This is a genomic window from Pseudomonas sp. TWR1-1-4 (genome assembly GCF_049897165.1).
Classification (GTDB): Bacteria; Pseudomonadota; Gammaproteobacteria; order Pseudomonadales; family Pseudomonadaceae; genus Aquipseudomonas; species Aquipseudomonas canadensis.
Genome location: NZ_JAFCVS010000006.1, coordinates 1 through 56482, shown reverse-complemented (window position 1 = coordinate 56482; position 56482 = coordinate 1). Strand labels below are relative to the sequence as shown.

The 56482-nt window shown below is 61.3% G+C and carries 51 protein-coding genes (1 of these 51 cut by a window edge); 22 read left to right on the top strand and 29 right to left on the bottom strand.

Going from position 1 to position 56482, the window contains the following annotated elements; genetic code table 11:
* Both speA and ACP7C6_RS19570 read left to right on the top strand, forming a co-directional pair.
* On the top strand, positions 1-310 hold the 3' end of the coding sequence (speA, locus tag ACP7C6_RS19575) for an arginine decarboxylase (RefSeq protein ID WP_065925556.1). 1604 nt of this gene lie to the left of the window's left edge; 310 of the gene's 1914 nt are visible here — the last part of the coding sequence; its start codon lies beyond the left edge, outside the window; the stop codon is at positions 308-310.
* Between the two features lie 98 nt (positions 311-408).
* The gene (locus tag ACP7C6_RS19570; RefSeq protein ID WP_426109135.1) at positions 409-1302 is read left to right on the top strand and encodes an alpha/beta hydrolase; all 894 of its coding nucleotides are present in this window, start codon (positions 409-411) and stop codon (positions 1300-1302) included.
* On the opposite strand, the gene ACP7C6_RS19565 is transcribed toward ACP7C6_RS19570, so the two are convergent.
* Complete coding sequence (locus ACP7C6_RS19565) at positions 1247-2584, bottom strand: MATE family efflux transporter (protein WP_426109134.1); 1338 nt, start codon at positions 2582-2584, stop codon at positions 1247-1249. The two genes, ACP7C6_RS19570 and ACP7C6_RS19565, sit on opposite strands and share 56 nt — an antisense overlap.
* A 179-nt stretch (positions 2585-2763) precedes the next feature.
* Between ACP7C6_RS19565 and ACP7C6_RS19560 the strand changes: the two genes are divergently transcribed.
* On the top strand, positions 2764-7662 hold the full coding sequence (locus ACP7C6_RS19560; RefSeq protein WP_426109133.1) for an alpha-2-macroglobulin: 4899 nt from the start codon (positions 2764-2766) through the stop codon (positions 7660-7662).
* A 137-nt stretch (positions 7663-7799) separates the two neighbouring features.
* Here the strand turns inward: ACP7C6_RS19560 and ACP7C6_RS19555 are convergent, their stop codons facing one another.
* Complete coding sequence (locus ACP7C6_RS19555) at positions 7800-8093, bottom strand: hypothetical protein (RefSeq protein ID WP_012722009.1); 294 nt, start codon at positions 8091-8093, stop codon at positions 7800-7802.
* A 90-nt stretch (positions 8094-8183) separates the two neighbouring features.
* Here ACP7C6_RS19555 and pbpC point away from each other — a divergent pair, with 90 nt between their 5' ends.
* The 6 genes from pbpC to ACP7C6_RS19525 all read left to right on the top strand — a co-directional run bounded on the left by pbpC (position 8184) and on the right by ACP7C6_RS19525 (position 14985).
* Positions 8184-10514 (top strand): peptidoglycan glycosyltransferase PbpC, encoded by a 2331-nt coding sequence (pbpC, locus tag ACP7C6_RS19550; RefSeq protein ID WP_122685886.1) that lies wholly within the window; start codon positions 8184-8186, stop codon positions 10512-10514.
* Between the two features lie 140 nt (positions 10515-10654).
* Positions 10655-10963, top strand: coding sequence for a MazG-like family protein (locus tag ACP7C6_RS19545; protein ID WP_016977009.1), 309 nt, complete (start codon positions 10655-10657; stop codon positions 10961-10963).
* Positions 10956-11705 carry a methyltransferase gene (locus ACP7C6_RS19540; protein ID WP_426109132.1) on the top strand — a complete coding sequence of 250 codons (750 nt, stop codon included), beginning with the start codon at positions 10956-10958 and terminating at the stop codon, positions 11703-11705. The genes ACP7C6_RS19545 and ACP7C6_RS19540 overlap by 8 nt, the downstream gene beginning before the upstream one ends.
* 24 nt (positions 11706-11729) lie before the next feature.
* Positions 11730-12332, top strand: coding sequence for a DUF4136 domain-containing protein (locus ACP7C6_RS19535; protein ID WP_016977011.1), 603 nt, complete (start codon positions 11730-11732; stop codon positions 12330-12332).
* 44 nt (positions 12333-12376) lie between these two features.
* On the top strand, positions 12377-12934 hold the full coding sequence (locus tag ACP7C6_RS19530) for a DUF4136 domain-containing protein (protein ID WP_028615587.1): 558 nt from the start codon (positions 12377-12379) through the stop codon (positions 12932-12934).
* A 104-nt stretch (positions 12935-13038) separates the two neighbouring features.
* Positions 13039-14985 (top strand): pilus assembly protein TadG-related protein, encoded by a 1947-nt coding sequence (locus tag ACP7C6_RS19525; protein ID WP_068931566.1) that lies wholly within the window; start codon positions 13039-13041, stop codon positions 14983-14985.
* Here ACP7C6_RS19525 and ACP7C6_RS19520 read toward each other — a convergent pair.
* Positions 14982-17699: an ATP-binding protein gene (locus ACP7C6_RS19520; protein ID WP_426109131.1), complete on the bottom strand. Its 2718-nt coding sequence runs from the start codon at positions 17697-17699 to the stop codon at positions 14982-14984. The two genes, ACP7C6_RS19525 and ACP7C6_RS19520, sit on opposite strands and share 4 nt — an antisense overlap.
* Entirely contained in the window at positions 17696-18139 is a 444-nt protein-coding gene (locus ACP7C6_RS19515) for a TadE/TadG family type IV pilus assembly protein (RefSeq protein ID WP_123474013.1), read from the bottom strand. Before ACP7C6_RS19515 ends, ACP7C6_RS19520 begins: the two co-directional genes overlap by 4 nt.
* 72 nt (positions 18140-18211) lie before the next feature.
* Here ACP7C6_RS19515 and ACP7C6_RS19510 point away from each other — a divergent pair, with 72 nt between their 5' ends.
* Positions 18212-18661 (top strand): prepilin peptidase, encoded by a 450-nt coding sequence (locus ACP7C6_RS19510; protein WP_426109130.1) that lies wholly within the window; start codon positions 18212-18214, stop codon positions 18659-18661.
* A 126-nt stretch (positions 18662-18787) separates the two neighbouring features.
* Positions 18788-19576 (top strand): response regulator, encoded by a 789-nt coding sequence (locus ACP7C6_RS19505; RefSeq protein WP_426109129.1) that lies wholly within the window; start codon positions 18788-18790, stop codon positions 19574-19576.
* A gap of 12 nt (positions 19577-19588) precedes the next feature.
* On the opposite strand, the gene ACP7C6_RS19500 is transcribed toward ACP7C6_RS19505, so the two are convergent.
* From ACP7C6_RS19500 to cpaB, 8 genes are read right to left on the bottom strand one after another with little or no spacing between them, the layout of a single operon-like run.
* Positions 19589-19858 (bottom strand): DUF3613 domain-containing protein, encoded by a 270-nt coding sequence (locus tag ACP7C6_RS19500; RefSeq protein ID WP_426109128.1) that lies wholly within the window; start codon positions 19856-19858, stop codon positions 19589-19591.
* Positions 19859-19868: 10 nt separating this feature from the next.
* Positions 19869-20579 carry a tetratricopeptide repeat protein gene (locus ACP7C6_RS19495; RefSeq protein ID WP_028615594.1) on the bottom strand — a complete coding sequence of 237 codons (711 nt, stop codon included), beginning with the start codon at positions 20577-20579 and terminating at the stop codon, positions 19869-19871.
* Positions 20580-20589: 10 nt separating this feature from the next.
* On the bottom strand, positions 20590-21477 hold the full coding sequence (locus ACP7C6_RS19490; protein ID WP_028615595.1) for a type II secretion system F family protein: 888 nt from the start codon (positions 21475-21477) through the stop codon (positions 20590-20592).
* Position 21478: 1 nt separating this feature from the next.
* Positions 21479-22360 carry a type II secretion system F family protein gene (locus tag ACP7C6_RS19485; RefSeq protein WP_028615596.1) on the bottom strand — a complete coding sequence of 294 codons (882 nt, stop codon included), beginning with the start codon at positions 22358-22360 and terminating at the stop codon, positions 21479-21481.
* Positions 22361-22370: 10 nt separating this feature from the next.
* On the bottom strand, positions 22371-23642 hold the full coding sequence (locus ACP7C6_RS19480; RefSeq protein WP_028615597.1) for a CpaF family protein: 1272 nt from the start codon (positions 23640-23642) through the stop codon (positions 22371-22373).
* Positions 23639-24832 (bottom strand): pilus assembly protein, encoded by a 1194-nt coding sequence (locus ACP7C6_RS19475; protein ID WP_028615598.1) that lies wholly within the window; start codon positions 24830-24832, stop codon positions 23639-23641. Before ACP7C6_RS19475 ends, ACP7C6_RS19480 begins: the two co-directional genes overlap by 4 nt.
* The gene (locus ACP7C6_RS19470) at positions 24829-26046 is read right to left on the bottom strand and encodes a type II and III secretion system protein family protein (RefSeq protein WP_028615599.1); all 1218 of its coding nucleotides are present in this window, start codon (positions 26044-26046) and stop codon (positions 24829-24831) included. The genes ACP7C6_RS19475 and ACP7C6_RS19470 overlap by 4 nt, the downstream gene beginning before the upstream one ends.
* Positions 26047-26065: 19 nt before the next feature.
* On the bottom strand, positions 26066-27010 hold the full coding sequence (cpaB, locus tag ACP7C6_RS19465) for a Flp pilus assembly protein CpaB (protein WP_426109127.1): 945 nt from the start codon (positions 27008-27010) through the stop codon (positions 26066-26068).
* Between the two features lie 332 nt (positions 27011-27342).
* Between cpaB and ACP7C6_RS19460 the strand changes: the two genes are divergently transcribed.
* Both ACP7C6_RS19460 and ACP7C6_RS19455 read left to right on the top strand, forming a co-directional pair.
* A complete protein-coding gene (locus ACP7C6_RS19460) occupies positions 27343-27540 on the top strand; it encodes a Flp family type IVb pilin (RefSeq protein WP_016977026.1) in 198 nt (65 codons plus the stop codon).
* A gap of 47 nt (positions 27541-27587) precedes the next feature.
* Positions 27588-27986 (top strand): response regulator, encoded by a 399-nt coding sequence (locus ACP7C6_RS19455; protein WP_016977027.1) that lies wholly within the window; start codon positions 27588-27590, stop codon positions 27984-27986.
* A gap of 28 nt (positions 27987-28014) precedes the next feature.
* Here the strand turns inward: ACP7C6_RS19455 and ACP7C6_RS19450 are convergent, their stop codons facing one another.
* The 4 genes from ACP7C6_RS19450 to ACP7C6_RS19435 all read right to left on the bottom strand — a co-directional run bounded on the left by ACP7C6_RS19450 (position 28015) and on the right by ACP7C6_RS19435 (position 34073).
* Positions 28015-29697, bottom strand: coding sequence for a ShlB/FhaC/HecB family hemolysin secretion/activation protein (locus ACP7C6_RS19450; protein WP_068931572.1), 1683 nt, complete (start codon positions 29695-29697; stop codon positions 28015-28017).
* Between the two features lie 173 nt (positions 29698-29870).
* Positions 29871-31577, bottom strand: a complete 1707-nt coding sequence (locus ACP7C6_RS19445) for a collagen-like triple helix repeat-containing protein (RefSeq protein ID WP_426109126.1) — start codon at positions 31575-31577, stop codon at positions 29871-29873.
* Positions 31578-31878: 301 nt separating this feature from the next.
* Positions 31879-32727, bottom strand: a complete 849-nt coding sequence (locus tag ACP7C6_RS19440; RefSeq protein ID WP_122685902.1) for a MaoC family dehydratase — start codon at positions 32725-32727, stop codon at positions 31879-31881.
* A 2-nt stretch (positions 32728-32729) separates the two neighbouring features.
* Positions 32730-34073, bottom strand: coding sequence for a 3-oxoacyl-ACP reductase (locus tag ACP7C6_RS19435; protein ID WP_426109125.1), 1344 nt, complete (start codon positions 34071-34073; stop codon positions 32730-32732).
* 114 nt (positions 34074-34187) lie between these two features.
* Between ACP7C6_RS19435 and ACP7C6_RS19430 the strand changes: the two genes are divergently transcribed.
* A complete protein-coding gene (locus ACP7C6_RS19430) occupies positions 34188-35465 on the top strand; it encodes an acetyl-CoA C-acetyltransferase (RefSeq protein ID WP_068933806.1) in 1278 nt (425 codons plus the stop codon).
* A gap of 124 nt (positions 35466-35589) precedes the next feature.
* On the top strand, positions 35590-36489 hold the full coding sequence (locus ACP7C6_RS19425; RefSeq protein ID WP_028615606.1) for a PA4780 family RIO1-like protein kinase: 900 nt from the start codon (positions 35590-35592) through the stop codon (positions 36487-36489).
* Positions 36490-36635: 146 nt separating this feature from the next.
* Here ACP7C6_RS19425 and cueR read toward each other — a convergent pair whose 3' ends face one another.
* The 3 genes from cueR to ACP7C6_RS19410 all read right to left on the bottom strand — a co-directional run bounded on the left by cueR (position 36636) and on the right by ACP7C6_RS19410 (position 39682).
* A complete protein-coding gene (gene cueR, locus ACP7C6_RS19420; protein ID WP_028615607.1) occupies positions 36636-37037 on the bottom strand; it encodes a Cu(I)-responsive transcriptional regulator in 402 nt (133 codons plus the stop codon).
* Complete coding sequence (locus ACP7C6_RS19415) at positions 37034-39235, bottom strand: heavy metal translocating P-type ATPase (protein ID WP_426109124.1); 2202 nt, start codon at positions 39233-39235, stop codon at positions 37034-37036. Before ACP7C6_RS19415 ends, cueR begins: the two co-directional genes overlap by 4 nt.
* A gap of 66 nt (positions 39236-39301) precedes the next feature.
* Positions 39302-39682 (bottom strand): hypothetical protein, encoded by a 381-nt coding sequence (locus tag ACP7C6_RS19410; RefSeq protein WP_016977036.1) that lies wholly within the window; start codon positions 39680-39682, stop codon positions 39302-39304.
* Positions 39683-39829: 147 nt separating this feature from the next.
* Here ACP7C6_RS19410 and ACP7C6_RS19405 point away from each other — a divergent pair, with 147 nt between their 5' ends.
* Both ACP7C6_RS19405 and ACP7C6_RS19400 read left to right on the top strand, forming a co-directional pair.
* Positions 39830-40027 (top strand): heavy-metal-associated domain-containing protein, encoded by a 198-nt coding sequence (locus ACP7C6_RS19405; RefSeq protein ID WP_016977037.1) that lies wholly within the window; start codon positions 39830-39832, stop codon positions 40025-40027.
* Between the two features lie 85 nt (positions 40028-40112).
* Positions 40113-41306, top strand: coding sequence for a multidrug effflux MFS transporter (locus tag ACP7C6_RS19400; RefSeq protein ID WP_028615610.1), 1194 nt, complete (start codon positions 40113-40115; stop codon positions 41304-41306).
* An 8-nt stretch (positions 41307-41314) separates the two neighbouring features.
* Here the strand turns inward: ACP7C6_RS19400 and ACP7C6_RS19395 are convergent, their stop codons facing one another.
* The 3 genes from ACP7C6_RS19395 to ACP7C6_RS19385 form a co-directional block, all read right to left on the bottom strand.
* Positions 41315-41497, bottom strand: a complete 183-nt coding sequence (locus tag ACP7C6_RS19395; RefSeq protein WP_016977039.1) for a hypothetical protein — start codon at positions 41495-41497, stop codon at positions 41315-41317.
* Between the two features lie 146 nt (positions 41498-41643).
* Positions 41644-42657, bottom strand: coding sequence for a zinc-binding alcohol dehydrogenase family protein (locus tag ACP7C6_RS19390; RefSeq protein ID WP_305383482.1), 1014 nt, complete (start codon positions 42655-42657; stop codon positions 41644-41646).
* A 22-nt stretch (positions 42658-42679) separates the two neighbouring features.
* Positions 42680-42973, bottom strand: coding sequence for a putative quinol monooxygenase (locus tag ACP7C6_RS19385; RefSeq protein WP_028615612.1), 294 nt, complete (start codon positions 42971-42973; stop codon positions 42680-42682).
* A 117-nt stretch (positions 42974-43090) separates the two neighbouring features.
* Here ACP7C6_RS19385 and ACP7C6_RS19380 point away from each other — a divergent pair, with 117 nt between their 5' ends.
* Positions 43091-44017, top strand: coding sequence for a LysR family transcriptional regulator (locus ACP7C6_RS19380; protein ID WP_028615613.1), 927 nt, complete (start codon positions 43091-43093; stop codon positions 44015-44017).
* 137 nt (positions 44018-44154) lie between these two features.
* A complete protein-coding gene (locus ACP7C6_RS19375) occupies positions 44155-44844 on the top strand; it encodes an ArsR/SmtB family transcription factor (protein WP_122685908.1) in 690 nt (229 codons plus the stop codon).
* Positions 44845-44868: 24 nt separating this feature from the next.
* Here ACP7C6_RS19375 and ACP7C6_RS19370 read toward each other — a convergent pair whose 3' ends face one another.
* Entirely contained in the window at positions 44869-45822 is a 954-nt protein-coding gene (locus ACP7C6_RS19370) for an adenosine deaminase (protein ID WP_027607950.1), read from the bottom strand.
* A gap of 194 nt (positions 45823-46016) precedes the next feature.
* Here ACP7C6_RS19370 and ACP7C6_RS19365 point away from each other — a divergent pair, with 194 nt between their 5' ends.
* Positions 46017-47108: a calcium:proton antiporter gene (locus ACP7C6_RS19365; protein ID WP_016977045.1), complete on the top strand. Its 1092-nt coding sequence runs from the start codon at positions 46017-46019 to the stop codon at positions 47106-47108.
* Here ACP7C6_RS19365 and ACP7C6_RS19360 read toward each other — a convergent pair whose 3' ends face one another.
* The 6 genes from ACP7C6_RS19360 to ACP7C6_RS19335 form a co-directional block, all read right to left on the bottom strand.
* The gene (locus tag ACP7C6_RS19360; protein ID WP_028615616.1) at positions 47109-48464 is read right to left on the bottom strand and encodes an 8-oxoguanine deaminase; all 1356 of its coding nucleotides are present in this window, start codon (positions 48462-48464) and stop codon (positions 47109-47111) included.
* A gap of 145 nt (positions 48465-48609) precedes the next feature.
* On the bottom strand, positions 48610-49296 hold the full coding sequence (locus tag ACP7C6_RS19355; protein WP_426109123.1) for an SDR family oxidoreductase: 687 nt from the start codon (positions 49294-49296) through the stop codon (positions 48610-48612).
* A 35-nt stretch (positions 49297-49331) separates the two neighbouring features.
* On the bottom strand, positions 49332-49913 hold the full coding sequence (locus tag ACP7C6_RS19350; protein ID WP_028615618.1) for an IMPACT family protein: 582 nt from the start codon (positions 49911-49913) through the stop codon (positions 49332-49334).
* Positions 49914-49925: 12 nt separating this feature from the next.
* Positions 49926-50585: a TetR/AcrR family transcriptional regulator gene (locus ACP7C6_RS19345; RefSeq protein ID WP_028615619.1), complete on the bottom strand. Its 660-nt coding sequence runs from the start codon at positions 50583-50585 to the stop codon at positions 49926-49928.
* Positions 50586-50672: 87 nt separating this feature from the next.
* Positions 50673-52067, bottom strand: a complete 1395-nt coding sequence (locus ACP7C6_RS19340) for a uracil-xanthine permease family protein (RefSeq protein WP_028615620.1) — start codon at positions 52065-52067, stop codon at positions 50673-50675.
* An 80-nt stretch (positions 52068-52147) separates the two neighbouring features.
* Entirely contained in the window at positions 52148-53068 is a 921-nt protein-coding gene (locus ACP7C6_RS19335; protein WP_028615621.1) for a LysR family transcriptional regulator, read from the bottom strand.
* Between the two features lie 125 nt (positions 53069-53193).
* Here ACP7C6_RS19335 and ACP7C6_RS19330 point away from each other — a divergent pair, with 125 nt between their 5' ends.
* Both ACP7C6_RS19330 and ACP7C6_RS19325 read left to right on the top strand, forming a co-directional pair.
* A complete protein-coding gene (locus ACP7C6_RS19330; protein WP_068933799.1) occupies positions 53194-54543 on the top strand; it encodes an aspartate aminotransferase family protein in 1350 nt (449 codons plus the stop codon).
* Positions 54544-54582: 39 nt separating this feature from the next.
* Entirely contained in the window at positions 54583-56079 is a 1497-nt protein-coding gene (locus ACP7C6_RS19325; RefSeq protein WP_028615623.1) for a CoA-acylating methylmalonate-semialdehyde dehydrogenase, read from the top strand.
* Positions 56080-56482 lie beyond the last annotated feature (403 nt).

Sequence of the window (56482 nt, the reverse complement as noted above, 5' to 3'; positions counted from 1 at the left end):
CGAGGACTACCTGCTGGGTATCTTCCTGGTGGGGGCTTACCAGGAAATCCTCGGCGACATGCACAACCTGTTTGGTGACACCGACTCGGTGAACATCTACCAGCGTGAAGACGGTTCGGTGTACAGCGCCGGGATCGAGACCCACGACACCATCGAAGACATGCTGCGCTACGTGCACTTGTCGCCGGAGGAGTTGATGACGCATTACCGTGACAAGTGTGCGAGCGCGAAGATCAGTGCCAGTGAGCGCACGCAGTTCCTGGACGCTTTGCGCCTGGGCCTGACACGGTCTTCGTACCTGTCCTCATAACCGCGTACAACGTGCTCTTTGTGGTGAGCGAGCTTGCCTCGCGCGGGGCAAGCCCGCTCACCACATAAGTCAGTCTTCACAGGTATAAGGGGTTGGCGATGTCGAGAGTATTCTTGCAAGCGTTTACCCTGGCCGTCGCGGCATTCCTCGCGGCCTGCTCTCCCATCAAAGTGCTCAATGCACTCACCCCCTCCAACACCTTCACCAAAACCTCGGCCATCGCCTACGGCGATGATCCCCGCCAGAAACTCGATATCTACCGGCCAGCTCCTGCTATCTCCAACGCCCCCGTGGTGGTGTTCTTCTACGGCGGTAGCTGGAACAGCGGCTCCAGGGACGACTATGGTTTCGTCGGCGAAGCCCTGGCCTCGCGCGGCATCGTGGTGGTGATCGCCGATTACCGGCTTTACCCTCAAGTGCGGTATCCCGCCTTCCTCCAAGACAACGCCCACGCCGTTGCCTGGACCTATCAACACATCGCCGAATACGGTGGTGATCCCCAACAGCTCTATGTAATGGGGCATAGCTCCGGCGCCTATAATGCGTCGATGCTGGCGCTGGATGCGCGTTGGCTGAAAGAGGTTGGCCTCACGCCGTCAATCTTCAAAGGCTGGATCGGTCTGGCCGGCCCTTATGACTTCCTGCCAATTGAAAACCCAGAGGTGAGGCCAGTGTTTTTCTTCCCTGATTCACCGCCGGATTCTCAGCCGATCAATCATGTCAGCCGTGAGGCACCCTCCAGCCTCTTGATCGCCTCGACGGACGACAAACTCGTTAATCCCAAGCGCAATACCGGCGGACAGGCAGAGCAATTACGGGCGGTGGGTGTGCCCGTGGAGGAGGTCTACTTCAGCAAGACCAACCATCAGACGCTGGTGGGTGCGATCGCCAAACCCTTGCGTTGGCTGGCACCGGTACTGGAGCGCGTCACAGCCTTTATCCGAGCCACTGGTCCTGCCGGTTCAAGCGCCAGGCAATCGCCCACAAAGTAAGGCTGCGCAGGGCCATGAACAGCAGGAAGGTTATCCACAGCCCGTGGTTACCCAAACCCTGCAACGCCCACGCGAAGGGCAGTGTCAACACGACCGTCAGCAGCATGCCATTGCGCATCTCCCGCGCGCGCGTGGCGCCGATGAACAAGCCGTCGAGCAAGTAACTCCACACCGCAATCAACGGCAGAGCCGCCAGATAAGGCAGGTAGAGGTCGGCGGTTTCGCGCACGCTGGGGATGTCGGTCTGCATGGCGATAAACAGGTGGCCGCCGACGGTGAACAGCAGCGCAAAGCCAACGCTGGCGATCAATGACCAGCCGCCGGCCACCACCAATGAACGACGCAAGGCCTGGCGGTCATGGGCACCGATGGCGTGGCCGCACAGGGCTTCGACCGCATGGGCCAATCCATCCAAGGCATGGGCGGTCAGCAGCAGGCCGTTGAGCAGCAGTGCATTGGCCGCCACGGTGGCATCGCCCAGTCGCGCGCCTTGCACCGTGATCATGAAAAACACCGATTGCAGCGCGAGGCTGCGGATAAAAATGTCGCGGTTGACCGCCAGCAGCGGGCGCCAGCTTTCCCACAGCTTCAGCGCCGCCCAGGCGATATGACCAGGGTAGGCGCGCAGGGCTTTTTGCGTCATCGCCAGGCCGAGCAAGGCGCCGGTCCATTCCGCCACGACGGACGCACGCGCCGAACCGACCACACCCCAATCCAGGCCGAGTACGAACCACAGGTTCAGGGCGATGTTGACCAGGTTGGTGGTCAGCAGGATCGCCAGCGGCGCCCGCGCGTTCTGTGTACCGAGAAACCAGCCGACCAATGCGTAGCTGGCCAGGGCGGCGGGCAGGCCGAACAGGCGGGTGTGGAAAAAATCTTGAGTCAGTTGATTGAGTTCGGCAGAGGGCTGCATCCATTCCAGGGCCAGATGGCTCAGCGGAATGCCGACAGTGCCCAACAGCATTGCCAGGCCCAGTGCCAGCAGCAGGCCTTGCAGCAGGATTTGTCGCAGCGCCGCCCCGTCATTGCGTCCGGCAGCCTGGGCGGCGAAACCGGTGGACCCCATGCGCAGGAAACCCATGGCCCAGGCGAGGAAGGTGTACAGGCTGGCGCCGACCGCAACGGCACCCAGCTGGTGCGCGTGGGGCAGATGGCCGATGACCATGCTGTCCACCAGCGCCACCAACGGCACCGAGATATTCGACAGGATCATCGGCGCGGCCAGGGCCCAGACGCGGCGGTGTGTGGGGCGGTGGCGCCAGTCGGTGAGTAAGGTGGGCATGCAGGCTCCTTGGGGGAGCGGCATTGTAACTGGCGGCCCTTGGCTGTGGGATTTGACTTGATCAAGGATGACCTCAGAACCAAACCACCCTCCGTCGGTCAATGTGACCAGCACCGCATCGGCCCCCTGCGGGCTGATATATAGTTCACCTCTCGGACCCCCTCACAAACGAGTGCCCCATGCTTAACAAAGGACTGTTCCTTGCTTGCGCGCTGGCCCTGCTGAGCGCCTGCGATTCCTCCGATAAACCGGCAGCCCCGACCGCTCCCGCAGCGGCAACAGTGGCGCCCAAACCGGCCAAGGCCGCGGTGGATGTGGCGGCGCTGAAGCAGCGCTACGCCGGGCGTGAGTTGAGTGTGGTGGACGTGTCCGAAGTGCAGCTCGACGGCGCCAGCACGCTTTCTGTGAGCTTTTCCATTCCACTGGATCCCGATCAGAAATTCGCCGACAAACTTCACCTGGTGGACAGCAAGTCCGGCAAGGTCGATGGCGCCTGGGAAATCTCCGATAACCTGATGGAATTGCGCCTGCGCCACCTGGAGCCACAGCGCAAGCTGGTGCTGACAGTCGACGCCGGTGTGAAGGCGGTCAACGACAACACGCTCGCCGCCGAATACACCGCCCGCCTGGAAACTCGCGACCTGCAAGCCACCGTCGGCTTTGCCAGCCGTGGCACCTTGCTGCCGACACGCCTGGCCGAAGGCCTGCCGGTGATCGCGTTGAACGTCGACAAGATCGATGTCGAATTCTTCCGCATCAAACCCGAATCCCTGCCTACCTTCCTCGCGCAGTGGGGCCGCAACACCAGCCTGCAAAGCTATGAATCCCGCGAACTGCTGCCCTTGGCCGACTTGGTCTACGGCGGCCGTTTCGACCTGAACCCGGCGCGCAACACCCGCGAAACCCTGTTGCTGCCCATCGCCGGCCTCAAGCAATTGCAGCAGCCGGGCGTGTACCTGGCGGTGATGCGGGCTTCGGGCACCTACAACTATTCCCAGCCGGCCACGCTGTTTACCTTGAGTGATATCGGCCTGTCAGTGCACCGCTACGCCAATCGCCTGGACGTGTTTACCCAGGCGCTGGAAGGCGGCAAGGCACTGGATGGCGTTGACCTCGAAGTGCTCGACGCCGAAGGTCGTGTGCTGGGCCAGGGCAAGACCGAGAAGGGCGGTCACGCCGAGTTGCCTTTGCCGAAAAAGGCTCAGGTGCTGTTGGCCAAGCAGGGCGAACAGACCAGTATGTTGCGCCTCGACAGTGCGGCGCTGGACCTGGCCGAGTTCGACATTGGCGGCCAACCCTCCCACCCTTTGCAGTTCTTTGTGTTTGGCCCGCGTGATCTGTATCGCCCCGGCGAAACCGTGCTGCTTAACGCCCTGCTGCGTGACAAGGATGGTAATGCCGTCAAACCGCAGCCGGTGAGTGTCGAAGTGCGTCGCCCGGATGAGCAGGTCAGCCGCAAGTTCGTGTGGGACGCCGATGCCTCTGGCCTCTATCAATATCAACTGCAACTGGCCGGCGAAGCACCGACCGGGCGTTGGCAGTTGGTGTTCGACCTGGGTGATGGCAAGCCGCAGCTGTATGAATTCCTTGTCGAAGACTTCCTGCCCGAGCGCCTGGCGCTGGAACTCAAGGGCAGCGACACCCCGTTGAAACCGGCGGATGACGCGGTGATTCAGGTCACCGGCCGTTACCTGTACGGCGCCCCCGCGTCGGGCAATCGTGTCAGCGGCCAAGTCTATGTGCGGCCGCTGCGCGAAGCGGTCAAAGCGCTGCCGGGCTATCAGTTCGGCTCCGTCACCGAAGAAGAACTGAGTCAGGATTTCGAACTGGAAGAAAGCGTGCTCGACGCCAAGGGCCAGGAAGCACTGACTCTGGAAAGCAAATGGGCCGAGGCCAAGTCGCCGCTGCAACTGATCGTGCAGGCCAGCCTGCAAGAGTCGGGTGGACGGCCGATCACCCGGCGCCTGGTGCAGCCGATCTGGCCGGCCGAGCAATTGCCGGGCCTGCGCGGGCTGTTTGACGGCAAGGAAACCAATGGCGACGGCCCGGCGGAATTCGAAGTGCTGCTGGCCAACCAGGACGGGCAGAAACTCGCCGCGCCCAACCTCAAGGTGCGCCTGGTGCGTGAGCGCCGCGACTACTACTGGAACTACTCCGAGAATGATGGCTGGAGCTATCACTTCAACGAGAAATTCCTCAACCTCGACGAACAGAACCTGAACATCAAGGCCGGCGATACCGCCAAGGTCAGCTTCCAGGTGGAGTGGGGTCCTTACCGCGTCGAGGTCGAAGACCCGCAAACCGGCTTGGTCAGCAGCCTGCGTTTCTGGGCCGGCTACCAGGCTCAGGACAACACTGAAGGCGGCGCCGTACGGCCTGATCAAGTCAAGCTGGCGCTGGATAAACCGGCCTATGGCGATGGCGATACGGCCAACGTGACCGTCACGCCGCCGGCGGCCGGTAAGGGCTACCTGCTGGTGGAGTCTGCGGAAGGCCCGTTGTGGTGGCAGGAAATCGACGTGCCGGCCGAGGGCAAAAGCTTCGCCGTGAAGCTCGATCCGAAATGGTCGCGCCATGATTTGTATGTCAGCGCCTTGGTGATCCGCCCCGGCGAGCGCAAAGCCAACATCACGCCTAAACGTGCGGTGGGCCTGCTGCACCTGCCGCTGGATCGCACCCAGCGCAAGCTTGGCGTGACCCTCAGCGCGCCGGAAAAAATGCGTCCCAAACAGCCGCTCACCGTAAAAATCGCCGCCAAGAATGCCGATGGCAGCGTGCCGAAACAGGTGCATGTGCTGGTTGCAGCGGTGGACGTGGGCATCCTGAATATCACCGAATACCCGACGCCGGATCCGTATTCCAGCCTGTTCGGTCGCAAAGCCTACGGCGTGGACCAATTCGATATCTACGGCCAGTTGATCGAAGCCGGCCAGGGCCGATTGGCCAGCCTGGCATTTGGTGGTGATGCGGCGCTGGCCAAAGGCGGCAAGCGCCCGGACACCAGTGTGACCATCGTCGCCCTGCAAAGCGCGCCGGTGACCTTGAATGAGCAAGGCGAGGGCGAAGTCAGCGTCAATATTCCCGACTTCAACGGCGAATTGCGCCTGATGGCCCAGGCCTGGAGCGACGATCGCTACGGCATGGCCGAAGCCAAGACGGTGATTGCCGCACCGCTGATTGCCGAGCTGTCGGCGCCGCGCTTCATGGCGGGCGGTGACCAGACCACGTTGGCGCTGGACCTGTCCAACCTGTCGGGCAAGCCGCAGAAACTCGATGTACAACTGAGCGCCGATGGGCAATTGGAGCTGGTCAGCAGCGGCGCGCAAAGCGTGGAACTCAAGCAAGGCCAGCGCACCACCCTGCGTATCCCGGTGAAAGCCTGGGGCGGGTTAGGGCAGGGTAAGGTCAAGGTGACGGTGAATGGCCTGGACCTGCCGGGCGAGAACCTGCCGCCGTTTACGCGCGAATGGACCTTGGGGGTGCGTCCGGCCTATCCGGCGCTGCTCAAGCACTATCGCGCGGTGCTGAAGGACCAACCGTGGAGCTTGCCGTCGGGGGCGCTGGATCAGTTCGACGCCTCGGGGCGCCAGGCGCTGCTGAGCCTGTCGAGTCGGCCGCCGTTGAACCTCGGTGCACAGATCAGTGCACTCAAGGCCTACCCCTACGGTTGCCTGGAGCAGACCGCCAGCGGCCTGTATCCGTCGCTGTACGCCGATGATGCGCTGCTCAAGCGCCTGTCGATCAAAGGCGAGTCGGACAGCGAACGCAAACGCAAGATCGAGTTGGGCATCGAGCGCCTGTTGGGCATGCAGCGCTACAACGGCAGCTTCGGGTTGTGGGGCGCGGACGGTGAAGAAGAATACTGGCTGACGGCTTACGTCACCGACTTCCTGTTGCGCGCTCGCGATCAGGGTTTTGCCGTGCCCCCTGAAGCGTTGAAAAAGGCCAGCGAGCGTCTGCTGCGCTACGTGCAGGAACGCAACCTGATTGACGTCGATTACAGCGACAATGCCGACCACACCCGCTTTGCCGTGCAGGCCTACGCCGGTATGGTCCTGTCGCGCAGTCAGCAGGCGCCGTTGGGCGCGTTGCGCAGCATCTTCGAACGTCGTAGCGATGCGCGCTCTGGTCTGCCGCTGGTGCAGTTGGCCATCGCGTTGCAGAAGATGGGCGACCAGCCGCGTGCGGACCAAGCCTTGCTCGCTGGCTTGGCCGCACAACGCAATGCCAATGAATGGCTGGCCGACTACGGCAGCCCGTTGCGCGACCAGGCGATGATCCTGGCCTTGCTGGAAGAGAACGACTTGGCCAAGGGCAAGCGTGAGGAGCGCTTGTTCACGCTGTCGGATCAACTGGCCGCCAGCCCGTACCTGTCGACCCAGGAGCGCAACTCGCTGTTCCTGGCCGGGCGTCTCGGGTTTGCCAAGCCTGATGCGAACTGGCAGGTGTCATTGACGGGCGGTGGCGGTGTGCAGGAACTGAACACTCAACAGTCGACGCTGGAGTTGGAAGGCAAGTGGCTGTCCAGTGATCTGACGTTGAGCAATCAGGGCGAGACGCCGGTGTACCAGCAACTGACGATTTCGGGTTATCCACAGGTGCCACCGGCACCGGGTGGCGACAACCTGAGCATCCGCCGCGAATACCTGGGCATGAGCGGCCAGCCGTTGAACCTGCGCAGTCTCAACAGTGGCGATCTGGTGTTGGTGCATTTGGCGGTGAGTGCCAAGCAGCGCGTGCCGGATGCGTTGGTGGTGGACCTGTTGCCAGCTGGCCTGGAACTGGAGAACCAGAACCTGGCACAAAGCGCTGCCAGCCTGGAAAACGCCAGCAGCCAAGTGAAGGAGTGGCGTGAGTCGATGCAGAACGCATCGCTCAAGCACCAGGAGTTCCGCGATGACCGCTACGTGGCGGCGATCAACCTCGAAGGCTCCGGCACTACGCACCTGCTGTACCTGGCGCGTGCCGTGACGCCGGGCACTTACCGAGTGCCACCGCCGCAGGTGGAGTCGATGTACCGGCCGAACTGGCAGGCGGTGGGGGAGACGCCGGCGGATCTGGTGATCAAGGGGCGGTGAAGGCCTCAATTTGAATTGGGATCAAATGTGGGAGCGGGCTTGCTCGCGAATGCGCTGGGTCAGTAATAGAGGCGCTAACTGACACTCCGCATTCGCGAGCAAGCCCGCTCCCACAGGGGATTTGTGGTGTTTTTGGGTTAGTGGACGACCCAGCTCAGTAGCCACAGGCCCAACAGCAACCAGATAATCCCCATGATGATCGACGCCCGCATGAAGGCGCGCACCGCCGAGTACAGCAGCATCAGGCCGATGATCAGGGTGATGATGCTGATGATCGAGGTGTCCATGCCCAAGGTGCGGGACAAGCCATCGATGAAGTTGCCGCCGGCATTGGTCAGTGCACCGAACAGGCCGCTGAGGCCGTCGACGATAAAACGGATGACGGAACCGAGCGCCTGGCCCAACCAGCCGAAAAAGCTTTCTACCTGCATATGTGTGTCCTGATGAGAAGGTGGGCGAATCTGTGCCTTTGGTTGTTATTGCAACAGGCTAGTTCCCTACCAGCATAGAGGTTTGCCCGTTTGAGTTTGCGTTTAGTTGCCCGTTGGACCTTGGCCAGCCTTTTGTTGGTGGTGGCCTTGCTGTGGCTGGCCGACCGCATCTGGCCTCTCCCGTTGCCCAAGGATGACCTGGCGCGTGTGGTACTGGCCGAGGATGGCACGCCGTTGTGGCGGTTTGCCGATGCCAATGGCGTGTGGCGCTACCCGGTGCAAACCAGCGAAGTGTCGCCGTATTACCTGGACGCGCTGCTGACTTATGAGGACCGTTGGTTCTACCAGCATCCCGGTGTGAATCCGCTGGCGCTGGCGCGTGCGACCTGGCAGAACCTTACGGGCACGCGGGTGGTATCGGGCGGCAGCACCTTGTCGATGCAGGTGGCGCGGTTGCTGGATCCGCATTCGCGCACCTTCCATGGCAAGTTGCGCCAGTTGTGGCGCACGGTGCAGTTGGAATGGCACCTGTCCAAGGCCGAAATCCTCAACCTCTACCTGAACCGCGCGCCGTTCGGCGGTACGTTGCAGGGCGTGGCGGCGGCCAGTTGGGCCTACCTGGGCAAATCCCCTGCGCAACTGACCCACGCCGAAGCCGCCTTGCTCGCCGTTCTGCCCCAGGCGCCCAGCCGTTTGCGCCCGGATCGCCATCCCCAGCGCGCCCAGGAAGCCCGCGACAAAGTCTTGCGCCGCCTCGCGGAGTTCCAGGTCTGGCCGCAGTCTGCCGTCGATGAAGCCCTGGAAGAACCGTTGCTGCTCGCCCCACGCCTGGAGCCGAGCCTGGCGCCGTTGCTCGCGCGGCGCCTGAATCGTCCCGACAGCCCGCCGCTGATCCGCACCACTCTGGATGCCACTTTGCAACGCCGTCTTGAAGACCTGCTGCTGGGATGGCGCGCGCGGCTGCCGGAACATACCTCCGCTGCCATTCTTGTAGTGGAAGAGGAAAGCATGGCCGTGCGCGCTTACCTCGGCTCGGTGGACATCAACGATGCCAAGCGCTTCGGTCACGTGGACATGATCAGCGCCTTGCGTTCGCCGGGCTCCACGTTGAAACCGTTTCTCTATGGCATGGCCCTGGATGACGGCCTGATCCACTCCGAATCCCTGTTGCAGGACGTACCCCGGCGTTATGGCGATTACCGGCCGGGCAACTTCTCCATGGGCTTTACTGGCGCGGTGCCGGCGAGTACGGCGCTGTCGAGTTCGCTCAACCTGCCGGCGGTGCAGTTGCTCGAGGCCTATGGGCCCAAGCGCTTTGCCGCCGAAATGCGCATCGGCGGCGTGCCTCTGGCGCTGCCGGCGTTGGCCGAACCGAACCTGGCACTGATCCTGGGCGGTGCAGGCAGTCGTCTCGAAGACCTGGTAAGCGGCTACAGCGCCTTCGCACGGGACGGCAGGAGCGCCGCTATTCGATTACAGCCGGACGATACGCTCAGGGAACGACCCTTACTGTCGCCAGGGTCCGCCTGGATTGTGCGGCGTATCCTCAGCGGCCAGGCGCGGCCCGACCGTGACCCGCGTGCCGAACTGGTGCAACGCCCGGTGCTGGCCTGGAAGACTGGCACCAGCTACGGTTTTCGCGATGCCTGGGCCATTGGCGTGGGCCCGCGTTATCTGATCGGCGTGTGGATCGGCCGCCCGGACGGCACGCCAGTGCCGGGCCAGTTCGGCCTGGCCTCGGCAGCGCCGTTGATGTTGCAGGTGCACGATGTGCTGACTAACCGCGACAGCCAGCGCGGTATCAGCGCGCCCGTGAAACCGGTGCCGGCCAATGTCGGCGTGGCGGCGATCTGTTGGCCGCTGGGCCAGCCCATGAGCCGCAGCGATCCCAATTGCCGCCGCCAGCGTTTTGCCTGGACCCTGGATCACACCACGCCGCCGACGTTGCAGGCACTGGATCAGCCGTTGAGCGTGGGCTTGATGGAAAGCGTGTGGGTCAATGCCAAGGGCTTGCGGGTCGACGCCCATTGCCCCGGCGCCGAGCCGAAAAACATCGCCTTGTGGCCCGCACCGCTGGAACCCTGGCTGCCACGGGCCGAACGCCGCGAAGCGCGCATCCCGGCCGCCGACCCCGATTGCCCGCCTCCGGCATTGGCCGCGTCGTCACCGCTGTCGATTGTCGGCGTGCGCGAAGGCGACCAATTGCGCCTGCCCGCCACCAGCCAACAGGCCCTGCGCCTGAAAATCTCCGCCTTGGGCGGCAGCGGCCGGCGCTGGTGGTTCCTTAATGGTGCGCCGTTGGGGGACAGCGCCAACCAGGACTTTATCAACGCCAGTTTCGAGCGCCTGGGCCGCTACCAGCTCAGCGTCCTCGATGAAGCCGGTCAAACGGCCCGGCTTGAGTTCAGCGTCGTCGATTGAATCGCCATCGTTGGCAAGCCGGCTCCTACAAGGGAACGCATTCCAAACCGTGGGAGCCGGATTGCCGGCGATAGCGGCCTAAAGGTTCACTTGCCTTCAAGGCTAATCCCCCCGAAGCTATCCACCTTCAGGAGTACCGCATGAACCTCGAACACCTCACCGAACGTCTGCACCGCATCCGCGATAACAACGACTGGAAGCAGTTCCACAGCCCGAAAAACCTGGCCATGGCCGCCAGCGTGGAAATGGCCGAGCTGGTGGAAATCTTCCAATGGCTGACCGAAGACCAGTCGCGCCAGTTGCCGGCCGACACACTCGCCCATGCCGGGCAGGAAGTCGGCGATATCGTGTTGTACCTGCTGTTGCTGTGCAGCGAGTTGGGTCTGGACATGAACGAGGTGGTGCGCGCCAAGTTGGCCGACAGTGAACGGCGGTTTGCCCATGAGTGATCGTCATTTCGACCAACTGGCTACGCGTTTCGCCGAAAAAATCTACGGCGGTGCCAAAGGCGCGATCCGCCTGGCGGTGCTCCAGGCCGACCTGACCGAAGCGCTGCCGAAACGCCCTTTGCGCGTGCTGGATATCGGCGCGGGCCTGGGCCATATGTCGCTGTGGTTGGCCGAACAAGGCCATGAGGTCACCCTGGCCGAGCCCGCTGAGCCGATGTTGGAAGGCGCCCGTCAACGTTTCGCGGATGCCGGGCAAACCGCCACCTTTATTCATGCGCCGTGGCAAGACCTGCTCGGCCAACTCACCGAACCCTATGACTTGGTGTTGTGCCATGCAGTACTGGAATGGCTGGCCGAGCCCCATGCAATCCTGCCGGTTTTGCACCAACTCACGGTACCTGGCGGCTGGCTGTCGCTGGCCTTCTACAACCGCGATGCGCTGATTTACCGCAACCTGCTCAAAGGCCACTTCCGCAAAATGCGCAAGAATGACATGGCCGGCGAAAAGCAGAGCCTGACGCCGCAACAACCCCTCGATCCCCGTGAGTTGGCGGCGCAACTCGAAAGCCTTTGGCAGGTCGAAAGCCAAAGCGGCGTGCGGGTGTTCCACGACTATATGCCGGTAGAATTCCAGGCCCGCGCCGATTTGCAGGACCTTTTGGAGATGGAACTCGCTCACCGTCGTCACCCAAGCTTTGCCGGACTTGGGCGTTATTTGCACTGGATTTGCCGTCCGGTTTAAGCGGCCCAGTCTGCGGAGGTCGAAATGCGTCGTCTCTGTTTGATCCTGTTGTCCCTGGGTTTGGGCGCGTGTTCCAGCCCAAACCCCTATGTTGCTGCTTCGGCGCCGATTCCTCCGGCGCCGCCCCAGGCGGCCAACACCTTTGATGCCAGCGCCTACCCGGCGCCCGTGCGCGACTACGGCGCCTACCGCAATTGGGCCTGGCGCAACGGCCAGTTGCCGGCGGGCACGGCCTGGGCGGATTCGGCGCAGATTGCCGAAGCGGTCAGCGGTGCCCTTGATCAACGCGGGCTGCGCCCGTTGCATGACAATCGCCCGGCAGACCTTTTTGTCAGCGCCGATGTGCGCCTGGAGAAGCGCCTCAAGCAGGTCCAGGATGACTACGGCTACGGTTATGGCGGCTACAACCGCTATGGCAATGGTTACGGCATGTACAACTCGGTGCCGATCGTGCGCACCTATGAAGTGCAGGTCGTGGTGGTTCGCGTCAATCTGTTCGATGCCCGCACCGGCCAGCCGGTGTGGAGTGCCAGTGCGGAAACCGGCAGCCAGGGAAGCCTCAGTGAGCGGGGAGATGCCTTGCGCCAGGCGGTGCAAAAGGCAATGACGGCGTATCCTCCCAGTTAACAGCTATTCTCATCTTTAGCGCGGTCGCTCTTTGGAGAAAAACCATGTTTCGTCGTATCGCTACGCTTGCTCTTGTAGTGCTGCTGGGCGGTTGCCAGACCAGCCAGGTCAACCACGATTTCGACGCCAGCCGGGATTTTGGTGCCTACCGCAGTTGGGCCTGGAAAGACCCGGCGTTGCAATATCGTCCGGATGATCCGCGCATCAAGAGCGACCTGACCGAACAGCGCATCCGCCAGGCCGTGGGTGAACAACTCGACCAGCGCGGCCTGCGCCCAGCGGCGCCGGGCAGCAAGGCTGACCTGAACGTGCAGGCCTACCTGATCGTGGAGGACCGCCAGCAGCAAGTCACCACCAACTACGGCGGCGCCTGGGGCGGCCCATGGAACGGCTATTGGGGCGCGCCGATGTACAACGAGACGCGCAACATCACCTACAAAGTCGCCACCATCCAGATCGACCTGCTCGACGGCAAGGACGGCAAATTGGTGTGGCGCGGCAGCGACGAACAGATGATGGCCACTTCGCCCAACCCCCAGGACCGTGACAAAGCCATCCGCACCACCGTCACCCGCGTCCTCTCCAGCTACCCTCCACACTAGAAATACCTTCCGCCAGTCGTCAATGTGGCGACTGGCCAGCGCACACCTGAAGCCTTGTCTACACTCCAATTCAATTACGGAGAGTAAGCGCTAAGGAGTGCCTGATGTCTCCCCGACTTGGTTCCCGGCAGCGTGGTGCGATTGGCTTGATGGCGGCAGGCACCTTGGCGGTGGCCATGGTGTTCATGCTGTTGGCGCTGGACAGCGGTCGCCTGTACCTGGAAAAGCGCAGGTTGCAGTCCATCGCCGACACAGCGGCGTTGGAAGCCGCCGGTCGTGGCGGCCAGTGCACGCCCACTTCCACGGCCAATGACTACGCCAAGGAAAACGCCGCGCGCAACGGCTTTACCGTGGTCGCTGGCGACAACAGCCGGGGCCTGGCCGTGACCTGCGGCACCTTGCCCACCAATGCCAGCAATATCCGTGTGTTCGTCGCCGACGCGACCAAGAACGACGCCGTGCGCGTGGTCGCAACGCGCAGTGTGATGACCAGTCTCGCCAACGGCATCTGGAACATGTTCAGCGGTGCACCGGTTGCCGCCCAGACGATATTGAGTGCCACCGCTGTGGCTGCGGCTGCGCCCCCGGTAGCGCAACTGACCATTCGCAGCGGCCTGGCCTCCGTGAATTCGGCCAATTCCCCGTTGCTGAACATGGTTGTCGGCAATCTATTGGGCGGCAGCCTGTCCCTGACGGCCGCAGGCTGGAATGGCTTGCTGACGACGAACGTGAACCTGCTCAGTTATCTGGATCAGTTGGCGATTCAGTTGAACGTGAAGGCGGGTGACTACGACGCACTGCTGAGTACCGCCGTTTCCGCCAGCCAGTTGCTCGACGCCGCCGTGAAGGTCCTGCAAAAAAACGGCGCGGTCGCCACGGCGGTCATCAACGATCTGATTACCGTGAAAGCCATCGCGCCGAATACCCAGCTCTTGACGGTTGGAGACTTGCTGAAAGTCGCCACCGGAACGCCGGCGGCGGCCTTGAATACCAGTGTGCAGTTGTTTCAGTTGCTGGAGACCGTGGCGCAGCTCTCCAGCAGCAAAAGTGCGGTCAGTGCGGCAGCCCAGGTGAATATTCCGCTGGTAGGCACTGTCTCGATCCAGACCAAAGTCATTGAACCCCCGCAATTGTCGGCGATTGGCAATCCACTGAAGGCCAAGGCGGGGCTGTTGAATAATCCGCCGACGGATCAGATTTTTGTTCGAACCGCCCAGGTACGCACCTTGGTCACGATTGATGCGCCGATCATCAAGGTGGTGTCGGGGGTTTCATCCATTCTGAGCGGGCTTGCGACGCCGGTATCCAAGGTGGTCGGTGGTTTATTGAACTTGAATCTTCTGGATGTGGTGGCCGGTGTCGTGTGCTTAGTGGGGTGTAATGTCGCTGACGTGGATATTACCCAGACCTTGTCCATCTATATCGAGGCGGCCAGTGCAGAGAGCCACGTCACAGACTTCAGTTGCGCCACGCCGGCCACCAAGTCGTTGACGGTGCAGGCCACCACTTCACTCGCCACCTTGGGCGTGGGTTATGTTGATCCGGTGTCGGCATTTTCATCGTCTGCGCCAGTGAATGTGCAGCCGGTGAGGCTGATCGACTTTGGCCAACGCTTTTGCCTGCTGACGTTGGTGTGTGGTCCGCGCACACCCGGCGTTGGCGGCGGCCTGAATCTGAGAGCGTTGTCCACCATAGGCGCGCAAACCAATACGTTGGTGTTTAATCCGGTGAATGACATCAACGCGGCAACGATCTACAAAAAACCACCCGGCACTGCCGATATCCTGTTTAGCCTGGGCAATACCCTGAACGGTCTGCAGGTCACCTACGTGCCGCCCAGCGGCAGTACACCCAACCCGGCGAATGGCACCGTTACCAACGCGCTGGCGACCATCATCAGTTCGGTGGTGGGCCTTGTCCAAAACGTCCTGTCGCCGATACTCGATCCCATCGTCAACACACTGCTCTCGGCGTTGGGCATCAGCCTGGGCAACGCCGAAGTCGGCGCCAATCTCAGTTGCCACATGGGCCGCGCTTATCTGGTGATCTAACCCACCGGCAACTCCACACAAAACCTCGCGCCGTGCTCGCCATTGGCGACGCTGAGGCGTCCGCCCATGTTTTCGACGATCCCATAGCTCACCGACAAGCCCAACCCCGTGCCCACGCCGATGGGCTTGGTGGTGAAAAACGGCTCGAAAATCCGCTCCAGCAACCGTGGGTCAATACCGCCACCGTTATCTTCAACCCAGATGCGCACATGCCGGCTGTCATGCTCGCAGTGCAGGGCGATCCACGGGCGGAACCCGGGATCCTTTTCGCGCTTGCTCAACAGCGCATCACGGGCGTTGACCATCAGGTTGATCAGCACCTGCTCAAGCTGGTCGACATGCCCTTTGACCTGCACCTTGAAGTCCGCAGGTGTGATACGCAGCTCCACGCCCTTGCCGCGCAGGCCTTCACCGAGCAGCGACAAGGTGCCTTCCACTGCCTGCGACGGGTCGAAGGGCTGTTGTTCGATTTCCGAGCGGCGGCCGAAGACGCGCATGTGGTCCACCACCCGCGCCGCGCGCTGGACCTGGGTGTCGATGCGCTGGAGCTTTTCGGTGAGGTAGTCGACTTGCGCATCGCCGTTGCTCAGGCGCTTGAGCACATTGACGATGGCCATGCGCATCACGTTCAGCGGCTGGTTGATCTCATGGGCCAGGCCGGTGGCCATTTCGCCAAGGGTGGCCATCTTGGCGCTTTGGGTCAGTTGCTGCTGGGAGCGGCGCACTTCGGTGTTGTCGCGGCCCACCGCTTGCACCTCCACCAGTGTGCCCTGTTCGTCGAACACGCCACGGTCCGACCACACCCACCAGGCATGTTCGCGGCCGGGCAATTCCAGGCTGATCTCGGCGGTGCTGACCGGGAATTCCGGGGTCAGTTGTTCGATGCGCTGTACAAAGGCCTGGCGTTGTTCGTCCGACAGCCAGTGCCCCAGGTTCAGCCCCGGTAATTGCGCCGGCAGGCATTCCAGGTAGTTGGCCAGCGGTGTATTGCCGAAGGTCAGGGTCAGGTCAGGGCGATAGCGACAGATCATCGCCGGAGAGTCCTCGACCAGGATGCGGTAGCGTTCTTCGCTCTGTTTGATCTGTTCGGCCGCCAGGGTCGCCTCGGTGACATCCAGCCATAAACCGACGGCTTCGACCGGCAGGCCGAGGTCGTCGCGCAACAGCTTGGTTTCGTCCAGCAGCCAATGGTAATGGTCTTGTTTATCACGCAGACGGTAGCGGCTGCGTACGCTGCCTTCGCGCAGGAGTTGGCGGCTGCGCTCGAAGTACAGCTCGCGGTCTTCGGGGTGGATCAGTGATGCCAGGTTGTCAGGGGTGCAGTCGGCCAGGGTCCAACCCAGCAGCGGCAGCAAGCTGTCGCTGAAGAACGCCGGGAGCAGGGCGCCGCTGACATAACGTTGCACGTAGATCACCGCCGGCGAGCTGGCGATCAGGTTGTCCAGGCGCGCATGGGCGGCGTCGGCTTGCAGTTGCTGGTTCTTGATGTCGCTGATGTCGAGCATGAAGCCGATCCAGCGCCGGTTGTCACCCACGCCCAACACCTGGCCCTGGACGCGATACCACAGGGGGTTGTGCTCGGCGTCGGTACGCTGCAGGCGCACGCTGGTCAGCAAGGGTTTGCCCAAGGCTTGCAGGTCGTGCAGGCGGCTGTTGAGCGCCTGGCGGTCGGCGGGATGGATCAGTTCAAGCCACTGGTCCAGCGGCTGGCGGGTCGGGCCGTCTTCCAGGCTGAGATTGTGCAGCAACTGCGGGGCCAACTGGATCTCCTGAGTGGCCGGCAGCAGTTCCCACCAGCCGGTGCCGAGCAGGCCTTGCAGGGCTTCCATGCGGTCAAGCTGTTGGTGGTTGCGTTGCTCGCGCAGGCGACTCAGCAGCGGGGCGGCGAGGGCGGCGGTGAGGTTCAACCAGTCCCGTTCGCTAGTGTGTTGCTGGCCGCTGTAGAACCCGCAGAGCAACCACGCGGCGACGCCCTGGCTGTCACGATAAGGCACCAGGAATCCATCGGCATTCCCGAAAATGCTCTGCAGTCGCGGGTTGTCACTGCGCTCCTGGGCCAGGCTCAACGGCGTATTGCCATTGGCACTGTCCAGGCTGATGCCCAAGGACTGGCCGGTCTGCCACAAGGTGGGCGCATCGTGGGCGGCGTAGTGGCTGTAGATCCGCCAGCCCTGGTCTTCTTCATCGAGCAAGGCCATGGCCACGCAGGGGATCCGCCAGCGCTGGGCCAGGCTGCGCAGGTGTTCGTTGAACACCTCGGGCAGGCGGGTCAGGCTGCATACCCGCAGTTGTTCGCTCATCTGGCAGGCGAGTTGGTGGTTCTGTTCGCGGTGCTGGGCCAGTTGCCTGCTCGCCAGCAAGTCGCTGACGTCCTGCAGGCGCAAGCACCAGCCATCGCCCTCGGGTTCGACCCAGCCACGGGTGTGCAGGATCTGGCCGGCGGCGCCTTGAAAGTCCAGGTCCAGGCTCTGGCGTTGCCAGTCGGCGGGGGGGCCTTCGATGCTCAAGGCGCTGCTGGCACATAACAGCTCGCGCAGCAGCGGTCGGGCTTCATGCGGCGCGAGCAGTGAGCGCAGGGTGCCATTGATGCCCAGCACGTGGCCCAGCGCGTCCAGTTGCAGGTGCAGCCCTGGCGTGGGGGCGCCGGGCATGTCGAGTGTGAGCGCGCTGCTGCGGCCGAGCAGTCGCCCGAAGAGCTTGTCCCCCGAGGTCAAAGCTGCAGACTCGAACTGGCGAACAGGTTGGCCGGCAGATTCGGCACGGTGCCAATGACCGGCAACACCAGCGCCGGGAACACCGAATAGAGGCGGCTGGTGGGGTATTTGATCGTGACGGTCAGCGTATTACCGGTGTAGTTGGCGGTGATTAAATCGTCCGAAAACTGGAAGCTGGCCGGGATCCATTTCAACTGGTTTTTTGCCGTTGTTTTGGCAAGTGTGGTCACCTGCGTGGGGTAAGCGGTACCGGCGGCCACCGGGTCCACCGACATGGCCTGGCGCACGCCCTCAGCCGCCGCCTGGTTGAACGACTGCAACATCAGCAGCGGCAGGCTATAGCTGATCAACCCATAGAACACTGCAAAAAAGATCCCGAAGACCAGGGCGAACTCAATCGCCGCTGCACCTTTTTGCTTTCTAGGGAGGCCTGTTTTCATGACTGCGTCTACCCTGACGGCTACTACTTGATATCAGCATAGAATCAATCAGCGAAAAGGGATGTTTTTTACGTGATTCATAGCGCGGTGATACTGCTCTGGCTGGGGCTCTGTGCGTTGCAGGACATGCGTCAACGGCAAATCGCCAACAGCTTGACCCTCGGAGTGGCGCTGTTGGCGTTGATATACCTGTTGTGGAGGGGCACGACCTGGCTGGGGGCACCCGCTGGCGACGGAGGCTGGGCCTTTGCCGTGGCCCTGCTACTGACCTTGCCGGGCTATGCACTGGGCCGCTTTGGCGCGGGGGATGTGAAGCTGTTGGCCGCGCTGGCCCTGGCGAGCAATCTGGATGCTTTGTTATGGTCGTTGATCGGTGCCGCCGTGTTCCAGGGCGCCTGGGTGCTTATCCATCAAAGGTTTAGCGCACGCCGAGAGGTACCTTCACCGGGCGTGTCAACAAAGCAGCCTTTTGCCCCCTTTGTATTGACAGGATTTGTGCTGTACTGGCTTTGGATCCATTAGTCGCACAAGGCCTCTATCGCTATGTACATAGTCGGAAAGTAGGTCTACGTTTATTGAGTAGATATGTAGGATTCTTCGTCAAAAAGGATAGGTCAATCTTTTGGCTGGCCAGGCATGGAGTAACGCGTGAACAAGCTTACCTCGGCGGTGAAAGTGCTCGTGGTCGACGATCAGCCATTGATCGTGGAAGAGCTCTGCGAATTTATTGAAGGCAGTGGTTATCGCTGCGTCCCTTGTGAGTCCAGCCGACACGCCTTGCAGCGCTTCAGCGAAGACGCCGAGATCGGCTTGGTGCTGTGCGACCTGCACATGCCGGACATGGACGGCATCGAGCTTGTAAAGGCTATGCAAAAAGTGGCAGGCAAGGCGCGGGCATTTGAGGCAATCATGCTCACTGGGCGCGCCGAAAAACAGGACGTGATCAAGGCCCTGCGTGCAGGGATCTCGGACTACTACCAGAAGCCGATCAACCTCGACGAGTTGCTCGAAGGTCTACAACGCCAGGAAGCAGCGCTGGAAGAGCGACGCAAGGAGCTGCAACTGGGGCACCTGAACCAGAAGCTGCAATACCTTTCCGAATCCATCAACGACCTGTACCAGGACCTCGACAAAGTGCGCCGCAGCCCAGGTGCCGGCGTGGCGGATGAGGCCGACCTGGTCGCCGAAGAAGCCGGCCCGGTGGAAATTCCGAGCATCTTCAACCAGCTCTCGCCACGCCAACTGGATGTAGCGCGCCTGGTGGGCAAGGGCCAGACCAACTACCAGATCGCCTGCGAACTGGGGATCACCGAGAACACGGTCAAGCTGTACGTGTCCCAAGTACTGCGCCTGACCCATATGCATAACCGTACCCAACTGGCACTGGCCTTGTCGCCGAGCAACTCGGCGATGCGCCAGCGAGTGACGGCGCACTGAAGCGCCAGGACCTCATTGACTCTGGCCGCCTTTAGAGTCCCCACTGGTGCCCGTTTCGAAAAACTCTGGAATCGGATATTTGTAAGTGTCCAGCCAACGCTGCGAGGCCTGCTCCCGTTCCGCGGGCGTGGCCCTTTGTGGCGTCGGCGAAGCGGCTCGCCCGTTGATCTGCAAGACCATCCAGTTTTCCGTTTCCGCCTGCTGCGGGGACGACGGGCCGGGTTCGATGGCCATGGTGCCCAGCGGTAACAGCACCAGGCCGATCAGGTAATGTGCTTTCATCGATCATTCCTTACTTGAGGCTCACCGGCAGGGCATCGCGCACTGTCGCGACTTTGCGCGCCGCCGTCCGGGCGCCCTTGAGTTTTTCTGCGCGGGCCTGGGCATCGGAGACTTGCTCGCGGCTCAGGCCCAACTGACTGACGACCTTGGCCGCTTGCCCCCAGTCGTCCTGGTAGATCAACAGCGTGACCAGATTGACGGCGGCCAACGGGTCGCCCTGCTTGAGTTCGATGGCCGTCATGAATTCAAAGCGGGCTTCTTCCACGCGCAATTGGTTGAGGTAAACCACGCCCAAGTCATTGCGGATTTTCTCATCAGTGGGCGCCAGCTGCGCCGCCCGCTGCAGGTGGGCCATGGCCAGGGCGCTGTTGCCCTTCGCGGCCGCCAATTGCCCCAGGCCGTGCTCGCCTTCGGCGGTCATGCAGGTGCCGAGCAGGCTGCGGTACAACGGTTCAGCTTCGCTGCGCCCGAGCAGCCGGTAAGTGCGGGCTTTGCGCTGGCGCACTTGGGGCAAGGCTTCGGGCAGGCTTTGCAGGTTGGCCAGGCTGGCGTGCAGCTTGCCTTCGTTGGCCAAATCATCAGACAGGTTGAGCGCCAGTTCCTGTTCCGAGCTTGGCTTGGCGCAACTGCCCGGTGAGGTCAACGCTGCCCAGGGTGATTGGCCATTGGTGGCGCAGCCGCCGAGCATCAGCATGGCCAAGCCGGCAATCATTACTCTCATCAAGGTCTCCTCAAAAGTTGGCCATCGCCCGTGCGATGCCGATAAAGGCCGGGCCGCCGAGCACGATCAGCAAAGCGGGGAACAGAAACACCATCATCACCACCGACATTTTTGCTGACATCTTTGAAATGTATTCCTGCAGGCGGGTCAGGCGTCGGTCGTCGAGCAGTTGCTTGAGGGCCAGCAAGGACTTCATCGCGCCGCCGCCCTGATGGATCAATTGTTGAAGGATGATGCAGGTGTCGGTGAACTCATCGACTTCCAGCAAACGCGCGGTCTTGCCCAGTTCTTCGCCCAGTTCCAGGCCGGAATCGACCCGCGCCAGAATCAGGCGCAGCTCATGCGTCAGCGCGGGCAGCAAGCGCTGGGCTTCGGTGCCCAGGACGCGCAATGACTGTTCAACCGCCATCCCCGATTCGAACAGGATGCGCAGCAGCGGAATGAAGGTCGAGATTTCCTTGGCGATAGTTTGCTGACGATGTTTGGCGGCGGCGGCGAGCACGCGTTTGGGCAGTAGGTAGCCAATGCCCAGGCCAAACAGGGGCGCAATCCACGCGGGGTCCATTTCAGGGAAAAAAACCTGCTGGCCGATGACGGTCAGGCCCAGGAACACGATGGGCAAGCCGATCTGAAAGGCCGCAAACAGCGAACGTTGGCTGGCCTTGCGCCAACCAATGCGGTTGAGCAGTATCTGGGTCTCGTTGTCCAGGCTGACCGAACGCTGGGCCAGGGTGCTGGCGCCGAGTTGACGCATGAACGTGCCGAGCTTGGCATCGCCGCCCATACGCCCTTGCAGGCGCTCAGCCACCCGGCGGTCACGTCGGCGATTCTCGAGCAATTGGCCGCCGAACAATACCAAGGCGGCGAGCAACAACAAGACACAGGCCAGCAGCGCCATCTCAGACACTCCTCAGCATGCGCCACATGAGCAAGGTGCCGCTGATGTCCATGACCAGCGCGCTGAACAGCATGATGCGTCCCGTATCGTCGTTCCACATGTTCATCAGGTAATCGGGATTAACCAGGATGAAATACCCCACGATCAGTATCGGCAGCCCGCCCAGCACATACGCGGTCATGCGGGTTTCACCCGTCATGGCCTTGAGTTGACGGGCGCCCTGTTCCCGTTCGCGGATCATCTTGATCAGGTTTTCCAGCAGCTCACTGGCATTGCCGCCGTAGCGGTGATTGACCTTCAGGCCCAGGGCGAACAGGCGGAATTCATCCTGTTCATAGAACTCGGCAAAGTCGCTGACCGAGTCCGGCAGGCTGACGCCCATGCGCACATTGCGTTGAACGCGGCCCATGGCTTCCTTGAGCGGATCTTCAGTGCTCTCGACACCGCCCAGTACTGCGTCGGCCAAGGTTCTGCCGGATTTGAGGCTGCGCACGCTGTGGTCGAGCAATTGAGGCAGTTGCTCGACCATACGTTGCACGCGGCGTTGATAACACCAACTGATGTACACCCGCAGAAACAAAGGCGGTCCGACGATCATTGTGATCAGGCCCAACCCGTCGGCGAACAGCCAGCCCAACAGTACGCCGATCACCCAGGCGCTCAGCCATAGGCCAAGGCGGTCCGTGGGTTTGCCCAGCCCGGCACGTTGAAACATCCGCTCAAGGCCCGTCCAACGGGTGTCGGTGTCCTGTACTTCGGGCTGACCGTCGCCGAGACGTTCCAGCACGCGGTCCGTCTGGGCCTTGCGCAGGCCGTGCTGAAATTGCCAGAACGACAGGCCGATCAGCAGCAGGCAGATAAGGAGCAACACAGGTCCGATCATCTGGCGCTCCCTAGGATTGCAGGGCCGATTCGCGGCGCAGTTTGTCGCCGGCCGGGTTGATGGCTTCGCGCAGGAAACCGAAGCCGGTTCGCCGGTCCAGGCGGAACAGGGTGTTGGTGACATACACGTCTTCGCGCACGCCGACCACTTCCACCACTTCACTCACACAGCGGCGTCCATCGGGCATGCGTGTCAGTTGGATAATCACGTCCAGCGCGGCGCAGATCATCTGGCGCAGGGTTTTTTCCGCGACCACACGGCCGGTCAGACCCACCAGGGTTTCCAGGCGCAGCAACGCATCCTGGGCATTGTTGGCATGCACGGTGCTCATGGAACCGTCGTGGCCGGTGTTCATGGCGGTCATCACGTCGAGCACTTCCACGCCACGGATTTCGCCGAGGATGATGCGGTCCGGGCGCATCCGCAGGGCGTTGCGGATCAGGTCGCTGGAGCGTACTTCGCCATGGCCTTCGGCGTTGGGCGGGCGGGTTTCCAGGCGAACCACATGGGGGTGGCCCAGTTGCAGTTCAGCGACGTCTTCGATGGTCACCAGGCGCTCATGGGGGTTGATCAACTGGCTGAGGATGTTCAGCAGCGTGGTCTTGCCGGTGCCGGTGCCGCCGCTGATCAAGATGTTGCAGCGCTTGCCCACGGCCTCCTGGAAGAACTCGAAGATGCTTTGATCAATGGTTTGCATGGCAACCAAGTCGCTGCTCTTGAGCATGTCCTTGCGGAATTTCCGAATCGACAGGCACGGCCCGTCCAGGGCAATCGGCGGGATGATTGCGTTGACCCGGCTGCCGTCGGGCAAGCGCGCATCCACCATCGGCGAGGATTCATCCAGGCGCCGGCCCAATGGCGCGAGGATGCGTTGCATCACGCGCTCCACATGGTGGTCGTCGATGAAACGCAGGTCACTCTGGTGCAGCAAACCATCGCGTTCGATAAACACACGGTGCGGCCCGTTGACCAGGATTTCTGTCACCGCAGGGTCACGCAGCAGCACTTCCAGCGGGCCGAAACCGGTGAGTTCGTCGACGATCTCTTCGGCCAGGCGCTCTATCTCATAACGCGAGATCGCCAGGCGCATGCGCGTGATGTATTCGGAAACCTTGTCGATGACAAATTGCGCCAGGGACTGGCGTGTGCCTTCGAGCAGGTTTTTACCCGACTCCTCGATGGCGTCGATGATGTAGCGGTGCAGCACCAGCTTCAGGCCATCGTGATCGCTGTTGCCGCCAGCGGCGCGGGCTGGGCCGCCAAACAGTTTTTCGCCGTTCATCGTCCTGACCCCAGGAAGCGTTCAAACCAGCGCATCGACGGCTTCGCCAGGCCCTCGGAGCGTTTTGCCAGGCGCTCGCCCAAGGTGCGCACGGCTTGGGTCAAAGGTTCACGGGGGGCCAGGGCAAACAGGGTCTGGCCTTGGTTTTTCACATTCAGGCGCAGCTCGGCGCTCAGCGGGAGTACGGCGATGCACTCAAGGCCGAAGCTTTTTTCCAGGGCCTCGGTATCGGGTGCGCAGGCCTTGATGTAGCGGTCCACCACCAGTTTGGCGTGATCCAGCTTCATGCCTTTTTCGCGCCAGCGGTTGAGTATTGCCAGGTTGCGGCGACAGTCCAGTACGCTCTGGTCGGTGCACCACAGCAGTTTGTCGCAGTGGCTGACAAAGGTGCGCAGGGCCTCGCTGTCGGGTTGCCCGGTAATGTTCACGACGATGTGCTGGAAGTGCTGGCGCAGTGCACTGAGCAACATGAACAGCTCGGCGGCACTGGTGAGTTTGAGCGGTTCGTCACCGGTGGCGTAGGCCAGGATGCGCAGCCCGTCCAGGGCGGGGGTAAAGGCGCTGTTGATCAGGGTGGTATCGAGGCGGCGCAAGTGTCGCAACGCGTCACCGAAATTGAAGGTGCTTTGCAGACCCAGCAAGGCCAGGCTGTCGCTGCGCGGCAGGCCCAGGTCGAGCAACAAGGTTTGCTGGCCGCTTTTCTGCACGACCAGCGCCAGGTGGGTGGCCAGCATCGCCCCATCGGCATTGCTCTGGGTGCCAAAGAGCACGGTCAGGCCACCCAGTTGTGCATTGTTGGTGACGGTGGGCAGGCGCTTGCTCAAGCGTCGCACCAGGCCCGCCACTTCACTGGAGCGCGAGCCGTAGGCCACGAAGTCGCGGGCGCCGGCCCGCATGGCGTTCAGCACAAGCTGGTTGTCCATGCCATCGCCCAGGGCGACGACGGCGAGCATCGGCTTGGCTTCCAGGGCGCCTTCGATCAATGCGCTCTGGGCCACGACGTTTTCGCGGTCCAGGCCGACGAACACCAGGTTGGCGAAGGTCACATCCACCAGCGCCAGCAGTTCGTCCAGGCTGCCGGTGCCGGCGCTGACGACTTGGCCAAGCGGCGCCAGGGCGCCCTGCAGCCACTCCAGGTCAGTGGTGTTGCGGGTGATGGCGAGAAAGGTCTGGCTCAGGCTATCGCTCATTGGGAAAGTCCACTGCGACGGTCAAAGTTGCCGTTTTCCAGGAAGAACAGCCGGTACCAGTTTGGGTCGTAGCTGCGTAGTTTCTCGCCGGGCAAGGAGGGCAGTTGGGCGTTGGCCGCCAACGGTTGCACCAGATGCGGCGTGACGATCATGAGCAACTCTTTTTCTTCGCGGCTGATATTGGAGTCGCGGAAAAACGCCCCGAGGATCGGGATGTCGCCCAGCCCCGGAAACTTGCTGATGGTGGAGCGGTTGTTGCTGCTGATCAAACCGCTGATCACAAAGCTTTCCCCATCGGCCAAGGACACGCTGGTGTCGGTACGGCGGACGGTCAACGCCGGCACCTGAATGCCTTCGATCTGCACCGCGTTGCTGTAGTCCAGTTCGCTGACTTCTGGTGCCACCTTGAGCGAAATGCGATTGCGGTCAATCACCGTGGGGGTCAGGGTCAGGCGGATGCCGAACTCCTTGTATTCGATGGAAATCGTGTCGCTGCCCGCGCTGGGCACCGGGATTGGCACCTCGCCGCCCGCCAGGAAGGAGGCGCTCTGGCCGCTCATGGCCACCAAGCTGGGACGCGCCAGGGTGTAGGCAAAGCCGCTGCGTTCCAACGCGTTGATCATGGCCGAAACCCGCCCACCGCCAAAACCGACGTTGAAGCTTTGTGTGTTGACCGGCAATTTGAACACGCCTTCCGAAGGGGACAGCAGGTTGGGACTGCCGAGGAAAAAGTTTGCACCCGTGCCCAGCAGCCGGGTGCTGGCTTCCTTGAGCTTGGTACGGCTGACCTCGACAAAGCGGATATCGGTCTGCACCTGGCTGGGCAACAACGGGTCTTCCGACGGCGGCAGCGACACGCTGGTCAGCGCCGACGTGGCCTTGCCCTTGACGAACACCATGCTTTGGCGCGGCGCGCTGGCACAGGCGGTCCATACCATCAGGCTGGTAGCGCCGGACGAGACACCGGTCAGCAGAAAGTTCCGGTCACCGTTGACCCGCACATCGGCGATTTTCGGGTCGCCGATGGCCAGGCGCGTAATGGCCACCGGTGATTGCAGCTCTTGTTGCAGGCCTTCTCCCACCTCGACCACGGCGGGTAACTGACCCAGGGCACCGCAGTTGCCCGGCGCTGCCAAAGCCATGCCGACCGGCAGGCTCGACAGCATCAGGGCCCAGGCCATGTGCGTGAACAGGGGTGCGTAGCGATGGCTCATTCAAGGCATCCTTGCTCGATCACGGAGTTTGTGGTGCCGCTTGGGCACCGCGAATCACTTCAATGCTACGGCGTACGCCAGGCCCAGCGGTGCTGGCTTGGACGACGCGTTTGGGCGGGCCGGTCAAGGCCAGTTGGGTGAATTGGTAGAGGTTGCGGTTGGCGCTTTCCAGTCTCTCTGATGCGTCGCTTTCGCCAGCCCAATAGCGACTGAGCAGTTGTTCATCGGCGCTACGTACCGCCAGGCGCAACACGCCGGCTTGCGCCGCGAGCATCAGTCGGCTTAGCAGTGGCTCCGGCACGGCCAGCACCACGGTGCGTGCGCCGTATCGACGTTGGGCGGCTTGGGCGCGTTCTTCAGGCGTGACCGGGGGGGGCACAGCGGGTTTGCCATCGTTGGCCAGGCCCAACTGGTCACCGACGCTGAGCAGGCGCATGGCCGGAAGGACGATCTGCGCCGACTGCTCGACGTTACCGACATCCTGGCGCAGGAACAGCAGCACATCCACGTAATCGCCTGGCGTCAGTTGGCCCCCAGCGCCGCTCACCTCATCCACGGCCACGGCCAGGGCGCGCTCATTCGGGCGAATCATGCGGGCGAGCGGGCCGCCAGCGCTGAAGCTTTCTTCGGTGAGCCAAGTGCCTGCGCCCAAGGTCCGCAGGGGGATGCGGCCGATGGCTTGATCGAGCTGGGTCAGGCTGCCGGCGGGCGCGGTGCGCAGTTTTTCCAGGATCAGGTCGGCGTCGGTCAGTGGCACAAAAGCGGGCACGTCATGCGCCAGCACCACCACCGGTTGGCGGGTCTGGTCTTCCACCGCAGCGACAGTGTTATCAACGGAAACGACGGGTACGGCGGGGGCTGCGACAGGCTCCGGAGCGCGGCTTAAAACAAGCCCCCAGTACCCGGCGATCAAGGCCCCGATCAGCAACAAGCCGGCCAGGACCATGCTGATGCGACTGTTCATGACGGCTCTCCCTTTCCCGTTGCACTGCACACCCGATTAATTCGAATGGGTTAATCCGCAACCTGGCTGTGATGAACATCTAACGATTTGGCTATTTGAAGGTAGCTCAGCTAGGACGAAATGCCATTACCCTGGAGAAAAATTATGTGAGCTTATAAACGCTGCCTTTATACGGCGCGTTTATAGGGGCTGACGTTACGACTAATACTTTATGATTAATTCGTTATTACAGTTGTGAGGCTGGGGTTTGTTGACAATGCTCTAATGGCACGCCGCGATTATCTGGTACTAGAGCCGTTCCGGCTTCCAGTGGCGTTTTAGGGAGAAGTCTTATGTTCCTTGACCTGGTGTTGAAGCTGTATGTCCAAACCCAACTATTCTTCAGTCGCAAAGAAGGAGCCTCAGGCATCGAATACGCCATTGTCGTAGCGTTGGTAGCGCTCGTTATAGTGGGTGCCGGGACGGGGCTTGGAACTAAGGTAAAAACCATTTTCACCAATATGACCACTAATATGCCGACCGGAACATGATTTAGTTGTGGTGGCCGTTATGATGATCCCCTCTTGAAGGTGATGCCATGAGCGCGTCTTCACGCCAGCAAATTCTATTGGTGGACGATGAAGAGGACGCCTTGATCGAACTCGCCGAATCCCTCGAAAACGAGGGATTTGTCTGTTTTACCGCCACCTCCGTCACCTTCGCCCTGCAAGAATTGACACTTCACCCCGACATCGCCTTGGTCATCACCGATCTGCGCATGCCCGAGGAAAGCGGTATCTCCTTGATCAAGCGCCTGCGCGAACACACCTCACGCTCACACCTGCCGGTGATTGTGATGTCGGGCCACGCCGAAATGGACGATGTGAGCGACATGCTGCGCCTGCAAGTGCTGGACCTGTTTCGCAAGCCGATCTATCTGGTTCGGTTGATTGATACGTTGAACAATCTGTTTCCCCTCCCGAAAACCAGGCTTTAGGCGCCCCACTAGCGCCTAAAGGGTAGGATCAGAGCTGATAACTGAAGCTCAACGTATACCGTGGCCGCCGGTTGAAACTGTCCAGCGCGATATCCGACATCGGCTTGGCCGCTTCCAGGGCTATGTTGTAGTACTTGTTGTCCCCGAAGCGCAGCCCGAGTGCAGCCGATGACAGGTCGCTGCTTCTGACAGGCAGATCGTTGAACCAGGTCTTGGCGCGGTCGAACACAATATAGGGCTGCAGAATCCTCACCCAGTCGCCAGCGCGGTTGTAGCTGTAGTTGACCTCATACGCCAGCCCCCAGCCCTTGTCACCGGAACCCTGGTCGTCAGGGTAGCCACGACCGAAGTTCTGCCCACCGAACGTGGCGCGTTCGCTGTCCGGCAGGGTGTCATTGCTCCAGTAAAACGCTCCCGACAGGACGCCTTGCCAGTTATCGAAGAACTTGTCGCTTTGTACGCCGGACAGGCGCAGGCGGAAGAAGTCCAGGTCGGGCTTGAGCCCTTCGAAATCACTGTGGGTTCTGGCGCCCATGCCGTTGATGCCCTGGTACAGACCGGCGCTGAGGATACGCAGTTGGCGGGTGTCGGACTTGCGCCAGTCACCCTCGAAGGCCAGGGCGCGCAGGTTGGTTTCAACGTCGAAACGCTGGGGGTAGCCCAAGAGTTTGTAGCTTGTGGTTTGGTCCACTGCGTAGAGGCGCGTGCCGAGGGTCAGCGATTCATTCGGTGAGGCTATCAGCGGGTGGCTGAGGCCGATGGAATAGCGATCGATGGACTGGTGCGGCTTGAGCTCGAAGCCGCCGTCCAGTTGCACGTTGGTTTTGGGGTCGGCGCGGTAGCGTTCGGCGGCGAGCGCCAGCTGGGTGCCTTCGGCATTGATGAACTGGCTGTAGCCCACACGGTAGTAGTGCTCTTTATCTTCGCCAGGCGGGAACAGCCCGCTGACGTTGAGTTGCTCGCCCATTGAGGTCTGGGAGTTGCTGGTGCCGGTAAGCAGGGCCTGCAGGCCTCCGCGGCTGTCATCGGTCATGCTCATGCTACTGGTGAAGGGCTTGCGGCTGGCAGTGATCTGCATATGTGTGCCACCGTCGGTGGTGCCCGGCGCGGGTACTTGCGCTTGCAGTGTGACGCCGGGGATACGGCCCATGAGCGTGGTATAGCGCTCGAAGGTCTTGCGGGTCAGAGGGCGTTCGGTCAGGAGTTTATTGGCCAGTTTGTCGACGTAAGCCGAGACCGAGCCGATATCGCCAGTTTGCTGGTAGTCCTTGATATAGCCTTCCACCAGAATCACGCGCACCAGGCCATTTTCGAAGCTCTGTTGGGGCAGGAATGCGTAGGACAGCAGGTAGCCGTCCTGCTGGTAGCGACGGGTAACGCCACGGGTGGCTTCGATCAGTTGCGCCAGGTTGGTCTCATGACCAAACAACGGTTCGTAGGCCTTGGCGGTCTCGTCGAGCGGGTAGATGGTGCCACCCTCGATCTGCAGCTTGCGAATCGTGACCTTGGTGTCCATCAACAGCGGCTGGCCCTGAGTAGGCGGTGTTTCGGGCACCTGGGTCTGTGGCGTGGCCGGTCGATAGGCGTCGGCGGGAAGGTTGGGCACTGGCAGGTTGCGGATGGTGTCGTTGCTGTTGAGGAAGCTGGGAAGGGTCTCGGCTTGGGCGTAGGCACTGAGAGTAAGCAATAACAACGGCGTCAACACGCGCATAGGACACTCCATGGTCAACTGCAGCAGCGTTTCGGGCCCGCCGGGTTCTGGGACTCGGTTCGGGTGGGGCATGTTCCAGGCCCCATAAAAAAGACGAGAGACTTATTGGGGTCTCTCGTCTCAACCAAGCGTAGGCGCTGTAGGGGAGGCCGTCTAATCGGCCAGGTGCAATTCTATTTTTTGCCGGTCAGGCCGTTCAATAAACCGCCCAGGCCGCCGCCGGTATTTGCATTCGCGCTGCCACCCGCCGAGGCGTTGGTGCCTACGTTCAGTCCGCCAAGCAGACCGCCGCTGGTGCCGGTACCGCCTGTGACCAACCCACCGACCGAGCCTACGGTACTGCCCACCGCACTGACGGTGCCGCCGAGGGCATTGGTGATCGGGTTGGCGTTGGCCGCCGTCAGGTTGGCACCGATACCGCTGACGGCGCCACCGACTTGAGTCACCAGGCCATTGACCGGAGCGCCGATGCCCGTGGTGTTTCCGATGTTTTGCGTCAGGCTGGCGACACCGGAGGTCACTGGGTTAAGGGCCGCGCCGACGTTTGTCGCCAAGCCGGCAACGGGTGACGTCGCTGCAGTATTGGCGACGCCATTGCCGCCAATGATTGTGCCGAGAGAAGCGACAGTGCCACCCAATGCTCCACCGGTCACGCCTGCCGCGCTCACGGTGCCATTGGTGTTGCCGGCATTCAGGCCATTACCGACGTTGGCGACCAGGCCACCCACCAACTCAGGCAGGCCGGGTTTCGAAGCGCCGCCCGCTGGGGCGACATAGCCACCGGACTTGTCGAGCACGCCACCGACGCCGGTCAATGCACCGCCCACGATATTGGTCACCGGGTTGCCGGTACCCCCTGCGCTGGCAACCTGACCACCCAGGCCGGTCACAGTGGAGCCGACTTTATCCAGCAGACCATTGACCGGGTTGCCAAGACCGGTGGCCTTGCCGAGGTTGCCCGTGGTGTTTTCCACCAGCGAGACCACAGGCACCAACACTTTACCGCCGACCGTGTTAGTGAGAGAACCCAGCGGCCCGGTGGTGCTGGCAGTGCTCAAGGTATCGCCGAGCATGGTGACGGTCTGGCCCACCTTATCGACCACGCCGCCGGCAGCACCGCCTACGCCGCCGGTCAAACCACCCACCACCGGAATGCCGCCCAGTGTGGTCGACAGGGATTTGCCGGTCGTCGAAAGACCGTCGCCCAGGTCGGCAACGCCGTTACCGACCCCCGCCACGGTAATGCCGAGGGAGTTGCTGTTGGTACCCAGAGAGCCCAGTCCGGCAGTGACGCCAGTGCCAATGCTGGTGACGGCGTTGCCGGTAGCAGTGACGAGACCGCCAGCCGTAGTGCCAACGATGGGAACGTTGTTCAAGGTGTCGCCAAGGTCGCCGACCGCAGCGCCCACGTTACCGACAGTACCGCCCAGAGTGCCGGCAATCTGGCCAGTCACCAGGGGAGTGGTTGTCGAACCCGTGCCACCACCCGTACCACCACCTGTTCCGCCGCCGGTGCCACCGCCTGTGCCGCCACCAGTACCACCGCCGGTGCCACCACCTGTGCCGCCACCCGTACCGCCGCCGGTGCCACCACCTGTGCCGCCACCCGTACCGCCACCCGTACCGCCGCCGGTGCCACCACCAGTACCGCCGCCGGTGCCGCCACCAGTACCGCCGCCGGTGCCGCCACCAGTACCGCCGCCGGTGCCGCCATCTGTGCCACCGCCAGTGCCGCCACCTGTTCCTGCACCCGCATCGGGTGAGGACGATGCCACGCTGGATTTGTGCCCACCACCACCGCTGCTGCAGCCGCCGAGTGCCAGTGCTACGGCCAGGGCCAGCGCGGTACTTGCTTTCCAAAACACGACTTGAGTTTTCATGATTGAGTTCCTTGCACCTGTACAACCTTGGTTGTCTTCAAACACTCGCTACTTCTCGGGGTAGCAATGTGTTTGTCCGTATGGCTATCACAGCCCCGGCGGTGCGTTCGCTCAATGCTCTACTTGGTATTAACGATTTATATACGGCACGGGTGTACCGGTTAAGTAACTAATACCAAGGGTATAAGGCAAGGATGTATCAAGATGTATATGCGTTTTAAATCAATGGCTTGAATAAAAAAGCGGACGTGAAAAAGTCCGCTATTACTTAGGGTGTATATATACAATTAACCGGTTTCTTTCAGGCGATCGGCCACCACTTGCCTACCATATGTTCAATATCGCCCGCGCCTTTTAACCATAACTCACCGCTGGAGCCGGCGGCGCTGGTCAACAACGTCACTTCACCGGGCAGGCGCACGGGTTTTTTGAACTCGACGCTGATCTCGATATTGGCGGCGGGCAGGTGTTCGCCGAGGGCGGCAAGGGTGTGCGCCTTGTTCCACAGCCCGTGGGCGATGGCCTGGGGAAAACCGAACAGCTTGGCAGTGAGGGCGCTGAGGTGGATCGGGTTGTAGTCGCCGGAGACCCGCGCATAACGGCGGCCGATATCGGCGGGGGCTTTCCAGCGGGTCAGTTCGCTGACCTGAGTGGGGGAAGGCTGGGCGTCATCCTCGGGTTCACCTTCGAGCTTTACGCCCCGGCAAAGCATGCGGCTTTCGGCTTCCCACAGCAGGCCGAGGGAGTCCTCGACGGTGGTGATCAGATCAAAGGTCGCGCCCTTGGGATGGGGCTTGAGGTTCTGCGTGTGGACAGCGATGGACAACTCACTCACACCCCCGAGCGGGCGATGGATACGGATGCGGTTACTCAGGTGAATCAACCCCAGCAACGGGAAGGGAAAACTGTCGTCGGTGAGCAACTGCATCTGCAACCCGAACGCCAGGATATGCGGATAAGTCGCCGGCAGGATCGGGCTGTCGGCAAAACCGCAGACCTTGCGGTACGCCGCTACTTGCTCGAAGTTGATGCTCACCCGACAGCGCAACCCCTGCTCGGGCAATATGTTGCCGGTGATCTTGCGCTTGAGCGCGGCGCGCCAATACAACGGCGGCAGGAATGGTGTAGTGCCTAGCGTCTTCCATTGCATGTTTATGCTCCCAAGAGGCTTTGCCCACACACTCGCAGCGCTTGGCCGCTAACGGCCCCGGAGCCCGGTTGGGCGAGCCAGGCTACCGCTTCGGCGACGTCCTGCGGCAGGCCGCCCTGGCCCAGCGAACTCATGCGTCGTCCGGCCTCACGCAAGGCAAACGGAATATGCGCAGTCATCTGGGTTTCGATAAAGCCGGGCGCCATGGCGTTGATACTGATGCCGCGCTCCTGAAGCAGCGGTGCCCAGGCCTGCGCAAGGCCGATCAATCCCGCTTTGCTTGCGGCGTAGTTGGTCTGCCCACGGTTGCCGGCGATGCCGCTGATCGACGCCAGCAACACCACGCGGGCGTTGTCATGCAGGGTGCCGCTGTCGAGCAGCGCCTTGGTCAGTACCTGCGGCGCATTGAGGTTGACCGCCAGCACCGCGTCCCAGTACTCCGGGGTCATGTTGGCCAGGGTCTTGTCGCGGGTGATCCCGGCGTTGTGTACCAGAATGTCGAGGCCATCAGGCAGGTGTTCGACCAGTTGGCTGGCGGCATCTGCAGCGCAGATATCCAGTGCGACAGTGCGTGCCCCCAGGCGCGCGGCCAGGGCTTCAAGGTCGGCCTTGGCCTGGGGCACGTCCAGCAAAATCACTTCGGCGCCGTCGCGGGCCAGGGTTTCGGCGATGGAGGCACCGATGCCTCGGGCTGCGCCAGTGACCAGCGCTTTGCGCCCGGCCAGGGGCCGCGTCCAGTCCTCGACGGGTGTGGCGCAAGCCTCCAGGTGAATGACTTGCCCCGAGATATACGCGCTTTTGGGCGAGAGGAAGAAGCGCAGCGCGCCTTCCAGTTGGTCTTCGGCACCGTCGCCCACATAAAGCAATTGCAGCACGCCGCCATTGCGCAGTTCCTTGGCCAGCGAGCGGCTGAAGCCTTCCAGGGCGCGCTGGGCACTGGCGGCGAAGGGGTCGCTGAGGCTTTCCGGCGCGCGGCCGAGGATCACCAGGTGGGCGCTGTTATCCAGGTTTTTCAGCAGCGGCTGGAAGAATTCGCGCAGTTGCTTGAGTTGATCGGTGTGCTGCAAGTCGCTGGCGTCGAACACCACGGCCTTGAGCTTGGGACCGTGACCGGGGATCCACGTCGACGTCTGCGCGCCGTAGGTATAAATCGCGTCGGTGAGCTTGTGGGCAAACGCCTGCACGTTGCCCGCCCGCGCGCCGCCGCCCAGCAGCAAAGCACCTTCCACCGGACGCAGGCGCCCGGCTTGCCAGCGTTCCAGGCGTACCGGTGACGGCAGGCCAATGGCGGCGACCAGGCGATGGCCGAGGCTTGAGTTGGCGAAGTCGATATAACGGTCAGACATGGAACGCTCTCCGAAGGCTGGGGTTCAAAGGGTTGACCACCCCGGGGCGGCAGTCGTTCGATTGAGCCTAGGCTAGGCTGAATGATTCCACCCACAACCTTCAGGGAGCTTTCCATGACTCAATTGCGCCGTGTGGCGATCATCGGCGGTAACCGCATTCCCTTCGCTCGCTCTAATGGCCCTTACGCCACGGCGAGTAACCAGGCCATGCTGACCGCCGCCCTGGAAGGCCTGATCGAACGCTACAACCTGCACGGCCTGCGCATGGGTGAGGTGGCCGCTGGCGCAGTACTCAAGCATTCGCGCGACTTCAACCTCACCCGCGAATGCGTGCTGGGCTCGCGCCTGTCGCCGCAAACGCCGGCCTATGACATCCAGCAGGCGTGCGGCACTGGTCTGGAAGCGGCGTTGCTGGTGGCCAACAAGATCGCCCTGGGTCAGATTGAATGCGGGATTGCTGGCGGGGTGGACACCACCTCCGACGCTCCGATCGGGGTGAATGAAGGCCTGCGCAAGATCCTGCTGCAGGCCAACCGCAGCAAATCCGTGGCGGATAAATTAAAAGTCCTGTTACAACTTCGTCCCCATCACCTCAAGCCGGAACTGCCGCGCAATGGCGAACCACGTACGGGTTTGTCCATGGGGCAACACTGCGAATTGATGGCGCAGACTTGGCAAATTCCCCGCGCCGAGCAGGACCAGCTCGCGCTGGAAAGCCACCAGAAAATGGCCGTCGCCTATGCCGAAGGCTGGCATAACGATTTGCTCACCCCGTTTCTGGGCCTGACCCGCGACAACAACCTGCGGCCCGACCTGACTCTGGAAAAACTCGCGACCCTCAAGCCCGCTTTCGAGCGCAGCGAAAAGGGCACGCTCACCGCCGGCAACTCCACGCCACTCACCGATGGCGCCTCGCTGGTGCTCTTGGGCAGTGAAGCCTGGGCTAAAGAGCGCGGTTTGCCGATCCTCGCGTACTTGCGCGATGGCGAAGCGGCGGCAGTGGATTTCGTCAACGGCGCCGAAGGCCTGCTGATGGCGCCGGTGTATGCGGTGCCGCGCTTGCTGGCGAGGAATGGTCTGACGCTGCAGGACTTCGATTACTACGAGATTCACGAAGCCTTCGCTGCCCAAGTGTTGTGCACGCTCAAGGCCTGGGAAGACGCGGACTACTGCAAGACACGCCTGGGACTCGACGCACCCTTGGGCGCTATCGACCGTAGCCGGCTCAATGTGAAAGGCAGCTCCCTGGCCGCCGGGCACCCGTTTGCCGCCACGGGTGGGCGTATCGTCGCCAATCTGGCCAAGTTGCTGGATGCGGCGGGCAAAGGCCGCGGGCTGATATCCATCTGTGCGGCGGGCGGGCAAGGGGTTACAGCGATCATAGAGCGCTGAAACTGGCCTATTGGTTGCATTCTTAAGTGATCAACGGTCGGTAGCCCCTCCCACCGACGCGCTGATTGCCGTATAACGAGTGCCATACGCGTATTTGGTAATAAAGGACCCACAATAAAAGCTGATGAAGACTCCTAAACGCATTGAACCCCTGATCGAAGACGGTCTGGTCGACGAAGTGCTGCGCCCACTCATGAGTGGTAAAGAAGCAGCTGTTTATGTGGTGCGCTGCGGCAACGAATTGCGTTGCGCCAAGGTTTACAAGGAGGCGAACAAACGAAGTTTTCGTCAGGCATCCGAATACCAGGAGGGCCGTAAGGTCCGTAACAGCCGGCAGGCCCGGGCCATGGCCAAGGGCTCCAAGTTCGGCAAGAAAGAAACCGAAGATGCCTGGCAGAACGCCGAAGTGGCGGCGTTGTTCCGCCTGGCCGGTGCGGGCGTTCGCGTGCCCCAGCCGTTCGACTTCCTCGAAGGCGTGCTGCTGATGGAACTGGTGGCCGACGAGTATGGCGATGCAGCACCGCGTCTGAACGACGTCACGCTGGAACCGGACCAGGCGCGCGAATACCACGCCTTCCTGATTTCCCAGATCGTGCTGATGCTGTGTACCGGCCTGGTGCACGGTGACCTGTCCGAGTTCAACGTGCTGCTCACGCCGACCGGTCCGGTGATCATCGACCTGCCCCAGGCGGTGGATGCGGCGGGCAACAACCACGCCTTCAGCATGCTGGAGCGGGACGTAGGCAACATGGCCTCCTACTTTGGGCGCTTTGCTCCGGAGTTGAAGAAGACCAAGTACGCCAAGGAGATGTGGGCGCTTTACGAAGCCGGCACCCTGCACCCGGCCAGTGTATTGACCGGCGAGTTCGACGAGCCGGAAGAGCTGGCGGATGTCGGCGGTGTGATCCGCGAGATCGAAGCGGCGCGGTTGGATGAAGAGCGTCGCCAAGCGATCCGCGCGGCGGATGATGCGCCATCGAGCAAGGTGCCGGACGAGCCACCGCCACCGCCGTGGATGCAGTGATCTCCAGATACATGGAGATCTAAAAATGTGGGAGCGGGCTCGCTCGCGAATGCGGTGGATCAGTCAGCAAATGTATCGACTCTTACCCCGCATTCGCGAGCAAGCCCGCTCCCACATTTGGTTTGTATGTATTCAGATAGACTCTCTCAGGCGCAACAGCTACCGGACGCCAATTCCTTGAGGATCGGGCAATCCGGCCGATGATCGCCTTGGCAGTGCTCTACCAGGTCCTGCAAGGTATCGCGCAGCTGTCCCAGCTCAAGAATCTTCTGGTTCAGCTCATCGATATGCTGGCGTGCCAACGCCTTTACATCGGCGCTGGCCCGTTGCCGGTCCTGCCACAGGGTCAGCAGCTTGCCGACCTCTTCCAATGAAAACCCCAGATCCCTCGAGCGTTTGATAAACGCCAGGGTGTGCAAGTCATCCTGGCCGTACACGCGATAGCCACTGTCGGTGCGATGCGCGGCTTTGAGCAGGCCGATGGATTCGTAGTAGCGAATCATCTTGGCACTCAACCCGCTCTGGCGTGCGGCTTGGCCGATGTTCATGGGCGCTGATCCTCCAGGTTCTTGGGCTTCCACGTCTTCAACAGTAACGCATTACTCACCACGCTGACGCTGGAAAAGGCCATCGCCGCGCCGGCCAGTACCGGGTTGAGCAGGCCAAAGGCGGCCAGCGGAATGCCGATCAAGTTATACACAAAGGCCCAAAACAGGTTCTGGCGGATCTTGGCGTAGGTCTTTCGGCTGATCTCCAGTGCCGCAGGTACCAGGCGCGGGTCGCCGCGCATCAGGGTGATACCGGCGGCGTGCATGGCCACGTCGGTGCCGCCACCCATGGCGATGCCGATATCGGCGGCGGCCAGGGCCGGGGCGTCGTTGATGCCGTCGCCGACCATTGCGACAACCCCGGTTTTTTTCAGCTCGGCGACGGTGGCGGCTTTGTCGGCAGGCAGTACTTGCGCGTACACATCGTCGATGCCCAATGCCTCGGCCACCACGCGGGCACTGCCGCGATTATCACCCGTGAGCAAGTGGCTGCTGATGTGCTGGGCCTTGAGTTGCTCCACTGCTTCCAGCGCACCGGGTTTGAGCGTGTCGCCAAAGGCGAACAGTCCAAGCACTCGGGGTTGTGCGCCTTGTTCGATCAGCCAGGACAAGGTGCGGCCTTCTGCCTCCCAAGCCTTGGCGGAGTCGGCCAGATGGCCCGCGTTCAAGCCGCTTTCTTCCAGCAGGCGATGATTGCCCAGAGCCAGTTGCAGGCCGTCCAGCGTGCCGGCGATGCCACGCCCGGTCAGGGATTGGCTGGCGGTCACGTCCGCCACTGTCAGACCTTGTTCCTTGCAGGCGTCCAGCACGGCCTTTGCCAGCGGGTGCTCACTGCCACGTTGCAACGCTCCGGCTTGTTGCAGCAGCAAGGTTTCGTTGCCATCCACGGCTGCCAAGTGCGCAATCTTCGGCGCGCCGGAGGTGAGGGTGCCGGTCTTGTCGAAGACCACCGCGCTCACTTCATGAGCGCGTTCCAGGGCTTCGGCATCCTTGATCAGAATACCGTGGCGCGCGGCAACACCCGTGCCGGCCATGATCGCAGTTGGCGTGGCCAGGCCCAGCGCGCAAGGGCAGGCGATCACCAAGACCGCGACGGCATTGATGATTGCCGTTTCCAAGGGCGCGCCATACAGCCACCAACCCACCACGGTCACCAACGCCAGCACCAGCACGGCCGGGACGAAGACCTGGCTGACTTTATCCACCAGTTTCTGGATCGGAGCCTTGGCGGCCTGGGCGTCTTCCACCAGGCGGATGATCCGCGCCAGTACGCTTTCGGCACCGAGGGCCAGGGTGCGCACCAGCAGCCGGCCTTCGCCGTTGATGGCGCCGCCGGTAACCTTATCGCCGGGTTGTTTTGGCACGGGCAGGCTTTCGCCACTGATCAGGGCTTCGTCCGCATGGCTCTGCCCCTCGACCACCTCACCGTCCACCGGGAAGCGTTCGCCGGGTTTTACCAGCACCAGATCATTGAGTTTCAGGGCATTGATGGCGACATCTTCTTCACGGCCCTCAATCACCCGAATCGCCCGCTCCGGACGCAAGGCTTCCAGGGCGCGGATAGCGCTGGCGGTCTGGCGCTTGGCGCGGCTCTCCAAATATTTACCGAGCAGCACCAGGGCGATCACCACCGCCGAGGCTTCGAAGTACAGGTGCGGTGCCATGCCGGGATGCGCGGTGAGCCATTCATAAATACTCAAGCCATAACCGGCGCTAGTGCCGATCGCCACCAGCAGGTCCATATTGCCAGCACCGGCACGCACGGCTTTCCAGGCGGCGACATAAAAGCGTGCGCCAAAGATGAACTGCACGGGGGTGGCCAGGGCGAATTGTGCCCATGCCGGCAGCATCCAGTGCAGGCCGAAGGGTTCCACCAGCATCGGCAGCACCAATGGCAATGCCAGCAGGATCGCCAGCATCAGCGACCAACGTTCGCGGTGCAGGCGCTGGGCTTGGTCCGCGTCGGTGGCGGTTTCGCTCTGGGGCAACGTGGCGGTATAGCCGGCTTTGTCGACGGCTGCGATCAACACGCCGGGGTCCATCTGGCCGAGCACTTCGACATGGGCGCGTTCATTGGCCAGGTTGACGCTGACGCTTTGCACCCCCGGCACCTTGCCCAGCGCCCGCTCGACCCGGCCGGCACAGCTGGCGCAGGTCATGCCGCTGATCGGCAGGTCAAAGGTGGTGGATCCATTCATGGGGCAGTCCTCCAAGAGAAGTTGCCCCTAGGATCAACCTTGACCTGTGGGGAAGGTCAAGCGCCTTTAATATTCCAATTTGGCAGCTTTCAGGTACATCCCATCCGGGCCCTGGGCAATGCGCAATTTGCGCACGTCACCGGCCTTGAGCGTGATGTTCTGCGCTGGCGGCGCCAACATCCCCGGCAGGCAGCCAGGGGATTGGCCTGGCAGCAGCTTCAGGCGCAACGAAAGATTGCCCGCCGGCAAGTTGAACGATGTGGCCTGTTCCTGGAACAGCCTACCCGCGAGTTGGTCATTCAGGTACAGGCCGATTTCGCAGTTGGTCGGCACTTCCAGGCGTTCCCGGGAAATGATCAGCACCGCATAGTCTTCTGCGGCGAAGGCTTGGGGCGCAGCGGCCGACAAGCTCATCAGGCCAGCAAGGGCAAAAAACGACCAGCGCATAGCGAATGCTCCGTGGTGTGAATCAAAGATGGGTGAAGCTTGGCCTTTGAAGCGGCCAAATACTAGCCCGGCAGAAATTTCCGGAACTTGACCTTGCCATCGTGGCAAGGTCGAGACTGGGTCCAACCTCATCAAAGGAGTCATGTCATGCAAGTATTCAGCGTTGAAGGAATGACCTGCGGCCATTGCGTTCGAGCGGTGACCCAGGCAGTGCAGAGCCAGGATCCGGCGGCCAGTGTGAAGGTCGACTTGGCCGCGAAGGAAGTGGGCGTCGAAAGCCGCTTGTCTGCCGAACAGGTGATCGAGGCGATCACCGAAGAGGGCTACAGCGCCAAGCTTGCCTGATACAGGTAAATAGTTAGCGAGCTATCGTGTTCAATGCACCCAAGCGCGGCTAGACTATCGGGCTGCCGTCTCACTTGGGTGCCCGATGAACCTCCGCATAATCCTGATTCTGGGTGCCTTGAGCGCCTTCGCGCCCTTGGCGATCGATTTTTACCTGCCGGGCTTCCCGGCCATGGCCAAGGCCTTCGCGACCGACGAAAAACACATCCAACTGACCCTGGCGGTGTATTTCGGTGGCCTGGCCATCGGCCAATTGATCTATGGCCCACTGGCTGACCGCTTTGGCCGACGCGGCCCGCTGCTCAGTGGGGTCACGCTGTTTACCCTGGCTTCATTTGCCTGCGCCTTTGCGCCCTCCCTGGAATGGCTGATCGGCGCGCGTTTTGTGCAGGCCCTTGGGGGCTGCGCTGGCATGGTGATCTCCCGCGCAGTGGTCAGTGACAAATGCGACGCGGTCGGCTCAGCCAAAGTGTTTTCCCAGTTGATGCTGGTCACAGGCCTGGCGCCGATCCTTGCACCGCTGGCCGGTGGACTGATGGTGGGAATATGGGGCTGGCAGTCGATTTTCCTCGCCCTGTCGATCTTCAGCGTGATGGCGGCCATCGCCGTGGCCGTCGGGCTGCCGGAAACCTTCCCGGCCCATCAGCCGCGCCAGCCGTTGTCCGGGTCGCTGCGTCGCTATGCTGCGCTGCTGTCGGACCGGGTCTACCTCGGCTATGCCCTCACCGGTGGTATCTCGATTGCCGGGATGTTTGCCTACATCGCCGGTTCACCTTTCGTCTTCATCCAGCTCTACGGCGTGCCTGCCGAGCATTACGGCTGGCTGTTCGGCTCCAACGCTGCGGGCTTTATCCTGGTGGCGCAGGTCAACGCGCGGTTGCTGTCCAAGCGTGGCCCGGCGTTCCTGTTGTCGCGCAGTGTGTGGGTCTACCTGCTGGCCGCGTTGAGCTTGCTGGGTATCGCGGCGCTGCGCACCGATGCGTTGTGGCCGTTACTGGTGCCGCTGTTTATTTGCATCGCCAGCCTGGGCTGCATTTTGCCGAATACTTCGGCCTGTGCCATGAGCGGGCAGGGTGCACGGGCCGGTAGCGCTTCGGCGTTGCTCGGTTGCATTCAGTTTGGCGTGGCGGCGGGGGCGGCGTCGTTGGTCGGAGTTTTGCACGACGGCACGGCGATGCCGATGGCGATGGTCATCAGCTTGTGCGGTGTGTTGGCGGTGACGATCGCAATGTCGACCCAGCGCCTGCAACGCAAACGGGCCTTGCAGGCGCAGGTCTGAACAGCGGATCAGCCAGCGGCGGAGCGTTGCTGGCTGCTTGGAAAACGGTGGGGCGCCTGGATACGGGCTTGCAGGGTGTCGGCAAAGGCACGGGCCTCTGCCTCGGTGCGGAAGGTGAAGGCGTCCTGGTCGAGACGGACTTGCCATTTATTGCCTGCGGATTTTGCTAACGCTTTTATCAGGATTTTCATTGCTGACTTCCTCACGTAAAAGAATCGTGGCAAAGGCGGCCAATATAAACCCGAATACGCTCAGAGATATGACAAAGGTCAACTGTCTGACTAGCGGTGTCGTCCATTACTTACATGAATAATGGACGACCCTGACAGCTATTTGTTCAGAAGCCTTCCAGCACGATCTTGCCCTTGGCCTTGCCGCTTTCCAGCAGTGCATGGGCACGGCGCAGGTTCGCCGCATTGATCACACCGAAGTGCTCACCCACCGTGGTTTTCAAGGTGCCGGCGTCGATCAGTTCGGCTACGCGATTGAGCAGATTGTGCTGTTCGATCATGTCCGGGGTCTCGAACATCGAACGCGTGTACATGAACTCCCAATGCAGCGACAGGCTCTTGCGCTTGAGTTTGCTGACGTCCAGCGCCTTGGGGTCGTCAATCAGCGCCAGCTTGCCTTGAGGTTGTAAGGCCTCCACCAACTGGTCCAAGTGATGATCGGTCTGGGTCAGGCTGGCGACGTGGGTCACTTGCGGATGGCCAGCGGCTTTCAGCGCTTCGCTCAGCGGTTGGCTGTGGTCGATCACCAGGTCAGCGCCGAGGGCCTTGGTCCACTCCTGGGTTTGCGGACGCGAAGCAGTGCCGATCACTTTCAAGGCGGTGAGCTGGCTGGCCAGTTGGGTCAGGATCGACCCTACGCCACCGGCAGCGCCGACGATCAGCAGGCTCTGGCCTAGGTCTTGTGTCCCTTCCTGCACTTGCAGGCGTTCGAACAGCAATTCCCAGGCGGTGATGGCGGTCAGCGGCAACGCGGCGGCTTCGGCAAAACCCAGGCTTTTCGGCATATGCCCGACGATGCGCTCATCCACGGTGTGCAATTCGCTGTTGCCGCCTGGACGCACCAGGGAGCCGGCGTAGAACACCTTGTCGCCGGCCTTGAACAGCGTCACGTCGCTGCCGACGGCCTTGACCACACCGGCCACATCCCAGCCCAGTACCTTGGCGGTGCCATTTTCCGGGGCGACGTTCTGGCGAACCTTGGTGTCCACCGGGTTGACCGAGATGGCTTTGACGTCCACCAGCAAGTCACGCGGGCCGGCGACAGGCGCAGGCAGTTCGATGTCTTGCAGGGCGTTTGGATCGTTGATCGGCAGTGAGGCGTAGTAAGCAATGGCTTTCATGATGGCTCCAGAAAAGGCGGGATCAGGCGAGAAATTTCAGGCGCTTGAGCTCGAAGTGTTCGAGCACATCAGCGGCCTTGGCGCGAAAGCTCTGGATATGTGCGCTCTGGTCGTGGTCGGCCAGCGCCGCGTCGTCGCTCCAGCGTTCGAGCATGTAGAAGGTTTCGGGGTGTTGCAGATCCTGGTGCAGGTCGTACTGCTCGCAACCGGCCTCCAGGCGAGTGGGTTCCAACAGGCCGCGCAGCAAGGTTTCCAGGGTGGCCTGTTGGCCGGGTTTGGCGATCAGCGTGGCGATGACGTTAAAGGCGGTGGTCATATTCAACTCCAGACACGTGATTAACGGATGCAGAGATGATTGGCTATTTCCTGCGCAGATAAAACCCGCTAAAACAGCAGTCTGTTTCAACAAAACTTTGATAATGAGTGCAAGTGCATGCTGCGTTTTGATGATTTGCAGTTGTTTGTGCGTGCGGCAGACCTTGGCAGCTTGTCCGCTGCGGCACGGGTGATGGACCTGTCGCCTGCGGTAGCGAGTGCGGCACTCAAGCGGATCGAACAGCAACTGGGTACACGCTTGCTGGCGCGTTCCACTCGCAGCCTGCGCCTGACGGCCGAAGGCGAGGGCTTCCTGGAATATGCCCGTGCGGCCTTAAGCTCGCTGGATGAAGGGCGACGCTTGTTGGCCAGCGGGCAGGACCATGTCAGCGGTGTGCTGCAATTGTCGGCTCCGTCGGATTTCGGGCGCAATCAGCTATTGCCGTGGTTGGATGAGTTCCAGCGTGACTACCCGCAACTCACCGTGCGGCTGTTGCTGGGTGATCGGATTGCCGATCTGTTCCGCCAGCCGGTGGATATCGCCTTGCGCTATGGTGAGCCTGAAGACTCCAGCCTGATCGCGCTGCCCATCGCCCCAGACAATGTGCGTGTGCTGTGTGCCTCTCCCAGCTATCTCGCACGTTATGGCGAGCCTCGGCACCTGGAGCAACTGGCCCAGCATAATTGCCTGTTGTACATGCTTGGCAGCCGGGTCCACGATCATTGGACCTTTTACGATGGCAAGCGCGAAATCAGCCTGACCGTCACCGGCGACCGCTTCAGTGACGATGCCGATGTGGTCCGCCGCTGGGCGGTGGCGGGTGTGGGCATTGCCTACAAGTCCTGGCTGGATGTGAGTACCGACGTGCTGGCCGGGCGCTTGCGGCTTATCCTGCCGGAGCTGCGGGGTGAGCGCACGCCGCTCAATCTGTTGTGTGCCCATCGTGCGCAACTGAGCAAGCCCATCAATCTGCTGCGGGAAATGCTCGTGTCCCGCTGTACGACATTGACCGCCCAATTGCCAGTGCGATCCAGTGCGACGTAACGGACTCCATCAAAGTAGGAAAATTCACTCAGCTCCTGTCCCTCTCTACGCTGTCAGACGCGATGGAACCGGCGGTTTGCGCCCCTATACTTTGGTGCCTACCTCAGCAGAAAAATAAATCGACAGGGAGTGAAAAGATGGAAGCTGCACCTTGCATCAGTCAGATCGCCAGCTTGCTCGCCGAACCCAAACGTGCCGCCATGCTGTGGGCCTTGATGGATGGCTCGGCCAAGTCGCCCGTCGAGTTGGCAGCACTTGCCGGGTTGACACCGACCTCTGCCAACGCGCATCTGGCGCGACTGACGGCAAGTGGCGTGCTGCGAGTCGAAGCCCAGCGTGGCAAGCGCTTGTTCCGTGTCGCGGCGCCTGATGTCAGCGCCGCTATTGATGCCTTGGCCAGGACCACCATGGCGTGCGCCGCACGCCGTGGGCCGCAGGCTTTAACGCCGGCCTTGGTTGCCCCGGCGTTGTTACGCCATGCGCGGTTGTGCCATGGCCACCTCGGCGGGGAATTGGGGGCGCAGCTGTATCAGCATCTTTTGGACGCGTGTTGGATAGAGTGCCATGAGCAGCGCGCCGATATCACCGTCAAGGGCGCGCAGCGCCTGGCAAACCTGGGGATTTTTACCCAAGCCCTGGCGTCGCCGCTGGTGTGTAATTGTTTCGATTGGAGCCAGCCCCAACCTCACCTGGGCGGTGCGTTGGGAGCGGGTTTGTTGCAACTGTTTCTACAGTCGAATTGGATCAGCGTGATCAATGACTCCCAGGCTTTACGGGTCAACGCCGCAGGACACAGGGAAATCACCCGATTGGCCATGTCTGTATGACATGGCCAATCCTTTTCTACTCAGTTACGGCTTTACGAGGCGCGCATCCAGGCTGTTCTGCGCCAGGCGTTTGGCCTGGTCCTGGGTCATGCCTAGCGAGGTGTACAGCGCGTGGAAGTTCTCGGTGACATAACCGCCGAAGTACGCCGGGTCATCCGAGTTCACCGTCACCTTTACGCCACGCTCAAGCATGTCGAGGATGTTGTGCTGGGCCATGTCATCGAACACGCACAGCTTGGTGTTGGACAACGGGCACACGGTCAGCGGGATCTGCTCGTCGATGATGCGCTGCATCAGGCGCTCGTCTTCGATAGCGCGCACGCCATGGTCGATGCGCTGGATTTTCAGCAGGTCGATGGCTTCCCAGATGTACTCGGGCGGGCCTTCTTCGCCGGCGTGGGCCACGGTGAGGAAACCTTCGTGGCGGGCACGGTCGAACACGCGCTGGAACTTGCTCGGTGGGTGACCCATTTCCGAGCTGTCCAGGCCCACGGCCACGAACGCATCGCGGAATGGCAGAGCTTGGTCCAGGGTTTTCTCGGCTTCAGCTTCGCTCAGGTGGCGCAGGAAGCTGAGGATCAAGCCGCTGGTGATGCCCAGTTGCTGCTCGCCATCTTTCAATGCGGCAGCGATGCCGTTGAGCACTACTTCGAACGGGATGCCACGGTCGGTGTGGGTCTGCGGATCGAAGAAGGGTTCGGTGTGAATCACGTTCTGCGCTTTGCAACGCAGCAGGTAGGCCCAGGTCAGGTCGTAGAAGTCCTGGGAGGTGCGCAGCACATCGGCGCCCTTGTAATACAGGTCGAGAAACTCTTGCAGGTTGTTGAAGGCATAAGCCTTGCGCAGGGTTTCGACGTCGTTCCACGGCAGCGCAATCTTGTTGCGCTCGGCAAGGGCAAACAGCAACTCAGGCTCCAGCGAGCCTTCCAGGTGCAGGTGCAGTTCAGCCTTGGGCAGGGCGTTGAGCCAATCGTACATTTTCTAAATTCTCATCAGGTGCAATGGCGGCATTCTACAGGCCATGGCCGAAATAATCGGCAAAACCTGACCAGCAGGATCGTTTTCGTTGCATTCGCGCAAGGGCCGCGTGAACTAAGGTGTAACGAAACGTTAGCGGCGTGACGCAGTCTGTACCCCATCAATGACTGATTTGCCGCACTAAAAGGCCCGGAATGCTCACATCTCTCAAGCAAGAAAAATTCATGCTGCTGGCGCTGATTGCTGCCATCGCCGCCTACCCGTTGGAGCACTGGATGCTGCACAGCGGGCAGATCACGGCGTTGTTGGCCGGCGTGGTGCTGATCGGTTTTATCGTGGTGGCGTCGATGCGCGTGGCCCATCATGCCGAGCAACTGGCGGAAAAGGTCGGTGACCCCTACGGCACCATGATCCTCACCCTCGCCGCCGTGCTAGTGGAAGTGGTGATCCTGGCGATCATGATGAGCAACGAGCCGTCGCCCACCCTGGTACGGGACACCATTTATTCGGCGGTGATGCTCGATATCAACGGCATCCTCGGCCTGGCAGCGCTGATGGGCGGCATCAAGCATGGCGAACAGTCCTACAACGATGATTCGGCCCGCACCTACAGCGTGATGATCCTCACCGCCATGGGTGTGTCGATGGTGGTGCCGGAATTCATCCCCGAAGCCGACTGGAAAATCTATTCGGCCTTCACCATTGGCGCGATGGTGGTGTTGTACACCCTGTTCCTGCGCATGCAGGTTGGGCCGCACAGTTACTTCTTCAGCTACAGCTACCCGGAAAAACGCCGCAAGAAGTTGCCGGAAGACGAGCAGGCGCCGCCGGTCAACCTGGCGTTCTCCATTGGTACCCTGGTGTTTGGGGTGATTGTGATCGGTGCGCTGGCCGAGGTGATGTCCAAGACCCTGGACCTTGGCCTGGAAGGCACGGGGGCGCCGCCGGTGATTACGGCGATTGTGGTCGCGGCCATTTCGGCAGCGCCGGAGATTCTGACGGCATTGCGCGCCGCGTTGGCCAACCGCATGCAGTCGGTGGTCAACATTGCGTTGGGTGCTTCGCTGTCGACGGTGATCCTGACGGTGCCGGTGATGGAGGCAATGGCGCTCTACACCGGCCAGCCGTTCCAGATGGCGATGACGCCGGTACAAACGGTGATGGTGTTTATCACGTTGATCGTCAGTGCGATCAACCTCAACGATGGCGAAACCAACGCCATCGAAGGGATGACCCATTTCGTGCTGTTTGCGACCTTTATCATGCTGTCGCTGTTGGGGTTGTAATCAGCCAGCGATCAACTGCCGCGCGGCCTGGGTGTGATCGGCGATCAGGCCTTTCAGGTCCAGGCCTTCGACCTGGCCGTCGATCACGCGCCATTTGCCTGCAATCATCACCCGGTCCGCACGGTCGGCGCCGCACAACAGCAGCGCCGAAATCGGATCATGGCTACCGGAGAAGCGCAGCTCGTCGAGCTTGAACAGCGCCAGGTCGGCCTGTTTTCCGACGGCCAATTCACCGATATCCGTACGGCCCAGCAACTGCGCCGATCCTTTGGTTGCCCAGCCCAGCACGCCTTCCGGGGTGATCTTTTCCGCGCCGTAACGCAGGCGCTGGATGTACAAAGCCTGGCGCGCTTCAAGGATCATATTCGACGCGTCGTTGGACGCGGAACCGTCCACACCCAGGCCGATAGGCGCGCCGGCCGCGAGAAGGTCCAGGGTCGGGCAGATGCCGGACGCCAGGCGCATGTTCGAGCTTGGGCAATGGCAGATGCCGGTGCCTGCAGCGCCCAGGCGCGCAATTTCATCCGGGTTGAAGTGAATGCCATGAGCCAGCCAGGTACGTGGGCCGAGCCAGCCGACGCTGTCGAGGTAGTCCACGGTGCGCAGGCCGAAGCGCTGCAGGCAGAAATCTTCTTCGTCGAGGGTTTCGGCCAGGTGGGTGTGCAGGCGTACATCCAGGCGGTTGGCCAGTTCGGCGCTGGCTTCCATGATTTCCGGGGTGACGGAAAACGGTGAGCAGGGCGCCAGGGCGATCTGGATTTGCGCGCCGTCACCCCGCTGGTGGTATTCGCGGATCAGACGCTGACTGTCTTCAAGGATGACTTGGCCCTGCTGCACCGTCTGTTGCGGTGGCAGGCCGCCGTCGGCTTCACCCAAACTCATGGAACCACGGGTGAGCATGGCGCGCATGCCCAGCTCGCGGACGCTTTCCACTTGTACGTCGATGGCGTTTTCCAGGCCGTCGGGGAACAAGTAGTGGTGGTCCGCCGCTGTGGTGCAGCCCGAGAGCAGCAATTCGGCCAATGCGACTTTGCTGGCGAGAGCGAGCTTTTCCGGGGTGAGTCGTGCCCAGACCGGGTACAGGGTTTTCAACCAGGGAAACAATGGCTGATTGACCACCGGCGCCCAGGCGCGAGTCAGGGTTTGATAAAAGTGGTGGTGGGTGTTGATCAGCCCCGGCAAGACCACATGCTCACGCGCCTCGAACACTTGGGCGCAGGGCAGCGCGGGCTCTTGGCCTTGGGCCAGCACTTCGCTGATCACACCGTCTTGCAGCACCAGGCCGCCACGGGCGTCGAGGCCGTTGGCCGTGAAAATCGCGAGGGGGTTTTTTAACCAGATACGGGTCGCAGGCATTGGCCGGCTCCTCTGAATGATGGGTTCAGGTTTGCCAGCTCAGTGTTGCCCTGTCTGCTGATCCAGGGTCGCCGGTAAAGGCGAGGGGGCAGTCTACGCGCGGATCGTTACCGACGGCAATCGGTCGATAACGATCCTCAGGGTTTTACCAGGCGATGGTGTCGCCTTTGTAATCGATGAAATGATGGCCGCCTTTGCCTGTGTAGGCGTTCACCTGGTCCACCAGGCCGCGCACGCTGGTGTCGACATCGATGTGTGCGTTTTCACCGCCCATGTCGGTCTTCACCCAGCCTGGGTGCAACGACAGCACGGTCAACTTATGGTCGCCCAGCTGGGTAATAAAGCTGTTGGTCATGGAGTTGAGTGCCGCCTTGCTGGCTTTGTACAGCGCCAGGTCGGAGCCGTCGGGGATGGTCACGCTGCCCAGTACCGAACTCATGAAGGCCAATACGCCGCTGTCTTTACGGATTTGCCCGACAAAACGCTGGGCCAGGTTGATCGGCGCTACGGCGTTGGTGAAGAACAGTTGGCCGACTTCTGCCAAGGTGGCGTGGCCCGGCTCTTGATTGGCGGGGCCCTTGACTCCGGCGTTGACGAACAGCAGGTCGAAGGTCCGTTCCTTCAGGCGTTGGCTCAGGGCGATCACGGCTTGCTGGTCGTCCATGTCGAGTTTTTCGATTTTTACTGGGCCGGCGGCCTTCAGGGCATCGGCCTTGCTCGGATCGCGCACGGTGGCGGTCACGTCCCAACCGTCCTGCAACAGTTGCTTGACCAAGCCAAGGCCCAGTCCGCGCGAGGCGCCGATGATCAATGCGGTTTTTGGCGTAGACATGAAAAGCTTCCTTTTAGAGTCGCGGTTCAGGGTGTTCAGCGTTGTAGCAGGATACGCCCACGGCTGAGGTCGGCGAGTTGAATTTGCAGGGTATCGATATGTGCTTCGCCCAAGGCGAGCTGCAACTCGACGCCGTTGGCGGTGAAGGTTTCTTCGACCACCAGCCCGCCCAGTTCAGCGACGCGCAGTTTAACCAGGTTCAGCTCGGCGAAAGCGCAGGCGCAACTCAAGGGCACGCGGCTGATCAGCTCGATGCGTTCGGCATTTTGCAGGCATTTATTGGCGCCTCCGCCGTAGGCGCGGGCCAGGCCGCCGGTGCCCAATTGGATGCCGCCGTACCAGCGAATTACCAGCACCGCGACCTGATCAAACCCTTGTGCCTCGATGGCCGCCAGAATCGGCCGTCCAGCGGTGCCACCGGGTTCGCCGTCGTCATTGCTGCGGTATTGGTCAGCGAGCTTCCAGGCCCAGCAGTTGTGCGTGGCGTTCAAGTCGCTGTGCTGCTCGAAAAACGCCTGGGCATCTTGTGGGCTGGTGATGGGGCCGGCGAGGGTAATGAATCGGCTTTTGCGTATTTCTTCACGAAACTCGCAAAGGCCGGTGAGCGTGAAAGGCATAAGTCGCTTCGTTTAATAGGCGGGCTTGACGCCACAGCCTTTGAGAATGATGTGGATCAGGTTGGTGCCGGCGTCTTCCATATCCTGCTTGGTCAGCTTGGTGCGACCGGTGACGCGGCAGATCTGGGTGGCGAAGTCGGCGTAGTGCTGGGTGCTGCCCCACAGCAGGAAGATCAAGTGCACGGGGTCGATCGGGTCCATCTTGCCGGCGTCTATCCAGGCTTGGAACACTGCCGCGCGGCCACTGAACCAGGCGCGGTAGTCCTGGCTGAAATATTCGGTAAGGCATTCGCCGCCGCTGATGATTTCCATCGCGAAAATTCGCGAGGCCTGGGGTTGGCGGCGCGAAAACTCCATCTTGGTACGGATGTAGCGGGTGAGGGCGACGGCCGGGTCATCTTCGGCGGTCAGCGTGTTGAAGGTGCTGTCCCACAGTTCGAGGATGTTGCTGAGCACCGCAATGTACAGGCCCAGCTTATTGGTGAAGTAGTAATGCAAGTTGGCCTTGGGCAACCCGGCACTGGCAGCGATGGTGTTCATGCTGGTGCCTTTGTAGCCATGGCGCGCGAACTCATCTTCAGCAGCCTGGAGAATCGCTTGTTCGTTCTTTTGCCGAATGCGGCTGGCGGGCTTACCGGCGTGGTTGCTGTGGGCAGGAACTTCGAGGCTCATGGAGGTTTCCGTGCTGATCGATAGAGACGACGTGTGCACAGATAACCCACCCTCAAGCCTCAGACAAGTCCTGATGCAATAAAACCGTCAAAGCGGTTCCAGGGTGTCGCTTTCCGGAGTGTGGTTTGCGGCAGTCGCAGTTGCTTTGGCTTCGGGTAATAACAGGCACAACACAATCGCGGTCAACCCGCCGCTGGTGATGGCGGAGTCGAACAGGTTCTGTACCAGCGTCGGCATCAGGTGCAGCAGGTTCGGTTGCGCTGCGATGCCCAGGCCGACGCCAAACGAGGTGGCGATGATCAGCATGCTACGCCGGTCCAACGGTGCCTGGGCAAGGATGCGCACGCCGGCGGCGGCCACACTGCCGAACATCACCAGGGTGGCGCCGCCCAATACGGGTTTGGGGATTTGTTGCAGTATCGCGCCAATCAATGGAAACAAGCCGAGGCAAAACAGCACCACGCCGATGTATAGGCCGACGTAACGGCTGGCCACGCCGGTAAGTTGGATCACGCCGTTGTTCTGCGCAAAGGTGGTGTTAGGGAAGGCGCTGAATGTCGCAGCGATCATGCAGCTCACGCCATCGCCGAGTACGCCACCTTTAAGCCGGCTTATATAAGAAGGGCCGCTGATGGGCTGGCGGGCGATCATGCAGTTGGCGGTGAGGTCGCCGACGGTTTCGATGCTGCTGATCAGATAAATCAGCGCAATCGGCAGGAAAGCGCTCCAGTCGAAGTTGAAACCGAAGCGAAACGGAATGGGCAGGCTGACCAGAGGCAGGTCGGGCAGGGCTTGAGGCACGAGTTTGCCGCTGAACCAGGCGGCGAGACTGCCGAGGGCCAAGCCGATGATAATGGCCGAGAGGCGTACCCAAGGTGTGTTGGAGCGGTTGAGCAGAATGATCGTCAAAACGACGAACACGCCCAGCGCAAGGTTGGTGGGCGCGCCGAAGTCGGGGGCGTTGAAGCCGCCGCCGAGATCAGTGATACCGACCTTGATCAAGCTGATGCCGATCAGGGTGATGACAATCCCGGTCACCAAGGGCGTGATGACTCGACGCAACTGGCCGATAAAGCGGCTCAGCACGATCTGCACTACAGCGCCGAAAAAGCACACCCCAAAGATCATCGCCATGATGTCTTCCGGGCTGCCACCACGTTGTTTCACCAGGAATCCGGCCGATAGCACTGCACCGAGAAACGCAAAGCTGGTGCCTTGCAGGCAGATCATCCCGGCGCCGATTCCAAATGGCCTACGCGCCTGAATGAAGGTGCCTACGCCGGAGACCATCAGCGCCATGCTGATCAGGTAGGGCAAATGGGCAGTGAGGCCCAGGGTGGAGCCGATGATCAGCGGCGGGGTGATGATGCCGACAAATGCAGCGAGCACATGTTGCAGTGCGGCGAGAAAAGCCGGGGCAGGTTTTGGGCGGTCGTTGAGGCCGTAGATCAGGTCGCTGCTGTTGGACGTTTCTGGTGGCATGGCGGGCAAACTCAAGGTCTATGTCCTTGGGTTATTGCAAAAAGCTGTCCAACTGCTCAGCTTTTAGCTGCTAGGCCGAGTTAGCGGGTTGCCGCGAGACTTTCCAGGAAGCTTTCCAGCACCAAATGGGGGCGTCGGCCCTTGCGCGTGACCGATGCGAGGCTTAAATCGTAAAAACGTGTAGTCGGTTTCAGCGCACGCAGTCGTCCTTGTTGTACCCACAGGCTGGCGTAATGGTCGGGCAGGTAGCCGATATAGCGGCCGGTGAGAATCAGGAAGGCCATGCCTTCGCGGTCCGAAGCGCTCGCGGTGCAGTTGAGGGCCTGGTAATGGGCCTGAATCTCGGCGGGCAGGCGGAAGGTTGGGGCGATCGCGTCTTGGGCATCGATGCGTGCGTCGCCCAACTGCTTGTTGTCGGCGTAGAACAGTGGGTGCCCAACGGCGCAGTAGAGCAGTGAACGCTCACTGTACAGCGGCTGGTATTCCAATCCCGATAGGGCGCTGGCCTGGGGCACCACGCCCACATGCAGGCGGCCGTCGAGTACGCCTTGCTCGACTTCGTTGGGGGCGATCATGCGGATCTGGATTTGCACGTCCGGTCCGCGCTCTTTGAGCTGTGCGAGCGCATGGGTGATGCGCATGTGGGGCAGGGTGACGAGGTTGTCAGTGAGGCCGATGATCAACTCGCCGCGCAAGTGCTGGTGCAAGCCGTTGACCTCGGTGCGGAAGCTTTCCAGGGCACTTAATAGTTGCAGGGCGGATTGGTAGACCTCGCGGCCCTCTTCGGTCAGCGAGAAGCCGGCGCGGCCGCGTTGGCACAGTCTTAATCCGAGCCGTTGTTCGAGATCGCTCATTTGCTGGCTAATCGCCGAGCGCCCGATGCCCAGCACGGTTTCCGCCGCTGAGAAGCCGCCGCATTCGACCACACTGCGAAAGATGCGCAGCAGGCGGATATCGAAGTCGCTGACTTGAGCCAGGGGATCGGGTCGACGGCTGCTCATAGTTTAGTGAAGGCCTGACTGAAGGTTAGAAGAGTTGAATTTCACCGACTTTATCGCCATGGCAATTTAGCTGCAACAACGCTTTTCAATCCCGACGCTGCCTTTTGCCCCGCGAGGTTTTGCTGATGAACATGCCCGAAAACGCCCCATCGTCCCTGGCCAGCCAATTGAAGCTGGACGCGCACTGGATGCCGTACACCGCCAACCGTAACTTCCAGCGTGACCCGCGCCTGATCGTGGCGGCCGAGGGTAGCTGGTTGACCGATGACAAGGGGCGCAAGGTGTACGACTCGTTGTCGGGGCTGTGGACCTGTGGCGCCGGGCATACCCGTAAGGAAATCCAGGAAGCGGTGGCCAAGCAATTGGGCACTCTGGACTATTCGCCAGGCTTCCAATACGGTCATCCGTTGTCCTTCCAACTGGCGGAAAAGATCACTGACCTGACCCCTGGCAACCTGAATCATGTGTTTTTCACCGACTCCGGCTCCGAGTGTGCCGATACCGCGGTGAAGATGGTGCGGGCCTACTGGCGTCTGAAAGGCCAGGCGACCAAGACCAAAATGATCGGTCGCGCCCGTGGTTATCACGGCGTGAACATCGCCGGCACCAGCCTGGGCGGCGTTAACGGCAACCGTAAGATGTTTGGTCAGGCGATGATGGATGTTGACCATCTGCCGCACACCTTGCTGGCGAGCAACGCCTTCTCCCGTGGCATGCCGGAGCAGGGCGGTATCGCGCTGGCGGATGAGCTGCTCAAGCTGATCGAGTTGCATGACGCATCGAACATCGCCGCTGTCTTTGTCGAGCCAATGGCAGGTTCTGCGGGCGTGCTGGTCCCGCCAAAGGGTTACCTCAAGCGTCTGCGTGAGATCTGCGACCAGCACAACATCCTGCTGGTGTTTGACGAAGTGATCACCGGCTTCGGCCGTACCGGTTCGATGTTTGGTGCTGACAGCTTCGGCGTGACCCCAGATCTGATGTGCATCGCCAAACAAGTCACCAACGGCGCGATCCCGATGGGTGCGGTGATTGCCAGCAGCGAGATCTACCAGACTTTCATGAACCAAGCCACGCCCGAGTACGCGGTGGAATTCCCCCACGGCTACACCTACTCGGCGCACCCTGTCGCCTGCGCCGCCGGCTTGGCGGCATTGGACCTGTTGCAGAAGGAAAACCTGGTGCAGAGCGTCGCTGAGGTCGCACCGCACTTTGAGAATGCGCTGCATGGCCTGAAGGGCGGCAAGAACGTGATCGATATCCGCAACTACGGCCTGGCCGGTGCGATCCAGATTGCCCCGCGTGACGGCGATGCGATCGTGCGCCCATTCGAGGCCGGCATGGCTTTGTGGAAAGCCGGTTTCTATGTGCGTTTTGGCGGTGACACCCTGCAGTTCGGGCCAACCTTCAACAGCAAGCCACAGGACCTGGATCGCCTGTTCGATGCGGTCGGCGAAGTGCTGAACAAGATCGACTGATTTCTCCTTCTATATAGAACAACTTTTCAGGAGCCCCGCATGAGCCTTATCCAGCATTTGATCAACGGTGAGTTGGTCAACGACAGCGGTCGCAGTGCCGACGTGTACAACCCGTCCACCGGCCAGGTGATCCACCAAGTGCCGTTGGCCAGCCGTGAAACCATTCAACAGGCAATCGACTCGGCCAAGGCGGCGTTCCCGGCCTGGCGTAATACTCCAGCGGCCAAGCGTGCCCAGGTGATGTTTCGTTTCAAGCAATTGCTGGAGCAGAACGAAGCGCGTATCTCGCAGTTGATCAGCGAAGAGCATGGCAAGACCTTGGAAGATGCCGCGGGTGAACTGAAGCGGGGGATCGAAAACGTCGAGTACGCGTGCTCTGCGCCGGAAATTCTGAAGGGCGAGTACAGCCGTAACGTAGGACCGAATATTGATGCTTGGTCGGATTTTCAACCACTGGGCGTAGTCGCTGGCATTACGCCGTTCAACTTCCCGGCGATGGTGCCGTTGTGGATGTATCCGCTGGCGATTGTCTGCGGTAACTGTTTCATCCTGAAACCATCGGAGCGTGATCCGAGCTCCACACTGTTGATCGCGCAGCTTTTGCAGGAAGCCGGTCTGCCTAAAGGTGTGCTGAGTGTGGTGCACGGCGACAAGGGCGCAGTGGATGCGCTGATTGAAGCGCCGGAAGTGAAAGCGTTGAGCTTCGTGGGTTCGACGCCGATTGCCGAGTACATCTATTCGGAAGCGACCAAGCGTGGCAAACGCGTGCAGGCACTGGGTGGTGCTAAGAACCATGCGGTGCTGATGCCGGATGCGGATTTGGATAACGCCGTCAGCGCGTTGATGGGCGCTGCTTATGGTTCTTGCGGTGAGCGCTGCATGGCGATCTCGGTAGCCGTGTGCGTGGGCGACCAGGTAGCGGATGCGTTGATTGCCAAACTGGTGCCGCAGGTCAAGGCGCTGAAAATCGGTGCGGGCACTTCCTGCGGCCTGGATATGGGGCCGCTGGTGACAGGGCAAGCCCGAGACAAGGTCAGTGGCTATATAGAAGACGGCGTGTCGGCGGGTGCCCAACTGGTGGTTGATGGTCGTGGCTTGAGTGTTGCCGGACATGAAGAGGGTTTCTTCCTCGGTGGCAGCCTGTTTGATCGTGTGACGCCAGAGATGCGTATCTATAAGGAAGAGATCTTTGGGCCCGTGCTGTGCGTCGTGCGGGTGAATAGCCTGGAAGCGGCGATGCAGCTGATCAACGATCACGAATATGGCAACGGCACCTGTATCTTTACCCGAGATGGTGAAGCGGCGCGTTTGTTCTGTGACGAGATTGAAGTGGGCATGGTCGGCGTGAACGTTCCTCTGCCCGTGCCGGTGGCATATCACAGCTTTGGTGGTTGGAAGCGTTCGCTGTTTGGTGACCTGCATGCATATGGGCCGGATGGGGTGCGTTTCTATACCCGTCGCAAAGCGATCACCCAGCGCTGGCCGCAGCGGGCCAGCCATGAAGCTTCGCAGTTTGCGTTCCCTAGCTTGTCTTAAGGCAAGCTGAAAGCCGGCCCCGAGGGGCCGGCTTTCGCGTTTTTGGGGCTTTTCTGACTTATATGACAGAAATATGAAGAAAGGCATTGACGGCAGATTCTGGATGTCTATAATTCGCCCCACTTCCGGCGCAGTCGAAACGGAAAACTCCTTGGTAAACAATGAGTTATGTGGTTTTCGGCAGCGGGTTGCTTCAGTTCATCGAAGCCAAAAGGAAGTTGAAAAAGAGGTGTTGACAGCAGCGTGTAACGCTGTAGAATTCGCCTCCCGCTGACGAGAGATCTGAAGCGCAAGTGGTTGAAGTTGTTGAAGAAATCTTCGAAAGCTTCTGAAAATAATCACTTGACAGCAAATGAGGCTGCTGTAGAATGCGCGCCTCGGTTGAGACGAAAGATCTTAACCA

Excerpts from the sequence above, each read along its gene's own strand:
- ACP7C6_RS19555 (WP_012722009.1), bottom strand. The coding sequence starts at position 8,093 with ATGCAGGTAGAAAGCTTTTTCGGCTGGTTGGGCCAGGCGCTCGGTTCC.
- cpaB (WP_426109127.1), bottom strand. The coding sequence starts at position 27,010 with ATGAACAGTCGCATCAGCATGGTCCTGGCCGGCTTGTTGCTGATCGGG.
- ACP7C6_RS19540 (WP_426109132.1), top strand. The coding sequence starts at position 10,956 with ATGAGTGATCGTCATTTCGACCAACTGGCTACGCGTTTCGCCGAAAAA.
- cueR (WP_028615607.1), bottom strand. The coding sequence starts at position 37,037 with ATGAACATCGGCCAAGCCGCACGCCAGAGCGGGTTGAGTGCCAAGATG.
- ACP7C6_RS19450 (WP_068931572.1), bottom strand. The coding sequence starts at position 29,697 with ATGCGCGTGTTGACGCCGTTGTTATTGCTTACTCTCAGTGCCTACGCC.
- ACP7C6_RS19360 (WP_028615616.1), bottom strand. The coding sequence starts at position 48,464 with ATGCCTGCGACCCGTATCTGGTTAAAAAACCCCCTCGCGATTTTCACG.
- ACP7C6_RS19385 (WP_028615612.1), bottom strand. The coding sequence starts at position 42,973 with ATGACCACCGCCTTTAACGTCATCGCCACGCTGATCGCCAAACCCGGC.
- ACP7C6_RS19365 (WP_016977045.1), top strand. The coding sequence starts at position 46,017 with ATGCTCACATCTCTCAAGCAAGAAAAATTCATGCTGCTGGCGCTGATT.
- ACP7C6_RS19335 (WP_028615621.1), bottom strand. The coding sequence starts at position 53,068 with ATGAGCAGCCGTCGACCCGATCCCCTGGCTCAAGTCAGCGACTTCGAT.
- ACP7C6_RS19470 (WP_028615599.1), bottom strand. The coding sequence starts at position 26,046 with ATGAGCCATCGCTACGCACCCCTGTTCACGCACATGGCCTGGGCCCTG.
- ACP7C6_RS19405 (WP_016977037.1), top strand. The coding sequence starts at position 39,830 with ATGCAAGTATTCAGCGTTGAAGGAATGACCTGCGGCCATTGCGTTCGA.
- ACP7C6_RS19350 (WP_028615618.1), bottom strand. The coding sequence starts at position 49,913 with ATGCCTTTCACGCTCACCGGCCTTTGCGAGTTTCGTGAAGAAATACGC.
- ACP7C6_RS19345 (WP_028615619.1), bottom strand. The coding sequence starts at position 50,585 with ATGAGCCTCGAAGTTCCTGCCCACAGCAACCACGCCGGTAAGCCCGCC.
- ACP7C6_RS19425 (WP_028615606.1), top strand. The coding sequence starts at position 35,590 with ATGAAGACTCCTAAACGCATTGAACCCCTGATCGAAGACGGTCTGGTC.
- ACP7C6_RS19485 (WP_028615596.1), bottom strand. The coding sequence starts at position 22,360 with ATGATCGGACCTGTGTTGCTCCTTATCTGCCTGCTGCTGATCGGCCTG.
- ACP7C6_RS19490 (WP_028615595.1), bottom strand. The coding sequence starts at position 21,477 with ATGGCGCTGCTGGCCTGTGTCTTGTTGTTGCTCGCCGCCTTGGTATTG.
- ACP7C6_RS19560 (WP_426109133.1), top strand. The coding sequence starts at position 2,764 with ATGCTTAACAAAGGACTGTTCCTTGCTTGCGCGCTGGCCCTGCTGAGC.
- ACP7C6_RS19370 (WP_027607950.1), bottom strand. The coding sequence starts at position 45,822 with ATGTACGATTGGCTCAACGCCCTGCCCAAGGCTGAACTGCACCTGCAC.
- ACP7C6_RS19330 (WP_068933799.1), top strand. The coding sequence starts at position 53,194 with ATGAACATGCCCGAAAACGCCCCATCGTCCCTGGCCAGCCAATTGAAG.
- ACP7C6_RS19570 (WP_426109135.1), top strand. The coding sequence starts at position 409 with ATGTCGAGAGTATTCTTGCAAGCGTTTACCCTGGCCGTCGCGGCATTC.
- ACP7C6_RS19525 (WP_068931566.1), top strand. The coding sequence starts at position 13,039 with ATGTCTCCCCGACTTGGTTCCCGGCAGCGTGGTGCGATTGGCTTGATG.
- ACP7C6_RS19375 (WP_122685908.1), top strand. The coding sequence starts at position 44,155 with ATGGAAGCTGCACCTTGCATCAGTCAGATCGCCAGCTTGCTCGCCGAA.
- ACP7C6_RS19455 (WP_016977027.1), top strand. The coding sequence starts at position 27,588 with ATGAGCGCGTCTTCACGCCAGCAAATTCTATTGGTGGACGATGAAGAG.
- ACP7C6_RS19545 (WP_016977009.1), top strand. The coding sequence starts at position 10,655 with ATGAACCTCGAACACCTCACCGAACGTCTGCACCGCATCCGCGATAAC.
- ACP7C6_RS19410 (WP_016977036.1), bottom strand. The coding sequence starts at position 39,682 with ATGCGCTGGTCGTTTTTTGCCCTTGCTGGCCTGATGAGCTTGTCGGCC.
- ACP7C6_RS19495 (WP_028615594.1), bottom strand. The coding sequence starts at position 20,579 with ATGAGAGTAATGATTGCCGGCTTGGCCATGCTGATGCTCGGCGGCTGC.
- ACP7C6_RS19415 (WP_426109124.1), bottom strand. The coding sequence starts at position 39,235 with ATGAATGGATCCACCACCTTTGACCTGCCGATCAGCGGCATGACCTGC.
- ACP7C6_RS19400 (WP_028615610.1), top strand. The coding sequence starts at position 40,113 with ATGAACCTCCGCATAATCCTGATTCTGGGTGCCTTGAGCGCCTTCGCG.
- ACP7C6_RS19340 (WP_028615620.1), bottom strand. The coding sequence starts at position 52,067 with ATGCCACCAGAAACGTCCAACAGCAGCGACCTGATCTACGGCCTCAAC.
- ACP7C6_RS19475 (WP_028615598.1), bottom strand. The coding sequence starts at position 24,832 with ATGAGCGATAGCCTGAGCCAGACCTTTCTCGCCATCACCCGCAACACC.
- ACP7C6_RS19435 (WP_426109125.1), bottom strand. The coding sequence starts at position 34,073 with ATGTCTGACCGTTATATCGACTTCGCCAACTCAAGCCTCGGCCATCGC.
- ACP7C6_RS19440 (WP_122685902.1), bottom strand. The coding sequence starts at position 32,727 with ATGCAATGGAAGACGCTAGGCACTACACCATTCCTGCCGCCGTTGTAT.
- ACP7C6_RS19355 (WP_426109123.1), bottom strand. The coding sequence starts at position 49,296 with ATGTCTACGCCAAAAACCGCATTGATCATCGGCGCCTCGCGCGGACTG.
- ACP7C6_RS19395 (WP_016977039.1), bottom strand. The coding sequence starts at position 41,497 with ATGAAAATCCTGATAAAAGCGTTAGCAAAATCCGCAGGCAATAAATGG.
- ACP7C6_RS19430 (WP_068933806.1), top strand. The coding sequence starts at position 34,188 with ATGACTCAATTGCGCCGTGTGGCGATCATCGGCGGTAACCGCATTCCC.
- ACP7C6_RS19565 (WP_426109134.1), bottom strand. The coding sequence starts at position 2,584 with ATGCCCACCTTACTCACCGACTGGCGCCACCGCCCCACACACCGCCGC.
- ACP7C6_RS19515 (WP_123474013.1), bottom strand. The coding sequence starts at position 18,139 with ATGAAAACAGGCCTCCCTAGAAAGCAAAAAGGTGCAGCGGCGATTGAG.
- ACP7C6_RS19380 (WP_028615613.1), top strand. The coding sequence starts at position 43,091 with ATGCTGCGTTTTGATGATTTGCAGTTGTTTGTGCGTGCGGCAGACCTT.
- ACP7C6_RS19535 (WP_016977011.1), top strand. The coding sequence starts at position 11,730 with ATGCGTCGTCTCTGTTTGATCCTGTTGTCCCTGGGTTTGGGCGCGTGT.
- ACP7C6_RS19390 (WP_305383482.1), bottom strand. The coding sequence starts at position 42,657 with ATGAAAGCCATTGCTTACTACGCCTCACTGCCGATCAACGATCCAAAC.
- ACP7C6_RS19500 (WP_426109128.1), bottom strand. The coding sequence starts at position 19,858 with ATGAAAGCACATTACCTGATCGGCCTGGTGCTGTTACCGCTGGGCACC.
- ACP7C6_RS19480 (WP_028615597.1), bottom strand. The coding sequence starts at position 23,642 with ATGAACGGCGAAAAACTGTTTGGCGGCCCAGCCCGCGCCGCTGGCGGC.
- ACP7C6_RS19445 (WP_426109126.1), bottom strand. The coding sequence starts at position 31,577 with ATGAAAACTCAAGTCGTGTTTTGGAAAGCAAGTACCGCGCTGGCCCTG.
- ACP7C6_RS19460 (WP_016977026.1), top strand. The coding sequence starts at position 27,343 with ATGTTCCTTGACCTGGTGTTGAAGCTGTATGTCCAAACCCAACTATTC.
- ACP7C6_RS19530 (WP_028615587.1), top strand. The coding sequence starts at position 12,377 with ATGTTTCGTCGTATCGCTACGCTTGCTCTTGTAGTGCTGCTGGGCGGT.
- ACP7C6_RS19325 (WP_028615623.1), top strand. The coding sequence starts at position 54,583 with ATGAGCCTTATCCAGCATTTGATCAACGGTGAGTTGGTCAACGACAGC.